Below are 57,671 nucleotides of genomic sequence, written 5' to 3' on the forward strand. Positions count from 1 at the left end.
GGATAGCCCGACTGCTGGTAACCCTGCTGCTGATAATCCGGCTGCGCGTAGCCGGGCGGCGGCGGGTAGCCGGGCTGCTGGAAGTCTGGCTGCTGAAAATCGCTGGGAGGGCCGTAGTTCGGTGGCTGGTTGACGGAGTCCGTCGGATAGTCCACCGGCGCATACGGATCGCCCTGAGGGGCCGAGTTCTCCAGCGGCGGGTATTCCCGGCCGCGGGCCGGTTCGTCGGATCCAGTGCTCATAGCGTGCTCAGTCCCATCACGATTGCGGTCATGCTCAACAGCAGGGTGACGGCGCCGACGAGGATCCCCGCCGTCGCCAGGCCGCGACCGCCCTCACCGGTCACCGCGATGTGGTTGAGGGCGTAGACCCCCAGGGCGATGCCGATGATCGAACCGATCCCGAACAACGTCACCACCGACGACACCAACGACACGACGGCCGTACGGTTCGTACGTCTCGCCGTCCTACTGGGCGATGTCATGGTCTCCAACCTAGCGTTCCCGAGGGTCGGGCCGGGACGTGAACCTACCGGACCGTGGATTAGCCAGGGTTCGTCGGCCGGACGGCACGTATCTCGGAGCTCGAACGTTGAGAATGTATGGAGCAGCTCCACGAGAACGCGACTGAACATGACAGGACAGGAAAACCGACGATGACGAACCCAATTCACAATCCGGGGCGGGCTGGACAGAATCAGGGCCGTGGGGGATTCGCTTCGCTTCCGACCCCTCCGAAGGGCTGGCCCATCGCCTCCTACCCGACCTACGCCGAGGCGCAGCGCGCCGTCGACCACCTGTCCGACCAAGAGTTCCCCGTTGAACAGGTGACGATCGTCGGCGTCGACCTCATGCAGGTCGAGCGGGTGACCGGCAGGCTCACGTGGCCGAAGGTGCTCGGAGGAGGTGCGCTGACGGGCGCGTGGCTGGGCCTGTTCATCGGACTGGTCCTCGGCTTCTTCGGGCCGAACGTGTGGAGTTCGCTCATCGCCGGGCTGCTCGCGGGTGTGTTCTTCGGCCTGATCACCTCGGGCCTTCAGTACGCGATGGCGCGGGGGACAAGAGATTTCAGCTCGACGATGCAATTGGTTGCCGGACGGTACGACGTGCTGTGTGATCCGCAGAGCGCCGAGCAGGGCCGGGACTTGTTGGCGCGCTTGACCATTTAGGTCCGGCCTTTCGCTCGACGCTCGCGTACCGATTGGAACGCGCGAAGGTTGCTGCCGCATCACGATTTCGACGCGCCTGTGCCGATGTGTTGCACATCGTGCGTAACTCGCTCTAGGTTTGCGCGCGGGACGTTCCCGCCCGAAGCCGCCGTGGCGGTGAGATCGGGAATGCGGACGGGAGACGGTGGTGCGCGTTAGGCGGCTATGCGCTGCGGCGTTGGCTGCGCTGACGACGGCGTCACTCGCGTCGGCCTGCGGTGTTCACGACGACGGGATCGTCGTCAACTACTACACACCGGCCAACGAGATGGCCACCTTCACCGCGGTTGCCAAGCGGTGCAACGAAGAACTCGGCGGTCGCTTCACGATCAAGCAGATCAGCCTGCCCAAGGGCGCCGACGATCAACGCCTGCAACTGGCGCGTCGGCTCACCGGCAACGACACGTCACTCGACGTGATGGCACTCGACGTGGTGTGGACCGCCGAATTCGCCGAGGCGGGTTGGGCGCTGCCGCTGTCCGACGACCCCGCAGGCCAGGCCGAGGCCGACGCCAAGGCGAACACGCTCCCCGGCCCGCTCGAAACGGCCACGTGGCACGACCGGCTCTTTGCATCGCCGATCACCACCAACACCCAATTGCTTTGGTACCGGGCCGATTTGATGCAGAGCCCACCGCAGACCTGGGACGACATGGTCAGAGAGGCGACCCGCTTGCACGCCGAGGGCAAGCCAAGCTGGATCGCGTTGCAGGCCAAGCAGTACGAGGGCCTGGTGGTCTGGTTCAACACCCTGCTGACCAGTGCTGGAGGGCAGGTGCTCTCCGACGACGGCAAGACCGTCACGCTGACCGACACCCCGGAACACCGGGCGGCCACGGTCAAGGCGCTGGAGATCATCAAGGCCGTCGCCACCGCCCCCGGCGCCGATCCGTCGGTCACCCAGACCGACGAGGCCACGGCGCGGTTGGCGCTCGAACAGGGCAACGCTGCGCTGGAGGTCAACTGGCCGTTCGTCCTTCCGTCTATGTTGGAGAACGCCGTCAAGGGTGGCGTGCCTTACCTGCCGCTCAACGAGCGCGACGACCTCAAGGGCAGCATCGACGACCTTGGGACGTTCAAGCCCAGCGACGAGCAGTTCGACGCGGCATACGACGCCAGCAAGGAAGTGTTCGGCTTCGCGAACTACCCGGGTGTAGTGCCCGGCCAGCCGGCGAGGGTGACGCTCGGCGGGCTCAACCTGGCGGTGGGCAAGAACACCCGGCATCGGGCCGAAGCGTTCGAGGCCATCCGCTGCCTGCGCAGCGTCGAGAACCAGCGCTACACCTCCGTCGAGGGTGGCCTGCCCGCCGTCCGCACGTCGCTCTACGACGACCCGGAGTTCCAGAAGAAGTACCCGCAGTACGCGATCATCCGCGAGCAGCTCACCAATGCCGCGGTCCGGCCTGCGACGCCGGTCTACCAGTCGGTGTCGACGAGGATCTCCGCGACGCTGGCCCCGATCACCGACATCGACCCCGAGCGCACCGCCGACGAGCTCGCCGCACAGGTTCAGAAGGCCGTCGACGGCAAGGGTCTGATCCCATGACCGCACCCACCACCGACGACCGCAAGGACGAACGCCGCCTCGCCTTCTGGTTGATCAGCCCCGCCGTGGTGCTGATGCTGGCGGTGACGGCGTACCCGATCGTCTACGCCGTGTGGCTCAGCCTGCAGCGCTACAACCTGGCCGCGCCGAACGACACCACGTTCGTCTGGTTCGACAACTACGTCACCATCCTCGGCGACCAGTATTGGTGGACGGCCTTCTTCGTCACGCTCGCGATCACCGTCGTCTCGGTGGCCATTGAGTTCGTGCTCGGCATGGCGTTGGCGTTGGTCATGCACCGCACGATCTTCGGCAAGGGCGTCGTGCGCACCGCCATCTTGATCCCGTACGGCATCGTCACCGTGGCGGCGTCCTACAGCTGGTACTACGCGTGGACACCCGGCACGGGCTATCTCGCCAACCTGTTGCCCGAAGGCGTTGCGCCACTGACGGAGCAGATCCCCTCGCTGGCGATCGTGGTGCTTGCCGAGGTGTGGAAGACGACGCCGTTCATGGCGCTGCTGTTGCTCGCAGGCCTGGCGCTGGTGCCCCAGGACCTGCTCAACGCCGCCCAAATCGACGGCGCCGGTGCGTGGAAGCGGCTGACGAAGATCATCCTGCCGCTCATCAAACCGGCGATCCTGGTGGCTCTGCTGTTCCGCACCCTGGACGCCTTCCGCATCTTCGACAACATCTACGTGCTGACCGGTGGCGCCAACGACACCGGATCGGTGTCGATCCTGGGCTACGACAACCTGTTCAAGGCGTTCAACCTCGGACTCGGTTCGGCTATCAGCGTTCTCATCTTCCTGACCGTCGCGGTGATCGCGTTCATCTACATCAAGCTGTTCGGCGCCTCGGCCCCCGGTGCTGACCAGGAGTCCCGATGAACGAGCGGGTGAGCCCAGGCCGCGCCACCGGGTGGACGGTCGTCAACGTCATCGTCGTGCTCTACGCACTGTTCCCGGTGCTGTGGATTTTGTCGTTGTCGCTCAAACCGAGCTCAACGGTCAAGGACGGCAACCTAATTCCGACCCAGGTGACGTTCGACAACTACAAGGCCATCTTCGACGGCAACATGTTCAGCTCGGCGCTGGTCAACTCCATCGGCATCGGGTTGATCACCACCGTGATCGCCGTCGTCGTCGGGGGGATGGCCGCCTACGCGATCGCCAGGTTGGTCTTTCCCGGCAAGCGGGCGCTGGTGGGTGTCGCGCTGCTGATCGCGATGTTCCCGCAGATTTCCTTGGTCACACCGCTTTTCAACATCGAGCGCAAGATCGGGCTGTTCGACACCTGGCCCGGGCTCGTCATTCCGTACATCACCTTCGCGCTGCCGCTGGCGATCTACACGATGTCGGCGTTCTTCAAGGAGATCCCCTGGGATCTGGAGAAGGCGGCGAAGATGGACGGCGCCACGCCGTGGCAGGCGTTCCGCAAGGTGATCGCGCCACTCGCCGCCCCCGGCATCGTGACCGCAGCCATCCTGGTGTTCATCTTCGCGTGGAACGACCTGCTGCTGGCGCTGTCGCTGACGGCGACCCAACGGGCCATCACGGCACCCGTCGCGATCGCGAACTTCACGGGCAGTTCACAATTCGAAGAGCCGACCGGATCCATCGCCGCGGGCGCGATGGTCATCACCGTGCCGATCGTCATCTTCGTTCTAATCTTCCAACGACGGATCGTCGCCGGTCTGACGTCCGGTGCGGTGAAGGGGTAGATCATGGCCGAGATCGTGTTGGACCGCGTGGCGAAGAGTTACGCAGGAGGCGCGGCGGCGGTGAAGGACCTGTCCATCACCATCGCCGACGGCGAGTTCATCATCCTGGTCGGCCCGTCGGGCTGCGGTAAGTCCACGACGCTGAACATGATTGCCGGACTTGAGGACATCACCTCCGGCGAGCTGCGCATCGGCGGCGACCGCGTCAACGAGAAGGCCGCCAAGGACCGCGACATCGCCATGGTGTTCCAGTCCTACGCGCTGTACCCCCACATGACGGTGCGCCAGAACATCGCCTTTCCGCTCACGCTGGCGAAGATGAGCAAGGCCGACATCGCCACCAAGGTCGACGAGACCGCCAGGATCCTGGACCTGACCGAACTGTTGGACCGCAAGCCCGGTCAACTCTCCGGTGGTCAGCGTCAGCGGGTTGCGATGGGCCGCGCAATCATCCGCAGCCCCAAGGCCTTCCTGATGGACGAACCGTTGTCCAACCTCGACGCCAAGCTGCGGGTGCAGATGAGGTCCGAGATCGCCCGCCTGCAGAACCGGCTTGGCACCACCACCGTGTACGTGACCCACGACCAGACCGAGGCCATGACCCTCGGCGACCGCGTCGTCGTGATGCTCGCCGGGGTGGCCCAGCAGATCGGCACCCCCGACGAGCTCTACCACCGCCCGGCCAACCTGTTCGTCGCCGGATTCATCGGGTCGCCGTCGATGAACTTCTTTCCCGCCACGCTGACCGACGTCGGAGTGCGGCTGCCGTTCGGCGAAGTCACCCTCATGTCCGACGTGCACGACATGTTGGCGCGCCACCCCACGCCGCGGAACGTGATCGTCGGCGTCCGGCCCGAACATCTCGAGGACGCCGCGCTGATCGACTCCTATGCGCGGATCAAGGCGCTGACCTTCGAGGTGAAGGTCGACCTGGTGGAGTCGCTCGGGTCCGACAAGTACGTCCACTTCCACACCGAGGGCGAGGGTGCTCGGGCAGCCCAGCTCGAGGAGCTGACCACGGAGTCCGGGGTCGGTGAGAACCATTACGTGGCAAGGGTTCCCACCGAGTCGAAGGCAGTCGCCGGACAGCCGGCCGAGCTGGCCTTCGACACCTCCAAGCTGACGTTGTTCGACGCCGAAACCGGCGCGAACCTGTCCATCCCGCCCCCTCAGTGACCGACGTCCTGGCCGAGGTCCGCACGCGACTAGGCGAGCACTTCGACCGAATCGGCGCCGGCCCGGAGCCGGCCGTCGCCAGCATCACCTTCCTCGGCGCGGAGTCGATCGACGTGCTGCGCTTCGGACCGGACGCCGACGGCATGCTTCACCATGTGTCGCTTGGCTGTTCGCGGCACGCGATGCTCGACCCGATGGCGATGGTCGTCGACTCGACGAGCGGTCCGCGCGCGGAAGTCGTCGTCACACTTCGTGGTTCGACACCGATGGGTCTGGCCCGTTCGATTGCGGTCGTGGCGGCCTCACCCGCCGTCGAGGGTCTGGTGCTGGTGCCCGACGCCCTCGTCGACCTGGAGACGCCCCTGTGGGAGGGCGCGCCGTTCACCGCGGTGTTGTTGGGGCCCAGTGACGTCGACGACGTCGTGCTGCCCGCACCGAACGAGCCGGTGACCATTCTGTCGGCGACGCCGATCACCCCCACTGAGGCCGCCTGGGTGCGGCTCAAGGGTGCCGAGGCGATGCGGGAGGCGTGGCGGACCGACGGCGTCGACGTCCGGGACCCACGGCGGCGAGCCGCCAGACCGGCCTGAGTGGCGAGCCGCCAGACCGGCCTGAGCGTCGGGCCAGCGCGCCCAGCTGACGCCCCCAACCTAACCGCCGAACGTGGACTTTTGCCACGCTTTCCCCGCCTGGAACGTGGCAAAAGTCCACGTTCGGCGGGAGGCTACAGCCAGTGGTTGCGGCGGAACGTGAAGTACAGCGCCGAACACACCGTCGCCATCACCAGCAGCACCATGGGGTAGCCGTAGGTCCACGCCAACTCCGGCATGTGTTCGAAGTTCATCCCGTAGATGCCGGCCAGCGCCGTCGGGACGGCCGCGATCGCCACCCACGCCGAGATCTTGCGCATGTCCATGTTCTGCTGCATCGACACCTTGCCGACGGCGGCCTGCACCAGCGAGCTGAGCACCTCGTCGTAGCTGGCGATCCGGTCGGACGCCTGTGTGTTGTGGTCGACGACGTCGCGGATGTAGCGCCGAACCTCCTTGGAGATCAGGTCGTTGTGGTCCGAGCCGAGGCGCTGCAGTGCGAGGTTGAGCGGTCCCACCGCCCTGCGCATCTCGACGACCTCCCGCTTGAGCAGGTAGATGTGCTCGATGTCGGTCTCGCTGGTGGGGGAGAAGACGTTCTCCTCCATCGCGTCGATGTCGAACTCGACGAGGTCGGTCACCTCGAGGTAGTGGTCGACGACGTGGTCGGCGATCGCGTGCAGCACGGCGTACGGTCCGAGCGCGCAGTTCGTCGGGTTGGAGTCCATCCGCTTGCGCACCTTGGCGAGGCCGCCGTGGTCGCCGTGCCGGACCGTCACGACGAAGTCGGGCCCGACGAAGATCATGATCTCGCCGGTCTCGACGATCTCACGGGCCTTCGCCACGGACTCGTGCTCGACGTACATGATGGTCTTGAGCACCAGGAACAGCGTGTTGTCGTAGCGCTCCAGCTTGGGTCGCTGATGGGCGTGGACGGCGTCTTCGACGGCGAGTTCGTGCAAGCCGAACACGTCGGCGACGGCTTGCATCTGGCGCTCGTCTGGTTCGTGCAGCCCGATCCAGACGAAGGCCCTGACTTCTGCGAGTTGGAGTTCCCTGACCTTGGCCAGTGCCGCGGCGTGGGTGTACTTGCCCGGCAGGCGCTTGCCGTCGGCGTAGACGCCGCAGTCGACCATCGCCCGCGAAACCGGAACGTGGATGGTGCTGGCGTCGGGCTCTGGCAGCCTACGGTTGGTCGGACGCAGCATCGAGGGCTGCAAGGCACGAAATGACGGCACGAACGTCCTCCCCTGAGCGGGCGGAGCAGCTACGTTGAGCCCCGAATTGACCGTTGCAGATGGTACGCCCAAAGCCTGTGGACCTAGCGGTGAAGTAGCCTGACGCGATGGCCTTGCAGCGGTTGGCGGCGCTGCTCGTCGTTCTGGTGGTGGCCGGCTGCGGCGGATCACCGCCGGCGAAGTCACTCGCCGTCGGCGCCGGACAAGACCCCGCCACCGCCCTGCTGGCCCACCTGTACGCGGCCGCACTGCGGTCCTACGGCAGCGCGGCGCACGTCGAGCAGGGGCCGGATCCGCTGGCCGGGCTGGACTCCGGTGACGTCGAGGTGGTGCCGGGATTCACCGGGCGACTGTTGGTCCGATTCGACCCCGACGCGACGGCTCGCGCTCCCGAACAGGTGTACCGCTCGATGATCTCCGCGCTGCCGGAGGGCGTCGGCGCCGGCGACTACGCGCAATCCGCCGAGGACAAACCCGCACTGGCGATCACCGAGGCGACGGCCACCAAGTGGGGAAGGCGTGACGTCGCGGCGGTGGTCCGCCACTGCCAGGGCCTGACGGTCGGCAAGGTCGTCGGTGACCGATCGCCTGCGTCGGTTGCCACGTGCCGGCTGCCCGCGGCCACCGAGTTTCCGACTGCCGCGGCGCTGGTGGGGGCGCTTCGCTCGGGCCGGGTGGCCGCCGCGTGGACGTCGACCGCCGTGCCGGAGACTCCCGACGACGCCGTCGTCCTCAGTGACAAGACCTCGGCGATCCGGGCGGAGAACGTCGTGCCGCTCTACCGGCGCAACGAGTTGGACGAGCGACAGGTGTTGGCGCTCAACGAGATTGCGGGCGAGCTGGACACCGGCTCATTGGCCGACATGCTCGGCAAGGTGGCCTCGGGCACCGATCCCGGCGCGGTCGCCGACGACTGGTTGGCCTCGCATCCGCTCGGCCACTAGTCCCGTCAGCGGACTCCCGGCATCGCTCGGGAGATGACCGAGGAAAACAGCCGCTGGTAGCCCGATCCGGTGATGCGCACGATGACGTCGAGCACCTTGGCGTCAGCGCCGACCAGCACGCGAGCCTTGTTCTTGCGGACGGCCTCGAGGATGATCACCGCGGCCCGTTCCGGGGTGGTCTTGGCCAGCTTCTTGTCGAAGGTGTTCGCGAGCTTCTCGGCGTCGATGCCCTCGGCCGCCGCAGCGTTGCGCGCGATCGCGGTCTTGATGCCGCCGGGGTGCACCGTCGTCACCTTCACGGGGCGCTTGCCGGCGACCATCTCCTGGCGCAGCGCCTCGGTGAACCCGCGCACCGCGAACTTGGCGGCGTTATAGGCGGCCTGACCGGGCACCGAGAAGATGCCGAACAGGCTGGAGACGTTGACGACGTGCCCGTCGCCGGACTCGATGAGGTGCGGCAGGAACGCCTTGGTGCCGTTGACGACGCCCCAGAAGTCGACGTCCATCACGCGCTCGATGTCCTTGTAGGAGCTGACCTCGACGTCACCGGTGTACGCGATGCCTGCGTTGTTGTAGATCTGGTTGACCTTGCCGAAGTGGGCCTTCACGGCGTCGGCGTACAGCTCGAACGCCTCCCGCTCGGTGACGTCGAGGCGGTCGGCCTTGACGGGAGCACCGATCGCCTTCAGCCGAGCCTCGGTGACGGCGAGCCCTTCGAGGTCGACGTCGCTGATCGCGAGCTTTGCGCCAGAGCGTCCCAGCTCGAGGGCCAGCGCCTGGCCGATACCCGACCCGGCTCCCGTGACGACGGCGACCTTACCGGCGAAGCCCTCCATGAACACTCCTTCTCTCGACGGCGAGCGCGCGCTTGTTGCACCCATCGCCCGAGAGCGGGTGTCAACAAGCGTGCTTTCGGCGTGAAGCCTAACCGGTACCGCTGGTCCCGCCTAAATCGGCCAACGAAAGGGGGTCAGGCGAAACGGGTCAGCCGAACGCCTCGTCGATGATCTCCTGCTGCTCGACGGCGTGCACCTTCGACGAGCCCGACGACGGAGCCGACATCGCGCGCCGCGAAATGCGCTTGATACCGGTCAGCTTGTCGGGCAGCTGCTCGGGGAGGGCGAGGCCGAACGTCGGCCACGCACCCTGATTGGCCGGCTCTTCCTGCACCCAGAAGAACTGCTCGGCGTTCGGGTACTCGTCGAGCGTGGCCCGCAGCCGACGCTTGGCCAGCGGGTAGAGCTGCTCGATGCGGACGATGCCGATGTCCTCGCGGCCGTCCTTCGCCTTGCGGGCCGCCAGGTCGTAGTAGATCTTGCCGCTGGTGAGCAGGATCCGCTTCACCTTCGAACGGTCGCCGTCACCGTCGGTGTAGGTCGGCTCCTCCATCACCGAGCGGAACTTCTGCTCGGTGAATTCGCGGATGTCGCTGACGGCTTCCTTCTTGCGCAGCATCGACTTCGGGGTGAAGACGATGAGCGGCCGGTGAATCCCGTCAAGGGCATGCCGACGCAACAGGTGGAAGTAGTTGGCGGGCGTCGACGGCATCGCGACGGTCATCGACCCCTCGGCGCACACCTGCAGGAACCGCTCGATGCGACCCGAGGTGTGGTCCGGCCCCTGGCCTTCGTGGCCGTGCGGCAGCAGCAGCACGACGTCGGACAGCTGGCCCCACTTGGCCTCACCGGAGCTGATGAACTCGTCGATGATGGACTGCGCGCCGTTGACGAAGTCGCCGAACTGCGCCTCCCACAACACCATTGCGTCGGGGTTGCCGACGGAGTAGCCGTACTCGAAGCCCACGGCGGCGTACTCCGACAGTGCCGAGTCGTAGACCATGAACTGGCCGCCGGTCGGCGCGCCCTCCTCGTCGAGCGTCAGCAGTTCGATCGGGGTGAACTCGGCACCGGTCTTGCGGTCGATGATCACCGCGTGCCGCTGGGTGAACGTGCCGCGGCGGGTGTCCTGGCCGGTGAGGCGGATCAGCTTGCCCTCCGACAGCAGGGATCCCAGCGCCAGCAGCTCGCCGAAGGCCCAGTCGATCTTGCCCTCGTAGGCCATCTCGCGGCGCTTGTCCAGGACGGGCTTGACGCGCGGGTGCACGGTGAAGCCCTCCGGCACCGCGAGGTGTGCGTCGCCGATCCTGGCGAGCAGCGACTTGTCAACGGCGGTACTGAGTTTCGCGGGCAGTTGCTGGTCGGCTTCGACCGACTCGCTGGGCTCGATGTCGTGCTTCTCGAGGTCGCGGACCTCGTTGAAGACGCGCTCGAGTTGACCCTGGTAGTCGCGGAGGGCGTCCTCGGCTTCCTTGATGGAGATGTCGCCACGGCCGATGAGCGCTTCGGTGTAGGTCTTGCGGACGCCACGCTTGGTGTCGATGACGTCGTACATTCCCGGCTGCGTCATCGACGGGTCGTCACCCTCGTTGTGCCCGCGACGGCGGTAGCAGAGCATGTCGATGATGACGTCCTTGTTGAACTTCTGCCGGAAGTCGACCGCCAGCCGCGCCACCCAGGACGCTGCCTCGGGGTCGTCGCCGTTGACGTGGAAGATGGGTGCTCCCACCATCTTTGCGACGTCGGTGCAGTACTCCGAGGAGCGGGAGTCCAACGGCGAGGTGGTGAAGCCGATTTGGTTGTTGACGATGATGTGGATGGTGCCGCCGGTGCGGTACCCGCGCAGCAGGGCGAGGTTCAACGTCTCGGCCACGACACCCTGGCCGGCGAAGGCCGCGTCGCCGTGCAGCATCAACGGCACGATGGAGAATTTGGGCGAACCCTCCGCTCCGTCCTTCAAGTCCACCAGGTCCTGCTTGGCGCGGACGATGCCCTCCATGACCGGGTCGACGGCCTCGAGGTGCGACGGGTTGGCCACCAGCGAGACGTCGATGTCGTTGTCGCCGAACATCTGCAGGTAGTTACCGGTGGCGCCGAGGTGGTACTTCACGTCACCGGATCCGTGCGCCTGGCTGGGGTTCAGGTTGCCCTCGAACTCCGAGAAGATCTGCGACGCGGGCTTGCCGACGATGTTCGCCAGCACGTTGAGCCGACCGCGGTGCGGCATGCCGATGACGACCTCGTCGAGGTTGTGTTCGGCCGCCTGGTCGAGCACGGCGTCCATCATCGGGATGACGGTCTCGGCGCCCTCCAGCGAGAAGCGCTTCTGCCCAACGTACTTCGTCTGCAAGAACGTCTCGAACGCCTCTGCGGCGTTGAGCTTGCTCAGGATGTACTTCTGCTCTGCGACGGTGAACTTGTCGTGCTTGACCTCGACGCGTTCCTGAATCCACTTCTGCTGCTCGGGTTCCAGGATGTGGGTGTACTCGACGCCGACGTGGCGGCAGTACGCGTCACGCAGCACCGACAGCACGTCGCGCAGCTTCTTGTATTCCTTGCCCGCGAAGCCGTCGACCTTGAAGACCCGGTCCAGGTCCCACAGCGTCAGCCCGTGGGTGAGGACGTCGAGGTCGGGGTGGCTGCGGAAACGCGTCTTGTCGAGTCGCAGGGGGTCGATGTCGGCCATCAGATGGCCGCGATTGCGGTACGCCGCAATCAGTTCGATGATCCGCGCGTTCTTGTCGAAGATCGAGTCGGGGTTGTCGGTACGCCACCGGACGGGCTCGTACGGGATGCCCAACTCGCGGAAGATCTCGTCGTAGAAGTCGTCGGAGAGCAGGAGCTGGTGGATGGTGCGCAGGAAGTCGCCGGACTCGGCGCCCTGGATGATGCGGTGGTCGTACGTCGAGGTGAGGGTGATCAGCTTGCCGAGACCCATCTCGGCGATCCGCTCCTCGCTGGCGCCCTGGAACTCGGCCGGGTACTCCATCGCACCGGCGCCGACGATCGTGCCCTGCCCGCTCATCAGCCGCGGCACGGAGTGCACGGTGCCGATGGTGCCCGGGTTGGTCAACGAGATGGTGACGCCCGAGAAGTCCTCCGCGGTGAGCTTGCCGTCGCGGGCTCGGCGCACGATGTCCTCGTATGCGGCGATGAACTGCCCGAAACGCATTGTCTCGCAACGCTTGATGGCGGCGACCACGAGCTGGCGACCGTTCTTGGTCTGCAGATCGATGGCGAGGCCCAGGTTGACGTGCGCGGGCGTCACCACGTTCGGCTTGCCGTCCACCTCGGCGAAGTGCCGGTTCATGGTCGGGAAGCTCTTGAGGGCTTGGACGATCGCGTAGCCCAGCAGATGGGTGAAGCTGATCTTGCCGCCGCGGGTGCGCTTGAGGTGGTTGTTGATGACGACGCGGTTGTCGATCATCACCTTGGCCGGGATGGCCCGCACGCTGGTGGCGGTCGGCACGCTCAACGAGGCGTTCATGTTCTTCACGACGGCAGCGGACGCGCCGCGGAGGATCGACACGTCGTCTTCGTCGGAGGACTTGGCGGGCTCGGGCTTGGAGTCGGTCTTGGACTCGGTCTTCACGGGTTCGGCCTTCGGCTTCGGCTCGGGCTTGGAGTCGGTCTTGGTCTCGGCCTTGGCGGGTTCGGCCTTGGGCTTGTCGGCCTTCGCGGGCGCGGCCTGAGCCTTCACCGGTGCCTCGGCCTTGTCGTTGCCGTTCGACGGCGGTGCGCTCGCCTCGGTCGACGGCTCCGGGGAGTAGTCGACGAGAAACTCGTGCCAACTCGAGTCGACCGACGAGGGATCCTCGCGAAACTTGCGATACATCTCCTCGACAAGCCATTCGTTCTGTCCAAATGGTGAAGGTGAACTGCTCACGGCAGCTACTCGCCTCGATTCCTTCTAACTCCGCGGGCGCGCCGTCTGCCGCTCGCTCTCTCGCCGCATAAAGGCTAGCGCTTCAGCAGCGACCAGTAACGGCCAACGCCCTTAGTCAACTGGAGCCGACGTCGATGGCGGCGTGCGCACGTCCCGGTGGGACGCGCCCCTTACTGCTCCAAACCGCGCAGAACGTGCAGCGTCGCAGGCCACCGCGGCGGTGGATTGCCGAACGCGCCGCGCGCATTGGAGATGATTTTCTTGCCCATCGCACGGTTTCCGACGCCACCGACCACGGCACCGATGCCGACGGGTAGCAGCTTGCCGAACGCGATGGCGCCACGCTTCAACGCGTACTTCTTGACGAAGAACTTGAGCAACCGGCCGTTGAGCTGCGACACCGCAGGCAACGGCAAAGACGCAGCGCCGTCGGCCAGCCAGCCGCCGCCCGTGCGTCCCGTTCCGATGAGGTCGGCAACGGCGCGCTTGCCGTCCTCGCCGACAAGCACCGCGAGCACCAGTGCCCGCCGTCGCTCGCGATGAGCGGCCGGAATGCCGTGGACCTCCGCGACGGCCAGCACGAAGACCGCCGTCGCCTCGAGGAACACCACGGTCTCGCCGGCGACCGCGGACATGGCCACCAGGGTGCCGATGCCCGGGAACGCCGCTGCCGAGCCGACGGCCGCGCCGCTGGCCATGACCGCGGCGAGGTAGTGGTTCTCCAGCTTGCCGACGATCTCTGCGGGCGAGGCGTTGGGATTGTGCTCGCGCAGGCGGTCGACGTAGGCCTTCACGGCCGGGGCCTGCACTCGGGCGCCGCGTTCGATGATTTGGGACAGTGCCCGCGCCGCGACGCTCGGATCGTCGTCGAGCTTGGCGGGCACCTGACTCTTGGCACCGGAGCGAGCGCTCATGGTTGGGCCTCCCCGTTTGCGGACTGGCTCGTTCAGGCTAGTCCGTCGTCCTGCAGTTCAACGTACTGCGGGGCGCCCGCGTGCCCAGCGGTGACGGCTGTCACCGTTCGCTCAGGGAAGAAAACGCTCGTAACCCTTGCTAAACAGTTTCATGGCAGCATCTGGATACGTGGACCTTGAGAATGCTGCACCCAACCATGCTGGGGTGGCTGGTGAGAAGAAGGTGCCGAGCAACGCCCGCATGATCGTGGTGCTCGGTCTTCTGGTCGCCCTCGGCCCCCTGACGATCGACATGTACCTGCCTGCCCTGCCGCAAATCGCCGAGGACTACTCGGTGTCGTCGTCGGTGGTTCAGCTGACGCTGACCGGCACCCTGGCCGGGCTGGCCATCGGCCAGTTGATCATCGGTCCGCTGTCCGATTCGTTGGGCCGACGCCGACCGCTGATGGCCGGAATCGTGCTGCACATGCTGGCGTCGCTGCTGTGCCTCGTCGCGCCGAACATCGTCGTCCTCGGTGTTGCACGCAGCCTGCAGGGCGTCGGCGCGGCGGCGACCATGGTGGTCGCACTCGCCATCGTCGGCGACCTCTTCACCGATTCCACGGCGGCAACCGTGATGTCACGGCTGATGCTGGTGCTCGGCGTCGCCCCGGTGATCGCGCCGTCGCTGGGCGCGGCCGTTCTGTTGCGCTTCTCCTGGCACTGGGTCTTCGCGGTTCTGGTGGTGCTCGCCGGTTTGCTGCTGCTGCTCGCCGCCCTTGCGCTCCCCGAGACGTTGCAGGTGTCGCATCGGAGGCCGCTGCGCATCCGCGGAATTCTCGGCACCTACGGCGAACTGCTGCGTGACCGACGTTTCGTCATCCTGGTGCTAGTTGCGGCGCTCGGCATGTCCGGTCTGTTCGCCTACATCGCGGGTGCGTCGTTCGTCCTTCAGGGCCGCCACGGCCTCGACCAGCAGGCGTTCGCGCTGGTGTTCGGCGCCGGCGCCGTCGCGTTGATCGGAGCGACCCAGTTCAACGTCGTGCTGTTGCGTCGCTTCACGCCGCAGACCATCACCGTCTGGGCGCTGGCGGCCTCGGTGGTCGCCGGGGTGGTGTTCGTCGCGCTGGCCGCAACGGGTGTCGGCGGCATCTACGCCTTCGTGCTGCCCGTGTGGGCGATCCTGGCCGCGATGGGCTTCGTCATCCCCAACGCGCCTGCGGTGGCGCTGTCTCGGCATCCCGATGCGGCAGGCACGGCGGCGGCGTTGCTTGGCGCCGGTCAGTTCGGCCTCGGAGCGGCCGTTGCACCGTTGGTCGGCGTGCTCGGCAACGACGAACTCGCCCTTGCCGCGGTCATGACGGCCGGTTCGGTCGTCGCGCTGCTTGCGCTGCTCGCCGTGGGGTCGACGGCCCGCGTCGAGGGCGACGCGCTGCCCGCGGGCGCCGTGCCCGACGCGGCGTAACCCCGACTTGTCGCCGATCCTGCTGATCCGTAGCGTCGGCTTTCCAGCTTCACAACGCTTGGTCGAGTAGATGCCGCAGACACTGACATTCACGTTGACGCCCCACGCCGTCATGGCGATGGAGGCATGGCGATGACGGCGGCGCTGCAGTTGCTCAGGCCCCGCACCGACAACCCGTGGAACGCGCTGTGGGCGCTGCTCGTCGGGTTCTTCATGATCCTGCTCGACGCCACCATCGTCTCCGTCGCCAATCCGTCGATCATGGACGCGCTGCACGCCGACTACGACGCGGTCATCTGGGTGACCAGCGCCTACCTGCTGGCCTACGCCGTGCCGCTTCTGCTCGCCGGCCGGCTCGGCGACCGGTTCGGGCCGCGCAACCTCTACCTGGTCGGGTTGGCGGTGTTCACCGCCGCGTCGCTGTGGTGTGGGTTGGCGGGCAGCATCGAGGTGCTGGTCGCCGCGCGCGTCGTCCAGGGCGTCGGCGCGGCGCTGCTGACACCGCAGACCCTCTCGACGATCACCAGGGTCTTCCCGCCGGAGCGACGTGGTGTCGCGCTCAGCGTGTGGGGCGCCACCGCAGGCGTCGCGACGCTGGTGGGGCCGCTGGCCGGAGGCGTCCTGGTCGACGGCCTCGGCTGGCAGTGGATCTTCATCGTGAACGTGCCGATCGGAATCGTCGGTCTGGTCGTCGCGCTGATCTTCGTTCCGGTCCTGCCGACCGAGAAGCGCGGGTACGACGTGATCGGCGTCCTGCTCTCCGGCGTGGCCCTGTTCCTCATCGTGTTCGCGCTGCAGGAGGGCCAATCGCACGACTGGGCGCCGTGGATTTGGGGCACGTTGGTGGCGGGCGTCGTCGCGATGGGGGCGTTCGTCTACTGGCAGGCGGTCCAGGCCGGCGAGCCGCTGATACCGCTGAGGATCTTTCGGGACGCCGACTTCAGCCTGTCCAACCTCGGCATCGCCGTCATCGGCTTCACGGTCACGTCGATGATCGTGCCGGTGATGTTCTACGCCCAGGCGGTGTGTGGGCTCTCGCCAACCCGATCGGCGTTGCTCACGGCGCCGATGGCGGTGATGTCGGGTGTGCTGGCACCCGTCGTCGGCAAACTCGTCGACCGGTCCCACCCGCGACCCCTCATCGGATTCGGCTTCTCCGCCGTGGCCATCGCGCTGACCTGGCTGTCGTTCGAGATGACGCCGACGACGCCGATCTGGCGACTCGAGCTGCCGCTGACCCTGATGGGCGTCGGGATGGCGTTCATCTGGTCCCCGTTGGGGGCCACCGCCACCCGCAATCTGCCGCCCCGACTGGCGGGCGCCGGTTCCGGCGTCTACAACACCACTCGTCAGGTGGGCAGCGTGCTGGGCAGTGCGGGCATCGCCGCCCTGATGACGTCGCAGATCAGCGCGTCGCTGCCGGCGCAATCCGATCCTGCGGTCGGGCAGGCCGCGGTCACTCAGTTGCCGAGCTTCCTGCACGAGCCGTTCGCCGAGGCGCTGTCGCGATCGCTGCTGCTGCCCGCATTCGTCGCGCTGTTCGGCGTCGTCGCCGCGCTGTTCCTTCGGGGCTTCGGGGACGGCTCGGCCCTCGAGGACCGGCCGGTCACCCCGGCCGTCCCCGTCGAACCCGACTACTTTCCCGACGACGACGATTACTTCGAGTACACGGTCGACTGGACTTCGGCAGAGGACTTCTCTGCACACGATGAGGAATGGGACGATCCCCACCGCGCCGAGCAGTGGCGCGCCGACGAGAGCGTCACCTCACCACTAGCCGTCCACGACCCGGTGCACGACCCCGACACCGTCCCCGGACTGATCACCGTCGACGGGCCGTACCGGACCCCGGAGCCCATTCCCGCCCGCAACGGACATGCCGTGTGGCGCGACCTGCTCGACGATCAGCTCGACGGGTCGGTCGTCACGTCGAGGCCGGAACCAATCGATCTCGCCAACAACGGGTTTCACGTACCCTTCGAAACGGCTTCAGAAGCGGCTTCGGCTCCGAGCTTGGGCAGGCACTCCCGCCAGGAGGTGTCGCCGGACCACGACGCGGGCACCTACGGCAAGCACTCGATGCGATTCCGGGACTGACTCAGCTGAAGAGCACCGCGGGATTCAGGTAACCGTGCGGGTCGAAGGCCGTCTTGAGCGCGCGCATCGCCGCCACGTCCGCGTCGGTTCGCGACATCGTGAGGTAGTCCCGCTTCTTGGTGCCGACCCCGTGCTCGCTGCTGACGTTGCCCCGGCTGTCGGCGATCAGCGTCATCATCGCCGAGTACAGCGCCCGCTCGCCGTCGGCGTCGAGAACGCACCGCACCAGGTTCAGGTGCAGGTTGCCCTCGCCGACGTGGCCGAACAGTACCGGGATCGCGTCCGGGGCGTGCTCGGCGACCAATTCCGTTGCCGCCGTGGCGAACTCGCTGATCATCGACAGGGGCAGCGAGACGTCGAACTTCAGCGGGGGACCGTAGACGCCCAGCACGTCGGCGACGGCCTCGCGGACCTGCCAGAGGCGGAACTGCGTCGCGGCGTCGACTCCGACGGCGGGCTCACCGGCCAGCTCGGCGTCGGACAGAAGGTCGGCCAATCGCTCGGTGAGGTCGACGTCGCCGGCCAGCTCGATCAGCAGCTGCCACGCCCCGTCGACCGCGGGACCCACGCCGGCGTGCTCGGCGGTCAACGCGCTGGCCCTGGCGTCGACGAGCTCGAGGGCGGCGATGCCGTCGACGTCGCGGAACACGCGTCCGACGGCGACGAGCGCGTCCAGGTCGTCGAATCCGGCGATGGCCGTAACCCGTTGTGCCGGTGTGGGATACAGCCGTAGATCGAGGCTGGTGATCACCCCGAGGGTGCCCTCGGCGCCGACGAACAGCGACGCCAGGTCGTACCCGGTGTTGTCGCTGCGCACCTCGCTGTGGCGGCGCACCACCGACCCGTCGACGAGCGCCACCTCGAGTCCCAACACCTGTTCACCCATGTTGCCGTAGCGCACGGTGCGCAGGCCGCCGGCGTTGGTCGACGCCATGCCACCGACCGTCGCCGAGTCGCGTGCGGCGAGGTCGACGCCGAACACCAGGCCCGCCTCGGTGGCGGCGCGTTGGACGGACCCGAGGGTGGCGCCCGCGCCGGCGCGGACGCGGCGTTCGACGACGTTGACCTCGCCGATCGCCGAGAGCCGTTCGGTGGACAGCAACACGTCGTCGTGCTCGGGCACGGTGCCCGCGACAAGGGACGTCCGGCCGCCCTGCACGGTGACGTACGCCCCCGCGTCCCGACACGTCCGCAACACCGCGGCGACCTCGTCGTCGGAGCCGGGCCGGACCAGGGCGGCCGCCCTGCCGCGATAGCGCCCGGTGTAGTCGACGCAGCGGCCGGCCAGCACGTCGGGATCGGTGCTGACGTACTTGGCGCCGACGATCGCCGCGAGCTGGTCGGTCAGGCTGTCACTCACCCCGTCGGTGTATCACAGGCCGATGGTCGGCTCCGCCGACGTGGCAGTCAAGGACAGGAACGCCCCGAGTTCGATCAGGCCGTCGGGGGTCGACGGAAGGTAGTCCGTCAGCAGCCGGGACAGCACTACGACCGCCGCGTACTTGGCCCGACTCACGGCGACGTTGAGCCGATTGCGGTTGAGCAGGAACGAGATTCCGCGCGGCACGTCGTCAGCCGACGATGCGGTCATCGACACGAACACCACCGGCGCTTGCCGACCTTGGAACTTGTCGACCGTGCCGACCTGGACCTCGGTCAGGTCCGCGGCGTCGAGCCGGCGCCGCAGAGTGACCACCTGGGCGTTGTACGGGGTGACGACCAGCACGTGCCCCTGGTCGAGGGGGACGGTCTCGTCGCCGTCGGTCCACGGGTTGCCGAGCAGGCCCTGGATCTCACTGACGATCGCGTCGGCCTCCTCGGGGCTGTCGGTCGAGTTGCCGTCGTGGTCGACCTCGAGCAGTCGGACACCGGGGGTCACGCCGTCGAGTCGCCGCGCTCCGCTGACGTCGTCCTTGGCGCGCAACCTCCCGTCGTAGGACAGCCGGGACACCGGCCCGCACACGTCGGGATGCATGCGGTAGGAGAACTCCAGGAAGTAGCCGCGTTCCGGCGGAAGGGTGTGGTGGCCGTCCACCAACCAGCCCAGCGCCGAGTGGTCGACCGGTTCGGGGTGGGTGCCCTGACTGACCTGCGGCAGCTGCTGCGGGTCGCCGAGCAGCAGCAGGTTCCTGGCGGCGCTGGCCACCGCGATGGTGTTGGCCAAGCTGTACTGGCCCGCCTCCTCGACCACCAGCAGGTCCAATGAGCCGCGCGGAACCCGTCCGGCGTTGGCGAAATCCCAAGCCGTACCACCGATTACGCCTCCGGCGGGGTCGTCGATGAACGCCGGGTAGTCCTTCTCGGCGACGTCTCGCCACGGCGCGTTGGGGCTCTTCTTCTTGCCGACCCGGTCCGGATCCACTCCTGCGTCGACGACGCATCCGAGCAGGTTCTCCACCACGGCGTGTGACTGCGCCACCACGCCGATGCGCCAGTGGCGCTCGGTGACGAGCCGGGCGATCACCTGGGCGGAGGTGAACGTCTTGCCGGTGCCCGGCGGCCCGTGCACCGCCAGGTAGGACGAGTCGAGGTCCAGCAGTGCGTCGGTGACGTCGGCGGCGACGTCACCGCGGCGGGGGAGTGCACCACCGGTCACGGTGCGCGGTGGGCGGCGAAGCAGGATGTCGGTGACCGCGTCGGCGGGCAGGTTAGGCAAACCCGCCCCGACGAAGGCGGCGGTCGCCTCGATGGATTCCTGCAGCGGCCTGGTGTTGATCGGTGGCCCCGGTGTGAGCGCGAACGGCACCTGAGCGAAGGCTTCGCCGTCCTTGGGCTGCTTCTCGACGATCATCGCCTCCGTCGGCGCCTCGGGATCGTCGCACCCGATGACCTCGACGCTGGCGAACCCGCGGCGGTCGGGATCGTCGGCGAACCCCGCGGGAGCCGGCGGCTCGTAGAGGGCGTACATGCTCCTGCCCAGTTCTCCGGTGGCGATCTCACCGAAGAGCCTGACGTGCCGTTGCGGCTTGCGGGCCCGCGGCGGCTGGTGCCAGTCGGCGACGACCTCGTGGCGGTCCGCGACGAACACGTCGCCGTTGTCGGACCACTCGTCGACCGGATTGTTGACGCGGTCGAAATGGGCCCACCAGAACGGCTTGTCCTCCCGCTTGTGATAGCCCCTGGCGGCCGCGACCATCGCGACGGCGGTCTGCTCGGGGGTGCGCGGCTCGGACCCGTCGCCGGCGAACGTCATCAGTCGGCGCTCGAGGGCGTCGGCGACCTCGACGGCTTCGTCGGACGCCGCGCCACGCACGCGCTGCGGCCCGCGCGGGGGCACCTCGGATTCGATGGCGCGGGCCACCAACCAGTCGCGGAGCCGGCGCGTCGACCGGCAGTCGTACCGGTTGTAGTCCTCGATGTCCTTGAGCACGATCTCCGCGTCGTCGACCTTGCCCTCGTCGCGCAGCGAGCAGTAGCGGGCGTACTGGGTGATCGAGTCCGTCGCGGTGGTCACCTCGCCGTCGCGCAGTTCGTTGCCCATGTACAGCGGCTCGAGGTACTTGATGGAGTAGCTCTCGGTGCCGACGCGAATGCTCTTGCGCACCAACGGATACAGGTCGACGAGCACGCCGTTGCGCAGCAGTTCGTCGACGTCGTTCTCGCCGACCCCGTATCGGCCGGCCAGCCGCAGCAGCGTGCTCTTCTCGTATGCGGCGTAGTGGTAGACGTGCATACCCGGGTACTTCTTCAGACGCTTGCGGACCATGGCCAGGAAGTCGACGAGGGCTTGGCGCTCGCTGGGGCGGTCGTGAGCCCAGTAGGGCGTGAACTCCTCGGCAGCCGGCGAGCCGGCAGATCCTGCCGAAGCGGTCAGCACACCCCACAGGTATTCCAGGCCCCACTCCCTGCCGTTGAGCGTCCACAGTGGGTCGCCCTCGAAGTCGAAGAACAGGTCGCCCTTGTTCGCGTCGGGAAGGACCATGAGGGGCTGGGCGTCGACCACCTCGTACGGCGGCTTTCCGTCCACTCGATCGGCGACCTGCAGCCGCGCCTGTGCGGTGAGCGCCTTCACCGTGCGGGCGGACAGCTCGGGCACCGCTGCGTCCAGCTCGGCGAGGTCGTGCACGGTGGTGACGCCCGCGTCGATGAGGCGGGAGCGTTGACTCACCCGCATCCCGGCGACCAGCAGCAGGTCGTCGCGGTCGCGGACCTCGACGCTGCACTCCGGACACCGGAAGCATGCGCGGACGTCGTCGTCGTCCCAACTGACCGGCCTGTCGCGCGCGAGGTGCTCGTCGAGCAGCCGCTGCAGGGCCTCACGTCGGGGCAGATACACGGGAAGCAGTTCGTCGACCCGGTAGGGGGACACGGCGCCGTCGCCGAGCACCAGCTCGACCTCGTCGGCCACCGGGACGCCGCGGCGCGCGAGCGTGTCCGCGTACGCGGCGAGTTGCAGCAGGGCCTCGACCTTCACCGAGCGGGCGAGCTTGGTGTCGCGCAGCAGATACCGGTCGCCGGCCAGACCGTGTTCGAGGATCAGGAAGTCGGCGAACCCCACGAAGCGGCCGTCGAACATCGCCGCCTGGTAGATGACCGGGGCGCGGCTCTCGACGGCGCGCATCGTCTGCTCGGCCGCGGAGCGCAGCCCCGAGGCGGTGTAGGACGGGCGGCCGATGACGGTGACGTCACCGAACTCGGCGCTGAGGTCGTCGAGCTGACGACGTTCGTGGTCGTCGCCGAGGGACGACGTGCGCTCGAGCAACTCGTCGGTGACGACGATCTTCGGGCTGCGTCCGAGCTTGGCGTCGAAGGCGCGCAGCAAGGCGTACTCGCAGCGCGCGGCGGCGGCGAGATCGGATGCGCTGTAGACGACGCGGTCGTCTCCATCGGCTAGGACGAACACGAACTCGACTGTAGGTCAGGGGTCCGACGTCACCCCGTGGCGAACTATCCCGTGTTGCCGATCAATTCGACTCCGTTGCCGTTCCACCGGAACCGCACCACGCTCTTGAGCTTGCTGGTCTCGTTGAGGTACATCAGCGCGATGGTGTCGCCCGTCGTCGCGGTGTCGTCGATGCCGTTGAAGCCGTAGGTGTCCGGAACGCCGGTGGGGATCACCTTGCCAAGGTGGAACAACACGGCGCGGGTGTTCGGGTTGTCGGCGTTGGTGTTCGCCTTGATGACGATCGCCGACAGCGGCGCGCATTCGTTGTAATTGCCCGCCAACGGCTCGGGGCTCCACGGTTGGCCACTCCGAGGGTCCTTCGGCAGTTCGGACACGGCCTTGGCGATCTCCGGTGCGGCCAGGTCGACGGCACAGGGATCGGCGGGCGCCGGCGCCGGGGACGGACCGGCGGCGACCGTCGGGGCAGGAGCGGGTGCGGCCGTCTGAGCCGGGGGGACGGTGGCTTCCGGGGTCTTGGAGACGGTCGAATCGCTCGCCCCGCAGCCGGCGAGTGTCGCCACCGCGGCCAGGACTGCGAACCACCGATGCACCCTCACTGGTCCCTTCACGCTGCGCCACCGTACCGGCTATTCGTGTGCACGCGGGGACGACATGAGGGAGAGAGCTGCATTTACCCGTAGACTGCCACCTCGATGAGCTCTGAAGACTCCGACGCGACTGGCGCCGACATAACCTTTGCTGACCTGCAGATTCACCCGGCGGTGCTGCGGGCCCTCGCCGACGTCGGCTACGAGTCGCCGTCGGCGATTCAGGCCGCGACGATTCCGGCGATGATGGCCGGCTCCGACGTGGTCGGACTTGCGCAGACCGGCACCGGCAAGACCGCCGCGTTCGCGATCCCCATCCTGTCCCGGATCGACACCACCAGCCGCACCACGCAGGCCTTGGTGCTCGCCCCGACGCGCGAGCTTGCACTGCAGGTCGCGGAGGCTTTCAGCCGCTACGGAGCGCACCTGCCGGTGAACGTGCTTCCGGTCTACGGCGGCTCGTCCTACGGTCCGCAGCTGGCCGGCCTCAAGCGCGGCGCGCAGGTCGTCGTCGGCACCCCCGGCCGGGTGATCGACCACCTTGAGAAGGGCAGCCTGGACGTCTCGCACCTCGACTACATGGTGCTCGACGAGGCCGACGAGATGCTGCAGATGGGCTTCGCCGAGGACGTCGAGCGGATCCTCGCCGACACCCCCGAGTACAAGCAGGTGGCCCTGTTCTCGGCCACCATGCCGCCCGCGATCCGCAAGATCACCTCCAAGTACCTGCACGATCCCGTACAGGTCACTGTGAAGTCGAAGACGGCGACCGCGGAGAACATCTCGCAGCGCTACATCCAGGTGGCCGGACCGCGGAAGATGGATGCGCTCACCCGATTGCTCGAGGTCGAGCCGTTCGAGGCGATGATCGTGTTCGTCCGCACCAAGCAGGCCACCGAAGAGGTCGCCGAAAAGCTGCGCGCCAGGGGATTCTCCGCCGCGGCCATCAACGGTGACATCGCCCAGGCCGTCCGTGAGCGCACCATCAGTCAGCTCAAGGACGGGACGATCGACATCCTGATCGCCACCGACGTTGCGGCGCGTGGTCTGGACGTCGAGCGCATCTCCCACGTCCTCAACTACGACATCCCGCACGATCCGGAGTCCTACGTGCACCGCATCGGGCGCACGGGTCGGGCCGGGCGCTCCGGCGCGGCGGTGCTGTTCGTCACACCGCGCGAGAAGCATCTGCTCAACTCCATCGAGCGGGTGTCCCGGCAGAAGCTCGTCGAGTCGCAGCTCCCGTCCGTCGACGACGTCAACGACAAGCGCGTCGAGAAGTTCCGCGAAGCGATCACCGAGGCGCTGAACGCCCCCGGAATCGAGTTGTTCCGCAAGCTGATCGAGGACTACGAGCGCGACCACGACGTGCCGACGGCCGAGATCGCCGCGGCCTTGGCGGTGCAGAGTCGCGGTGGTGGCGAGTTCCTGATGACCGAGCCGCCGCCGGAGAAGCGCCGCGAGCGTCCGGACCGCGACTCGACCGGTGAGGGCGGCCCGCGCAAGCGGCGCGACAACGTCCGAAGTGACCTCGCCACCTACCGCATCGCGGTCGGCAAGCGGCACAAGGTCGGTCCGGGTTCCATCGTCGGCGCGATCGCCAACGAGGGTGGGTTGCACCGCAGCGACTTCGGCCACATCACCATCAAGATGGACCATTCGACGGTCGAGTTGCCTGCGAAGCTGTCCAATGAAACCTTGAAGAAGCTCGCGAACACCCGTATTTCGGGTGTGCTCATCGATCTCAAACAAGATCGTCCAGGTCGAGAGGGTCCGAGTCACCACCACAAGCCGAAGTGACGGAGCGCGACACTGACGTTGGCGGCCTCGAGTCGGCAAGCCGGGGCAGAGTCGCCTCACTAACCGGCGTTCGCGCGGTCGCCGCGATACTCGTGATGTTGACCCACGCCGCGTACACGACGGGCAAGTACACCCACGGCTACGCGGGATTGATCTACTCCCGCATGGAGATTGGCGTCCCGATCTTCTTCGTGCTGTCCGGCTTCCTGCTGTTCGCGCCGTGGGTGCAGGCGGCCGCCGACGGTCGCCCTGCGCCGTCGGTCAGCCGATACGCGTGGCATCGGGTTCGGCGAATCATGCCCGCCTATGTCGTCACGGTGCTCGCGGCGTACCTGGTGTATCACTTCCGTACTGCGGGGCCGAATCCCGGCCACACGTGGATTGGGTTGTTTCGCAATCTGACCCTGACGCAGATCTACACCGACGACTACCTGTATTCGTATCTGCACCAAGGCCTTACACAGATGTGGAGCCTCGCCGTCGAGGCGGCGTTCTACGTCGCCCTTCCGTTCTTGGCCTATCTGCTGTTGGTGGTGGTGTGCCGCAGGCAGTGGCATCCGGTGCGCCTGATCCTCGGACTGGTGGCGTTGGCGTTCGTCAGCCCGGCCTGGTTGACGCTGGTGCACACCACCGAGTTCCTTCCCGACGGTGCGCCGCTGTGGCTGCCGACGTATCTGACGTGGTTCCTCGGCGGAATGCTGCTCGCGGCGCTGCTGCCCCTCGGCGTGCGTGCGTACGCGGTGATCTGCATACCGCTGGCGATTGCCTGCTATCTCATCGCGTCGACGCCGATCGCCGGGGCGCCTACGACGTCACCCGCCGAGCTCCGGGAGGGCTTGGTCAAGACGGTCTTCTACGCGGTCATCTCGACGCTGGTGGTGGCCCCGCTGGCGCTACGGGGGCACGACGGAGCGCGCGGGTGGTATCAGCAGTTCATGGCGAGCCGGCCGATGGTGTTCCTCGGCGAAATCTCCTACGAGATCTTTCTGATTCACCTCGTCACCATGGAATTGGTGATGGTCGAAATCCTGCGGTTCCCGATCTACACCGGCTCCATGTGGTGGTTGTTCGTGGTCACGATGATCGTCACCGTGCCGCTGGCGTGGCTGCTGCACCGCGTGACCCGGGTGCGGACGTAGCCACCGCCCGCCACGCCAATTGAGTTAGGGTTACCTAAGTCGATTGGAGACGTCATGGCCGAACACAAGACATCCCGCGGATTTACCGGTGCGCTCGTAAAGCTCTGGCGCGGAGGCGATTACGCCCTGACGGTCACAGGTCGCACCGAGGTGACGCCGAACTACCTCCGCCTGCACTTCCTCGCCAAGGAGTTGCTCGCCGAGCGCCCGATCCATCCGACGATGTGGGTCCGCGGCTGGTTCCCCGACGGCAACAAGTCACATCAGCGGGGCTACACGCTGGTCAACCCCGATCCCGAGGCCGGGACGCTGGACGTCGAGTTCGCCATGCACGACGGACTGGCGACGGCCTGGGCCAGGGCCGCCACACCTGGCGACACCCTCGAGGTCACGGTCCTCGGAAGCAACTTCACCCTCCCGGAACCCGCGCCCGCGGGTTACGTCGTCGTCGGTGACACGGCGTCGTTGCCGGCGATCAACTCGCTGCTCGACGCCAAAGCCCGGGCGAGCGAAGCGACGGGGAGTGGCACCGACGTGCCGGCCAGGGTCTTCCTCGAGTCCTCCCACGACGACGACCGCGAACTCCCCGTCACCGGGGGCGACGTCACGTGGGTCGACCGCAAGAACGGCGGCGAGGCGTTGGTCGAGGCCGTCCGATCGTCGGCCTTCCCGGCGCCCGACCACTTCGGCTGGGTGGCCTGTGACAACCGCACCACCCGGGCGGTCGCCAAGATCCTCCGCGAGGACTACGGAATACCTCGCAAGGCCGTCAAGGCGCAGGCCTACTGGGCGGGCTGACGCCCACTCGAGTCAAGATCAACTCCGGCGAGGAATGTCCCGCGGGGAGGGCAGCAGGCGCCTACGCTGTGGCCCATCGCCGCAGCGCGGCGGTCCCTTCGGCGAGCGGACGGCCCCATGACTGCTACGGAACGGGCGCAGGTTCGGCGCGACATTCTGCCGATCCCCGACGTCGCCCAGGTCGGCCTGACGACCTACGACGCGAAGGACCCGGACACCAGCTATCCGCCGATCAAGGACGTGCGTCCGCCCGACGGCGCGCCCAACGTGCTCGTCATCCTGATCGACGACGTCGGCTTCGGCGCCAGCAGCGCGTTCGGCGGCCCGTGTGAGACGCCCAACTTCGAGAAGCTCGCGTCAGGAGGGTTGAAGTACAACCGTTTTCACACCACGGCGTTGTGTTCCCCGACGCGGCAGGCGTTGTTGACCGGCCGCAACCACCACTCCGTCGGCATGGGGTGCATCACCGAGGCTGCCACGGCAGCACCGGGTTACAGCTCGGTGCTGCCGAACACCAAGGCGCCTCTGCCGCTGACGCTGAAGCTCAACGGCTACTCCACGGCGCAGTTCGGCAAGTGCCACGAGGTGCCCGTCTGGCAGGCCAGCCCGGCGGGGCCGTTCACCGCCTGGCCGAGCGGAGGAGGCGGCTTCGAGTACTTCTACGGTTTCATCGGCGGTGAGAACAATCAGTGGGATCCGGCCCTCTACGAGGGGACGACGCCGATCGAGCCGCCGAAGACCGCGGCCGAGGGATACCACCTGACCGAGGACCTGACGGACAAGGCGATCAGCTGGGTGAGCCAGCAGAAGGCGCTCCTGCCCGACAAGCCGTTCTTCATGTACTTCGCGCCGGGGGCCACCCACGCGCCGCATCAGGTCCCCGCCGAGTGGATCGAGAAGTACCGGGGCAAATTCGCCCATGGCTGGGATCGCCAGCGCGAGATCACCTTCGAACGCCAGAGGGAACTCGGCGTGATTCCGGAAGACGCCGTACTGACCCCGCGCCACGCGGAGATCCCGGCCTGGGACGACATGGACTCGGCATTGCGGCCCGTGTTGGAGCGTCAGATGGAGGTCTATGCCGCCTTCATGGAACACACCGACCATCACGTCGGCCGCTTGCTCGACGCGCTGGGACCGGTGCTCGACGACACGTTGGTCTACCTCATCGTCGGTGACAACGGAGCCTCGGCGGAGGGCACGCTGCAGGGTGCGTTCAACGAGATGGCGAACTTCAACGGAATGGCCGCCATCGAGACCCCCGAATTCCTGCTCTCCAAGCTCGACGAGTTCGGTGGGGAGGGTTCCTACGGGCACTACGCGGTGGGATGGGCCTGGGCGATGGATACGCCCTACCAGTGGACCAAGCAGGTCGCGTCGCACTGGGGTGGCACCCGCAACGGAACGATCGTGCACTGGCCCAACGGCATTCAGGCCGAGAGCGGGCACCGTAACCAGTTCGCCCACGTGATCGACTTCGCCCCCACCGTCCTGGAGGCCGCGGGCATCCCGTCCCCGACGTTGGTCAACGGCGTCATGCAGAGCCCGTATGAGGGTACGAGCATGCTCTACAGCTTCAACGACGCCGACGCCCCCGAACGCCACCAGACGCAGTACTTCGAAATGTTCTGCAACCGCGGCATTTACCACCAGGGGTGGAGTGCGGTCACCAAGCACCGCACCCCCTGGGAGATGGGCGGGGCGGTGATGCCGGCCTTCGACGACGACGTGTGGGAACTGTACGACGGAAACTCCGATTGGACCCAGGCCAACGACCTGTCCAAGGAACTGCCCGACAGGCTCCACGAGCTGCAGCGACTCTGGCTGATCGAAGCGGTCAAGTACAACGTCCTCCCGCTGGACGACCGTCAGATCGAACGGTTCATTCCCGACCTCGCGGGGCGGCCCACCCTCATCAAGGGCAACACCCAACTGCTGTTCGGAGGCATGGGTCGACTGTCGGAGAACAGCGTCCTCGACATCAAGAACAAGTCCTTCGCCGTCACCGCCGACCTCGACGTGCCCGAGGACGGCGCGCGGGGAGTCGTGATCGCGCAGGGCGGTCGATTCGGCGGGTGGGCCTTATACGCCCACGAAGGGCGTGCCACGTTCTACTACAACGTCCTTGGCATCACGTCCTCCAGGATCGACGCCACGGCCCCGATACCGACGGGCAAGACGCAGCTGCGTGCCGAATTCGCCTATGACGGTGGTGGAATGGGCAAGGGTGGCACCGTCACGCTATTCTACGACGGCACCGACGTCGGCACCGGTCGAGTCGACCTGACCCAGGGCGTCGTCTTCTCCGCCGACGAGACCACCGACGTGGGGCGTGAGACCGGCACCATGGTCAGCCCCGACTACACCCACGGCTCGAGTCGATTCAACGGCAAGATTGCCTGGGTGCAGATCGATCTCGGTGAGGACGCCAAGGACGCCGACCACTACGTCGACCCCGAGGAACGCTTCCGCGTCGCGATGGCCAGGCAGTAGTCAGCGGACCCGGTTGCCATTGGTGGCCACGTCGGCGACGGCGGGGAGCACGAACTCCTCGAGCATCCGTCGTTCGTCGGCAGCGTCGCGACCGGGAAACGTCAACAGCGACACGATGATTCGCACCAGCCAGCGGGCGCGCGACTCGACGTCGTCGACGCCCAGTGACGCGAGGAACGACGTGGCCATGGCCTCGATGACCTCGGACCGGTCGGCCATTTCGCCGCCGATCGGGCGCTCGGTGGTGGCGAACCACGCTGACAGGGAGGGGCTTTCGCGAACACTGCTCAGCGTCACCAGGACGGCCTCGAGCAACCGTTCGCGCGGATCGGTGATCCCCGCGATGCGGTCACCGAGTTCGCGGAACACCCGGTGTGCCTCACGGTGCACGTAGGCGGTGTGGAGGGCGTCGCGGTTCTCGAAGTAGCGGTACAGCGTTGCGCGTGAACACCCCGCCGCCGTCGCGACGTCGTTCATGCCGACGCGCGCGGCGCCGTGCCGGGTGAACAGTGCTTCGGCCGCGTCGAGAATCCGGTCGGCGGCAGCCTCGACTCGTCGCTCACCAAGCCAGTCCGCCATCTCAGCCGACCCGGAAGGGCATCGACAGCGGTCGGCGCACGTAACTGCCTCCGGCCCAGACGATGTCGTCCTCGTCGACCGCGAAGTCGGGGATGACGGACAGGAGCTCCTCGAGAGCGACGCGCGACTGCATGCGTGCAGCCGCGGCGCCGAGGCAGTGGTGCGCGCCGTGGCTGAAGGTGAGGATGTTCCGGGGCTTGCGGGTCACGTCGAGGTCTTCGGCGTCGGGACCGTACTGGCGGTCGTCGCGGTTGCCGGAACCGTAGAGCAGCATCGCGCGCCGCCCCTGCGGAATGGTGGTGTCGCCGATGGTCACGTCGCGGGTCACCGTGCGGCCCAGCATCTGGACCGGCGAGGTGAGGCGCAGGAATTCGTCGACGGAATCGCTTATCAGCGAGGGATTCTCGACGAGGAGTTGGCGTTGGTCGGGCCGCTGATGCAGCAGCTGCACCGAACCGCCGAGCATGCCGGTGGTGGTGTCGTTGCCGCCGGTGACCATCGTGAAGGCGAACGCCAGAATCGACAGCACGCCCGCGACGTCGCCGTCGGCCCCGATCCCGGCCGCCACCAGGTGGGAGATGGTGTCGTCCGAGCCATTCAGCGGTTGGACGCGTCGGCGTTCGATCAGGGCCGTGAAGTACTCCATCATCTCCCCGAGGGTGTCCAGTGCTCCGACGATGCCGCCGTCGGCGGTGTTGGCGGCGACGATGGCCTCGGTCCACCCGTCGAACCTGTCGCGGTCGGCCTCGGGCACTCCGAGGTAATGGGCGACCACCATCGACGGTAGCGGCTTGAACAGTTCGGCCACGACGTCGCCGCCGCCGTTGGCACGTAGTCGCTCCACCCGCTCGCGCACGTACTGGCGCACCGACGGTTCTACGGATTCCACCTGGCGCGGCGTGAATCCGCGGGACACGAGCTTGCGAAACTCGGTGTGCCCCGGTGGGTCTTGCATGACCATCGGCGGGTTGTCCACCAGGCCAAGCACTTCCAGCTCACCGTAGTTGACCGTCAACCCGTGGGCCGACGAGAACGTCTGGTGGTCGCGGGCGGCAGCGAAGACGTCGGCGTGCCGCGACAGCACGTAGTAGTCGTGGTCCGGCGCGCCCTCGGGGACCACGTGGTGCACCGGGTCGTGGTCGCGCAGCGACCGGTACATGGGCCAGGGGTCGGGCCAGGTGGCCGCCGTGGCGAGTTCGAAGCGAACCTCGGAATGAGACATCACGGTCGACATGTCTCATGATTGCGACACGTCAGCTCTCATGTCAACCGTCGAGCGCGCCGACTTCTGCGCCAGGGTCGCCACATGTCGCGGATCGCCGCCCTCGCGCAGAACTCGCGGTAAGGCCGGCGAGCTAGAGGGCCGCGCCGGGGTTGAGGATGTCGTCGGGGTCGAGAGCCTTCTTGATGCGACGGTTGAGCTCCATCGCCTCGGGCCCGAGGTAGCCGGCCAGCCACGGTCGCTTCAGCCTGCCGACGCCGTGCTCTCCGGTGATGGTGCCGCCCAGCCCGACGGCGAGGTCCATGATCTCGCCGAATGCGGTCTGTGCGCGGGCGGCCTCGTCGGCGTTGGACGGATCGAACACGATCAACGGATGGGTGTTGCCGTCACCGGCGTGCGCGATCACCGAGATCATCAGCTGGTGCTGCTCGGCGAGCTTCTCGACACCCGCCACCAGGTCGGCCAGCGCAGGCAGCGGCACGCCGACGTCCTCCAGCAACAGTGACCCCTTCGCCTCGACCGCCGGGATCGCGTAGCGCCGCGCCGCCACGAAGGCGTCTCCCTCGTCGGGGTCGGACGTCGAATAGACCTCCGTCGCACCGGCTTCGGTGAACACCCGCGCCATGTACTCGGCGTCCTCCGAGCCGGCGGGACCGCGGTCGTCGGACGCCGCGACCATCATCGCCGCGGCGTTGCGGTTGAGCCCCATCTTCAGTTTGTCCTCGACGGCGTTGATGGCGACCTTGTCCATGAACTCCAGCATCGACGGCCGGATCTTGCCGGTGATGGTGACGACGGCGTCGGCGGCGGCCGCGACGTCGTCGAACGACGCGACGACGGTGCAGCCGCGATGCTGGGTGGGTAGCAGCTTGAGCGTCACCTCGGTGACGATGCCGAGCGTGCCCTCGCTGCCGACGAACAGCTTGGTCAGGCTCAGTCCCGCGACGTCCTTGAGGCGCGGACCGCCCAGCCGGACGGCGGTACCGTCGGCCAGCACCACCTGCAGACCGAGGACGTAATCGGTTGTAACGCCGTACTTCACGCAGCAGAGCCCGCCGGCGTTGGTGGCGATGTTGCCGCCGATGCTGCATATCTCATACGACGAGGGGTCTGGCGGATACCACAGGCCGTACTCGGCGACGGCCTTCTTCACCTCGGCGTTGAACAGGCCCGGTTGCGTGACGGCGGTCCGCGTCACGGGGTCGACGGTGATGTCACGCATGCGTTCGGTCGACAGCACGATCCCGCCGTCCAGCGCCGTCGCGCCTCCGGATAGCCCGGTGCCTGCGCCGCGGGGGACCACGGGTACGCGATGGGCGGTGGCCCAACGCATTACGGCTTGCACCTCTTCGGTGCGGCGCGGTCGGACGACCGCCATTGCGGTGCCCGCGTTGGGGTCGGCGGCGCGGTCGTGCCGGTAGGACGCGACGATGTCGGGGTCGACGACGACGGTGCCCTCGGGCAGTTCGGCGATCAGGTCAGCCAGCATGTCAGCGCTCACGGGTTCGATGCTACGAGTCTCACGGCACCATCCACGACAAGACCGGCGAGGCCTGCAGCGCCGACAACGCGCAGAGGACGAGCAGGAAGCCGAGACTCCAGAGGACCACCCTGCGGAAGATCTCGCCTTCCTTGCCGTTGAGCCCGACCGCCGCCGCGGCGATGGCCAGGTTCTGCGGGGAGATCATCTTGCCGAGCACACCGCCGGAACTGTTGGAGGCGGCCATCAGAACCTCGGAGAGCCCGGCTTGGTTCGCGGCGGTGACCTGCAGGGCGCCGAACAACGAGTTCGCCGACGTGTCGGAGCCGGTCACCGCGACGCCCAGCCAGCCGAGGATCGGCGACAGCAGCGCGAACGCCGAGCCGGCCCCCGCCATCCAGGTGCCGAGGGTGATGGTCTGGCCGGACACGTTCATCACGAAGGCCAGCGCCAGCACCAACATCACCGTCAGGATCGCCCACCGCAACTGGTGCAGCGTCACCCCGTAGGCCTTGACCGCACGTGGCACCGAGAGCCGCAGCACGACCATGGTCAGCACGCCCGCCACCAGCATTTGCGTGCCGGGTGTGGTGAGCAGGTTGAGAGAGAACTTGGCGAGGCTCAAGGGGTCGCCGTCGGCGTCCACCGCGTCGAGGCCGGGCCAGTTGAAGGTGATCGTGGCGCGGTCCAGCAGCTTCTTTACGACGCTGATCTGGCAGACGACGAAGACGGCGATGATGATCCCGTAGGGCGCGTACGCCTTGACCACGTCGGCCCTGGAATCGGTGACGTCGGCATCGTCAGGCAGGTCGTCAGGTCGGTCATCCGGCCCCTCGGCCGTCCCCGAGGCGCCGACCCGCGCGGTGACGTCGGCGGTGCGGGCCGGACGCCGGACTCGAACCATGACGACCACCGCCGCGGCGGACGCCAGCGCCGCCACCACGTCGGCCAGCGGCACGGACACGAAGTTGGAGGTGGCGTACTGCGCGACGGCGAACACGATGCCGCAGACCAGCGCGACGAGCCAGGTCTGCCGGAGGCCGTGCCGACCGTCCACGATCGCCACCAGGGCCAGCGGAACGAACAGCGCGAGCAGTGGCGTCTGGCGACCGATCATCGCGCCGAGCGTGTCGACCGGGAGTTCGGTGACCCTGCCGAGGGTGATGATCGGGGTGGCCATCGCGCCGAAGGCGACCGGTGCGGTGTTAGCGACCAGGGCGAGCACCGCGGCCTTCATCGGCTGAAAGCCCAACGCCATCAACATCACCGAGGTCACGGCGACCGGGGTGCCGAAGCCGGCCAGCGCCTCCATCAGCGCGCCGAACGAGAAGGCGATGATGATCGCCTGGACGCGTTGGTCGTCGCTGACGCTGGCGAACGATCGCCGCAGGACGTCGAAATGGCCCGTCTCGACGGTCATCTGGTACACCCAGATGGCGTTGATGACGATCCAGAGGATGGGGAAGAAGCCGAAGGCTGCGCCCTCGGTGCCGGCGAGCAACGCCTGGCCGACGGGCATGCCGTAGACGACGATCGCGATTGCCAGCGACACCGCCAGCGAGATCAGCGACGCCACCCACGCGGTCATCTTGAGCGCGCCGAGCAGGACGAACAGCAGCAGCAGCGGGATGGCTGCCACCACCGCGCTCCAGGCGAGCGAGCCGGCAACGGGATCGAGAACTTGCTGATACACGGCGACCTCGATTGTGGTGTGTGTCACATCAGAGGGTGGGGTTACCCAAACCGGTCAGTCGGAAACCGCGGAATCACGGATTGCGGTCCAGGTGCCGCAGCGCCGGCAGGAAGATCGCCGCCAACCCGAGCAGCAGCATCGGCAGCGACAGGGCCAGGAACGTCGCGTGCAGGCCCGCGGTGTCGGCGAGCGGACCGGCGACGATCAGCCCGAGCGGTCCCGCCGCGTACGCCAGCGAGCCCATCACCCCGACCACCCGACCGCGCAGGTGCGCGGGCGCCTGGGTCTGCATCACGTAGTTGTAGATCGGGGCGATCGGCCCGTAGACGAACCCGACGACGGCGCAGAGCACCAGGATCACCGGCAGCGGCGGCAGGAAGGCGATGACGGTCATCGCCACCCCGAGCACCAGCAGCGCGACGAGCATGATCGTCCGACGGTTGGAGTACTTCGACATCGCCGCGTAGCCGAGTGCGCCGACCAGTCCGCCCACGCTCAGCGCCACCAGCACCCACCCGAGGTGCGCGGGCTCGCTGCGATCGGTGAAGTACTTGGGGAACAGCACGCTCTCCATCGGCATGTACAGGCCCGTGGCGGTGAGGTCGATGAACGCCAGCGTGCGCAACACCGGGGTGTTCCAGACGAACTTGAGACCCTCGACGACGCCCGCCCAGACCTGGGGCATGTGCTCGCGATTGGGGACGCCGGCCCCCTCGAGGCGCAGCACCGCCACGGCGGAGATGGACAGCACGAAGGCACCGGCGGTCACCCACATGGTGTCGACGCCGCCCAGGGTGGCGATCAGGAGGCCTCCGACGCCGGGTCCGACGATGTAGGCGAGGTTGAACACCGCTTCGTAGACGCCGTTGGCGTGGTCGAGCGTCCAGCCCGCCCGTTGGGATGCCTCGGGAAGCATGGTCTCGCGCGCCGTCATGCCGGCCGGATCGAAGAATGCGCCGAGTGCGGCCAGCGCGGCCAGCACCGTCACGTTGATCGCGTCGGCGCCGAAGGTCAGCGCGATCACCGGGACCGCGGCAACCGACAGGGCGGACAGCGCGTCGGAGATCATCGACACCCGCCGGCGCCCCAGGTAGTCGACCGCGGCGCCCGCCATCAGGGTGGCGATCAGCAGCGGAAGCGTCCCCGCCAGGGCCACGATCGAGGCGTCGACCGCGGAACCGTTGCGCTGCAACACCAGCCACGGAAATGCGACGAGGGAGATTCCGTTGCCCGCCCCGGCGGTCAGTGCCGCGAAGAAGATCAGGAAGAGGGGGCGCCGGGTGGTGTTGATCATGGGTTATCGGGGCTGAATCTAACAGCGGGTCAGCCCGATCCGCGAACGCTTTTCCCGCACGTGCACAGTGAGGGGGTGAGACTGGCGCATCCGCGAACCGGCGAGCTCTTCGACTCGCCGGTGCCTGCCGGGACCGGCTGGCCGGGTGATCCCGCCGGGTCCGACACCGCGGTGGCGACGACGCCGGCGCGGGTGCGCAGGCTGGCCAAGGGCGCTCGTACGGTCGAGGACCTCGACGCGGAGTCCAGCGTGTGCCGGGCCTGCCCGCGGTTGGTGGCCTGGCGCGAGAAGGTGGCCGTCGAGAAGCGCCGGTCCTTCGCCGACGAACCGTATTGGGGACGGCCGGTGCCCGGCTTCGGCTCGTCCACGCCGTCGATCCTGATCGTGGGGCTGGCGCCGGCCGCCAACGGCGCCAACCGGACGGGACGGGTGTTCACCGGTGACCGCAGCGGCGACTTCCTGTTCGCCGCGCTCTACCGCGCCGGGCTGGCGAGCTCGCCGCTGAGCGTCGACGCCGCGGACGGCTTGACGCTGGTCGACACCCGGATGGTCGCGCCGGTCCGCTGCGCACCGCCGGACAACGCCCCGACGCCGGAGGAGCGCGCGACGTGTGCGCCGTGGCTCGACGCCGAGTGGGGGCTGGTGCGGCCCGGCGTACGCGCGATCGTCGCGCTCGGCGGGTTCGCGTGGAAGGTGGCCTTGGACATGGTGCGCGCCGGCGGTGGCACGGTGCCCCGGCCGCTCCCCAAGTTCGGCCACCTCGCGGTCGCGACGCTCGGTGAGGTGGCGCTGATCGGCTGCTTTCACCCCAGCCAGCAGAACACCTTCACCGGTCGGCTCACCCCCGCCATGGTCGACGACGTGTTCGCCGAGGCGAAGAGAATTGCCGCCGCCGGGAACGATCCCGGCGACCCGGCGGTTGAATGAAGCGTGCGACTTTCGGTACTAGACCTCGTCCCGGTCCGCAGCGACCAGACCACCTCCGATGCGCTGGCGGCGACGGTGCACCTCGCCAAGACCGCCGACGAGCTGGGCTATACGCGCTACTGGGTGGCCGAACACCACAACATGCCCGCCGTCGCGGCCACCAGCCCGCCCGTCGTGCTGGCCTACCTCGCTGCTCAGACGACACAGGTGCGGCTCGGTTCCGGCGGGGTGATGCTGCCCAACCACGCGCCTCTCGCCGTCGCCGAGCAGTTTGCACTGCTGGAGGCCGCCGCGCCAGGCCGCATCGACCTCGGCATCGGGCGGGCACCCGGTTCGGATCCCGTGACGTCGATGGCGCTTCGCGGCGCCGCCGGCCGAGACGATTCCGACATCGAGAACTTCCCCCAGTACCTCGACGACGTCGCCGCGCTGATGAGCACCACCGGCGTCAAGGTGGCGGTGCGCAGCAGGGGCCTGCTCGACCAGAACTACGTCCTCAAGGCGACGCCTGCGGCCGCCAGCGAACCGCGGCTGTGGCTGCTCGGATCGTCGCTGTACTCGGCGCACCTGGCCGCCGCGAAGGGCCTGCCGTACGTGTTCGCCCATCACTTCTCCGGGCAGGGCACCGAGGAGGCGCTCGCCACCTACCGCTCGGAGTTCCGGCCCAGTGACCTGGCCGCCGAGCCCATCACGTTCATGACGGTCAACGCGTCGGTCGCGCCCACCCGCGAGGAGGCGATGGACCTGATGCTGCCGAACCTGCACATGATGGCGTTCCTGCGCACGGGCCAACCGCTGCGCGCGCTCGACCTGGTCGAGGACGCCCGGCAAGTCGAGCTCAGCTTCCAGCAGGAGGCCGTCGTCGACGCCGGTCTGGAACGTGCCGTCGTGGGCTCTCCGACGGAGGCAGCCGATCAGATCCGCGAACTGGCCGCCCACTTCGGCGTCGACGAGGTGATGGTCAACGCCGTCGGCTCGGCGTTCCGCGGTGTCGACCCCCGGCTCGCACCGGCCCGCGACCAGACGTTGGAGCTGCTCGCCAAGGAACTCTTCTAGCTTGGCGCGACGGCGAGCCGTCAGTTTGGCAGCAACGCGATGATGGGGATCGGTCGCTTCGTGCGCTTCTGATACCCGTCATAGCGCTGGGAGTTGTTGTCGTTGACCAACTTCCACAGCCGGGCGTAGTCCGGGTCGTCGGCGTCGATGATGCGAGCCGTGGCGGGCATCCGCTTGGGGCCGACGTTGATCTCGACCTTCGGATTCGCCTTCAGGTTGAAGTACCACCCGGGCGCCTTGGGGTCACCGCTCTTGGAGGCGACGACGTGGTAGGCCCCGCCGTCGAGGGCGTAGCTCAGCGCGTTCGTGCGCGCGATGCCCGTCTTCGCGCCGACGGTGTGCAGCAGCAGGATCGGTGCCTGCCCCGGGATCTTGTGTCCGACCCAGCCGTTGGTCTTGCGGTAGATCGCATCGTGGACTTTTAGAAGCGGAATGCCGAGGTAGCGCTCCCAGACGGGAATGGTGCTCATGGACCTCAGTCTGTCATCCGAGTCCTGCGACGCGTCTCAACCGTGAGGGCGGAGGTCACGCGCAACGAGTCCCGCGGTCGAGACAGCCGCGTGCCCGTCAGGCCCTCCAGCATGCGGATCCGTTGCGCGAACCGCTTCTCCGATACTGGCCGGCGCAGCCGGCCAACGCTCGAATGGAAGGTCCGATCGGGATGTCGGCGGCGCCACATCAACGGGCTTAAGTATGTGGAGCCAGACATTGTTGCCACCTGGTCGGATCGCGCATCGTGAGCTGTGACGGTGACTGCCGTCACATGCAGATCAGGAGGTTCGCGTGCGACAAGGAACTCGGATGGTTCGCAGCGCGACGGCGGTGATTGCTGCGGCGGTGGTCGCCATGACGGCAGGCTGTGCCGCGGGATTGGGCGGTCCCGCTTCATCGAGGGCGGCCCGCGACGGCGTCATTCGCTTCACGTTCGCGCCGGATCCGATCTGGGACTACATGAACGAAACCGGCATCGTCGAACAGTGGCAACGCGACACCGGGTACGAGGTGGAGAGCAGCGCAACGTGGGACGAGTTTGGCCTCTTCGCGGGCGGCCACGCCGACATCATTTCGACGGCGTCGTTCGAGGTCCCGGGCCTTGAGGAGCAGACGCAGCGGGAGACCACGATCATCGGCCGCTACAACTCCGAGCGCAGCCGCATCATGGTGCGCGCCGACGACCCCGCCGAGACACTGGCGGACATGAAGGGCAAGCGCCTTGGGGTGTTCACGACGGTCTCGGGCACCCTGGTGTGGAGCGCGCTGCTCAAGAAGATGCACGACGTGAACCTCGCCGACGACTACGAGATCGTGGTCGCCGACATCCAGAACCTGTCGAACCTGTTGGCGCGCGGCGAGATCGACGCCTGCATCTGCTATCCCGACCTGTCGGCGCGGGACCTCCGCGAGGGCACGGTCCGCCCGCTGTACGACGGTAAGTCGTCGGCCGAAGTGTTCGCCGAACTCGAGGCCCCCGGCCACGACGGCCCGATGGGCAACGTCTTCGTCGCCCGCAGGGACTGGGTCGACGACCATCCCGGAGAGGTGTCGGCGTTCCTCGACCTGTGGACGCGTGGACTTTCCGAGTGGCAGCAGCACCGCGACGAGATGGTCGAGCGCTACCCACAGCACTTTGCCGTCGACACGCCGGAGGACATCGCGTTCATGAAGGACTACGTCACCCAACACGACTGGGTGGTCGACGACGTGCGCTTCGACCAGAAGTGGGCCGACGACGAGAGTTCCATCTTCGACCTGATGCGTGAGACCGGCGTCATCGGTGACGACGAAGCCGACCCGAAGTTCCTGCCCACCGAAGGAGTTGCGAAGTGACGCAGATGATCACGCCGCCGGACGCCGATCCGGCGCCGCGGGAACCGGCCCCGCCGGCGACGCGGCCGGCGCCGACGGGACCGCGGAGGTGGCTGGTCTCCGGTATCGCCCTCGTCGTCGCGATCGCCGCCTGGGCTGCCGTGGCCGCTTGGATAGACGACCCGATCCTGCCGCGCCCGCTCGGTGTCTTCGAGCGCGTCGTCGCGATCACGCTGTCGGGGGAGGCGGTTACCAACTTCGCCTCCAGCATCGGCAAGATCGCGGTGGGATTCGCCATTGCCATGGTCTTCGGCCTGGTGATCGGATTCTTCATGGGTCGAAGCCGATTCATGTCCTCGTACTTCTCGCTGCCGCTGTTCGTCCTCGGCAACATGCCGGGTCTGACGTACGCGGTCTTCGGCCTGCTGATCTTCGGCGTCGGTGCGGGCGGACCGATCGTGGTCTCAGCCCTCGTCGCGCTGCCGTTCATCGCGATGAACGTCGCCGAGGGGGTGCGGTCGGTCGACGGCAACCTGCTGGCGATGTGCCGGGCCTTCGAACGCAACCGGCGCGACGTTCTGCGCCACCTCTACCTGCCGGCGCTGGTGACCTTCGTCTTCGCCGGCGTGCGTTACGGATTCGCGATGGCCTGGAAGGTCGAGGCACTCACCGAGGTGTTCGGCGCCAGCGACGGCGTCGGCTTCATGATCCGCAAGGCCTACCAGGAATTCCAAGTCGACGACATGCTGGCGTGGACCACGCTCTTCATCGTCGCCATGATCCTCATCGAACGCGGACTCGCCTACCTCGAGAACCGCTTCTTCGCATGGCGGAAGGACATCTCGTGATCACCCAGGCACTCTCGTCCCCGGCACCCGCCTGGCGCCGCCAGCTCCGCGGGCAGTCGACGTCGCTGGCAGCCGTCGGCGCCGCCCTGCTCACGATCCTCGGCGCGTGGCAGCTCGCCGTCGTATTCGGCAACCGGATCCCGTCGCCGGCGCAGACCGTCGACAGCCTCCTCTCCGAGGCCGCCATCGGCCAGCTCTGGGGCAACCTCGCGATCAGCATGAACCGCTTCGCCCTCGGCCTGGTGCTCGCGCTGGTGGTCGGCGCCGCGGTCGGGGTGTGGATGGGTCTGTCGAAGTGGGCCGACATCGCCTTCTCCGACGTCAACGCCGCCGCCCTCGCCATCCCCGCGGTGATCTGGGCGCTGCTCACCACCATGTGGTTCGGCTTTGGCTGGCTCACCCCGGTCGTGACGGTCTTTCTGTCCGGCCTGCCGTTCGTGATCGTCAACATCGCCAAGGCAACCCGGGCGGTACCGGCAGATCTGGTTCTGATGGCACGAGCGTTCGGGGTGCCGCGGGCAAAGGTGTTGCGGCAGATCGTCGCACCGGCGGTCGCAGGGTCGACGGTGGCCGCGATTCGGTTCGCGATCATGAGTGCCTGGAACGGCCTCCTGCTCGCCGAGTGGTTCGGCGCGACGTCCGGCGTCGGCTGGCGCTCTCGCTACTGGTACGACGCGAACCAGCTTGACGGCTTCTTTGCCTGGGTACTGGTCTTCATCCTCCTCCTGGTCATCGCCGACCTGTTGGTCCTAGGCCCCGCCGAGCGTTACGTCACCCGTTGGCGCTCGGCGTGACGATCCACTCCTCAACACCTCACCAAGAAAGCGAGAGACCATGGCTTCCATAGAGATTCAACGACTAGTCAAGGAGTTTCACGACCGCAAGGGTGCCACCACCCGCGTCATCGATGGTGTCGACCTGACCATTTCGGGCGATACCTTCGTCTCAGTCGTCGGCCCGTCGGGCAGCGGCAAGACGACGCTACTCAACATCGTCTCGGGGATCGAGACCCAGACCTCCGGAACCGTGAGCCTGCGGTCGGGCGGACGAGAGGCCAAGGTGGGCTACGTATTTCAGGACCCCCGGCTGCTGCCGTGGCGCACGGTGATGGAGAATCTCGGCTTCGTTCAACACGAGCGGAAGGGTTGGGAGGAACGCGCGATGCACTATCTCGACCTCGTCGGGCTGAGTCACTGCGCTGACCGGTTCCCGTCGCAGCTCTCGGGTGGTCAGCAGCAACGCATTGGCATTGCCCGCGCGTTCGCCGTCGAACCCGACGTGCTGCTCATGGACGAGCCGTTCTCCCACCTCGACGCCATGACGTCGCGCACGCTCCGGGAGCATCTGGAGCGGATCTGGCTGGAATCGCGTCGGACCGTCATGTTCGTCACCCATGACGTCACCGAAGCCGTACAGCTGTCGGACCGCATCGTGGTCCTCGCGCCCGGCGGTCGGGTGCACGAGGTCATCGACGTAGACCTGCCGCGCCCACGTCGGGCATCTGATCCCGCCGTAGCGGTTCTGCAAGCTGAAGTGCTGGCGCGCTTTGAAACATTGGAGGCAGCAGCATGACCACCGGTCCGATCGACGTCCACGCGCACTGGCTACCCGAGGAGCTGTTCGGCCTCCCGCCCGGATCGCCGCTGCCTCCGCTGCACGGCCGCGACGGTCAGATGTTCCTCGGCGAACTGCCGCTGTACATCGAAACCGAGGCCATGACCGATCCGCGTCGCGTGATCGCCGACACCGACGCCGCCGGGCTGGGCACGAGGGTGCTTTCGGCGCCACCGTTCGCCTTCGCCGTCGCCGACGATCCTGGAGTCGACGAGTACGTCGGGCACTTCAACGACGCGCTGGCCGGTGCCTGCCGCGACAGCGACGACCGGCTTCTCGGGCTCGGCCTGGTGTCGCTGCACGACGTCGATTCGGCACGCGCGCAGATGGATCAGATCGCGGCAAGCGGCGTGATCCGCGGGATCGCGGTGCCGCCACTTCTCGGCTCGACGTCGTTCGACGTGGCGCCAATGCGCGACCTGCTCCGCCTCGCCGCCGAACGCGATCTCGCCGTGCTGGTGCACCCGATGCAGCTGCCCCGGCCGGAGTGGGCGTCCTACTACCTCGTCAACCTGATCGGTAATCCCGTCGAAACCACCACGGCTGCAGCCTCGTTGGTTCTTGGTGGTGTGCTCGAGGAGCTGCCCGACCTTCGGATCTGCATGCTGCACGGCGGTGGCTGCGCTCCGGCGCTGGTGGGGCGCTGGGAGCACGGCTGGAAGCAGCGGGCCGACGTCCGTAGCGCGGAAACCCGTTCCCCACGTCAGGGTTTCGCTGGGCTGTGGTTCGACACCCTGACCCACGATGCGGCAGCACTTGAGCTGCTGCGCGCGCAGTCGGATCCCACGCACCTGATGTGCGGCAGCGACTATCCGTTCGACATGGGCCTGCCGCAGCCCCTCGAGTTGCCGCACGCCGCAGGCATCGACGACGCCACCCTCGAGAGCAACGCGCGGAAGTTCCTAGGGCTCTAGGACACTCAGCGCGTCGCGCAGGATCCGGGCGGTCGCGTCACGATCGGGATCGCGGCGGATCACCAGGCCCTTGGCGAAGGACAGCTTGTCCCCGCTCTTGCGGGGCGCCACGTGCAGGTGAATGTGGAAGACGCTCTGGAATGCCGCCTTCCCGTCGTTGACGGCGATGTTGTTGCCGTCGGCGTGCAGGTCCGACGCGCGGGCCGCTTTCGCGACACGCTGACCGATTCGCATCATGGCGGCGACCGTGTCCGGCGGGGTGTCGGTCAGATCCACGGTGTGCGCCTTGGGGATGACGAGCACGTGCCCGCGGACGATGGGCCGAATGTCGAGGATGGCGAGGTACTCGTCGTCCTCGTAGACGCGGATGGCCGGGGCGTCACCGGCGACGATGGCGCAGAACACGCAGGGCATGCGGCCACCGTAGTTGCTCGCCGTCAGGCCTTCGTGAACGTCGGAGTGAAGACGCGCTCGGTCGGTTGTGCGTATACCGGCTCSCCGCCGGTCTCAGGGCGGTCGTCGAGCATGGCGATCACGTCCCGGGGCATCGGCGCGAGATCGGCAGCGCGGACGAAGTCGCGAATCGACGATCCGGTGCAGCGGCAGTCGACGTTGCGCGCGCCGAGGCCGGCCCTGATGTCCTCGACGTCGACCGTCGCGAAGTCGATCGAGAAGCGGGTCCGGTCACTGTCGGTCGGGACGCTGCAGTACAGGTGCTGACCGGAGAACTGCAGCACGCCCCCGACGGGAGTCAGGAAGGCACTGGCCGAGAACGGATTCACGGTCTCGGTCGGGCCAGGCAGGGGTGCTGACGTTCCCACGGCGTGGTCGTAGCCGGCGGAGTCGTTGGCGATGGCTTGGCTGAAGTACTCCAGGTGAAGGGCGATGCCGTCGTCGTCGGCGATCTCGTAGACCGGCATCCAGTGGTTGAGCTGAGCCAGGGGAGCGGCGCACCACGTGTCGCGACGCGGTCGCCAGGCGTCGAGCCCCGCGACGAGGTGCTCGTCGCCGGTGCACGCGCGAAGCCGGGGAACGCCGACATAGGTGGTCTCGGGGTCGCAGCCGCGCTCCATCACGAGCGCCTGGACATAACGTCTGGACTCGGGGTGTTGGGTGAACCGTGGGGTGAGCGAGCGGAGGATCGCGGCGTGGTCGGCGGGGAGAAGGTCGAACTGGGCCAACTCGGGATTGCGGCCGCCGAAGGCGGCGCCGATCAGCTCCCTGGCGAACATGGCGAACGCGACCGAGGTGGGCGACGGGGAGGTGACGTTGACGGTGCCGCCGTACACCAGGGCGCGAGGAATTCGGCCGCTAACTGGCTGGTCGAACTGCACTGCAATCGGCATGGGCCCGATTCCTCTACCCGGTGACCTCACATTGGCTCGGAGTTAACTGAGCCAACGAACTCAAGCGTAGACGCCCGACGATACCGCCGTCGAGGTTTGCGGTGCGGTTGCCACGCGCGTCGGTCGTCAGGCGGCCTCGCGCCACCTGTCCAGTTTGTCGGCAAACGACATCGGCAACGCCCCGCTGCTCGACGGCAACCGCACGGCGGGTAGCCCGGACTCCACGTGAGCTTCGAACAAGTCGAAGGCGGTCAACCCGTTGACGAAGATCCGCTGGATACCCGGGTGCTCGCCGAACAGCGGTCCGAAGTCGTTGACTTCCAGCGTCGTCTTGTCGATCTTGGCGTCCATGCTGCCGACTCGGCGGCATCGGTGGACGACGTCCCACAGCGCGACGCCGTGACCCGTCAGTGCGTCGATCCGCTGCTGGTACGGCAGGTCGACGCCGATGTCGAACAGGCCGGCCATGAGCTGCCAGAACTGATTGCGCCGGTTGGCGTAGTACTCGCCTGCGACGAGTGACCGTTCGCTGGGGAACGAGCCGAGGATGAGCACCCTGGCGTCGTCGCCGATGACGGGTGGAAGGCCTTCTCGCAGCGGTTCGGTCATTCCTGCGATCCTCCCAGAGAACGGTGGTCAGTCGCCGTCGCGCCGTCCGAGAGTCGTCACCGGCGTGGCGCCGGGTCGGGTCCACTGCGGCACCGGTCGACTGGTCGGCCCCCAGGTGGGGTTCCCGTCGGCGTCCGCGCACCAGGACCAGCAGGAGTGCCGTCCCTCGGGCCAGCCGTCGGGGTTGTCCTCCCATTCCTCGCCGCGACCGTAGGGCGTCATGTCGAGCAGGCCCATGGAGCCGTTGACCCGTTCGTTGCCCCTGGCGGTCGTCGAATAGGTGAGGAAGGTGCGGTCGCCGAGGCGCAGGTAGGACGTGAGGTAGCCCATCGGGCCACCGGCGGGACCGTCCACGCCCCGTACCGAGTACCAGGGCTCGGTGTAGCCCATGAACTCCACGTAGGGCGCCACCTCGTCCCACGCGCCTTCGGTCAGGACGGCGTAGGAGACGCCACGGGCGTTGAGGTAGACGGCGTCCTTCACGTGCCAGGCCGTGGTGGTGCAGCCGCCGCACTGGCCCTGGTGCGGTGCGCCGTCATGCCACATGTGTTTGTAGACGACGAGTTCGTCTCTACCGTCGAACAATTCGAGGAACGGGACGGGACCCGAGGCTCCGACGACCTCGACGCTGGCGTCGAACTCCACCATCGGCAGCCGACGGCGCGCGGCGGCGATGGCGTCGCCCTCCCGGGTGTGGGCCTTCTCGCGGACCAGCAGCTCGGCGCGAGCGGCCTGCCAGGTGGCAAGGTCGACGACGGGTGGGTGGCCGTTAGGCGTGGTCATGGCGTCCTCCTCGAACAGCGGTCAACGGTATGGACGAGTCTGCGGGCCGGAACTCATCGCGGCCAGGATGCCGTCGGATACGTTGACCCGGTGGAGGACCTCGGGGACCTGGAAGCGGCCGGCCTGCTGGACGGGTTGGAGGGCACGGCACGGACCGAACGGGCCGAGCTCGTCGAGTGGCTCGTCTCCAAGGGCTACACCGCCGAACGGATCCGCGAGTCGTTCGCCCCGATGCTGCTGGCCACGCGCGGTGCCATGGGGGACGATGGGACGCTGGTGTCGGCCCGGCAAATCGGCGAAGACGCCGGCCTCGACCTGGACTTGCTGGAACGGATGATGCGGGCGGTCGGCTTGCCACGGGTGGAGGACCCCGATGCCGTCGTGTTTCCGAGATTCGACGGAGACGCCTTCGCCAACGCGCGGAAGTTCCTCGACGTCGGCATCACCGCCGATCAGGTGGTGCTGATCCTGCAGGTGCTCGCCGAGGGATTGACTCGGGCGGCGGAGGTGATGCGGTACGCCGCCTTGGCTGCGGTGCTGAAACCCGGCGCCACCGAGCTCGACACCGCGAAGGCCACCGAGGCATTGGTGGCGCAGGTGGCGCCGCTGCTCGGGCCGATGGTCGAGGACACGCTGCGGTTGCAGCTCCTTCACATCATGGAGACCGAGGCGGTCACCAATACCGAACGGGCGGAGGGACTTCCGCTGCCGGGTGCCCGGCTGGTCACGATCGCGTTCGCCGACCTCGTCGGCTTCACCCGGCTGGGGGAGGCCGTTCCACCCGAGGACCTTGAGAAGCTCGCGCACCGGTTGGCCGACGTGGCGCGCGAGGTCGCGGAGCCGCCGGTTCGCTACGTCAAGAGCATCGGCGACGAGGTGATGCTCGTCAGCAGCGATCCCGTCGCGATGCTCGACGCCGTGCTGAATCTGCTGGACGCCACCGAGGCCGACGAGGACTTCCCACGGCTGCGGGTGGGGCTGGCCACCGGGATGGCGGTCAGCCGGGCGGGTGACTGGTTCGGCAGCTCGGTGAACCTGGCCAGTCGCGTGACGGGGGCGTCGCGGCCCGGCGCCGTTCTGGTGTCGGAGTCCACCCGCGAGGCCATCGGCGAGGCCGACCAGTTCGACTGGTCCTTTGCCGGCGCGCGGCGCCTCAAGAACATCAAGGACGAGGTGAAGCTGTTCCGAGCCCGCCGGGCTGGCGCGACGGGGTGAACCGCCGCAGCCGCAGACTGTTGCTCACCACGAACACCGAACTGAAAGCCATTGCAGCACTGGCGATCATCGGGTTGAGCAGTCCCAGCGCGGCCAGCGGAATGGCCGCCACGTTGTAGGCGAACGCCCAGAACAGGTTGCCCTTGATGGTGCGCAGGGTGGCGCGCGAGAGTCGGATGGCATCGGCTGCGGCCCGAAGGTCACCGGTGACGAGCGTCAGGTCCGACGCCTCGATCGCGACGTCGGTGCCGGTGCCCATCGCCAAGCCCAGATCGGCTTGTGCAAGGGCCGCCGCGTCGTTCACGCCGTCGCCGACCATGGCGACGACCCGGCCCTCTGACTGCAGCCGCTTGACGTGGTCGACCTTGTCGGCGGGCAGCACCTCGGCGATCACGGCGTCGATCCCGACCTCCGCCGCGACCGCCCGCGCCGCGCGCTCGTTGTCGCCGGTCAACAGGATCGGTGTCAGCCCGAGGCGGCGCATGTCGCGGATCGCCTCTGCGGCAGAGTCCTTCACGGTGTCGGCGGCGACGACGACGGCGCGGATCTCGTCGTCGACGGCGATCCACACCGGCGTGCGGCCAAGGGATTCGGCGTCGGCGGCTGCGGTGACGAGATCGGCGGGCGGCACCAGCGCGCGCTCGTCGCGCAACCACGTGAGGCGTCCGGCGGCCACGGTCCGGCCCTCGACGACGCCCACGACGCCCCTGCCGCCGTGGTTGGTGAAGTCGTCGACCGGGGGCAGCGCGCCGGCGTCGGCCGCTCGGGTGGCGACGGCGCGGCCGATCGGGTGTTCGGAGGCGTGCTCCAGAGCGCCTGCAAGCCGCAGGGTCTCGTCGTCTCCCACGACGTCGACGACGCTCATGCGGCCCGTCGTCACCGTGCCCGTCTTGTCGAGCACGATCGCGTCGACGCGCCGGGTGGACTCGAGCACCTGCGGTCCCTTGATGAGGATCCCGAGCTGGGCTCCCCGGCCGGTGCCGACCAGGAGCGCCGTCGGGGTCGCCAGGCCGAGCGCGCAGGGGCAGGCGATGATCAGGACGGCGACGGCGGCGGTCAGCGCGGCGGCCGACGAGCTGCCTGCCAGCAGCCACCCGACGAACGTCGCTGCGGCAACGGCGATCACGATGGGCACGAAGATCGCGGAGATGCGGTCTGCCAGCCTCTGCACGTCGGCCTTGCCGCTCTGGGCCTCCTCGACCAGCCGAGCCATCCTGGCCAGCTGGGTGTCGGCGCCCACGCGGGTCGTCCTGACGTGGAGCAGTCCGCCGACGTTGATCGTGGCACCGGTGACCTGGTCGCCGACGGCCACGTCGACCGGCACCGACTCACCGGTGAGCATCGAGGCGTCGACGGCCGATGCGCCGCTGACGACGACGCCGTCGGCGGCGACCTTCTCGCCGGGCCGCACCACGAACACGTCGCCAACCATCAAGCGGTCGACGGGGATGCGCTCCTCGCTGATTCCCCTGACGACCGCGACGTCCTTGGCGCCCATGTCCAGCAGTGCTCTCAGCGCGGCGCCGGAACGGGTCTTGGCCCTTGTCTCGAAGTGGCGGCCGGCGAGGATGAACGTGGTGACGACGGAGGCCACCTCGAGGTACAGCTGGTGGTGCACGTCGCCCGCGACGACCTGCTGGGCCGACCACAGGTAGGAGGCGAGCACCCCGATCGAGACCAGGGTGTCCATCGTCGTCGCGCCGTGGCGCAGGTTGACGACCGCGGCCCGGTGAAACGGCCACGCGCCCCAGGTGACGACGGGAGTCGCCAGCGCGAGCGCGAACCACTGCCAGCCGGCGAACTGCCAAGCCGCCACCATCGACACGACGACCACGGGCACGCTCAGTGCGGCGGAGGCGACGAGCCGGCGCCGGTAGTCGTCGTCGTGGTTGCGCTTGGGGCGGTCCACCGTCGCGGTGTATCCGGTGGCTCGGACGGCAGCCACCAGCTCGTCGGTGGTCACGCCGTCGTCGAAGTCGACGGCGGCCTGTTCGGTCGCGTAGTTGACGTTCGCGCGCACACCGTCGATCTTGTTCAGCCGCTTCTCGATTCGCGCAGCGCACGAGGCGCACGTCATGCCCTCGACGGCGAGGGTGACGGTGCTCATCCGGTCGTGGTGGGTGTCGTGACGTCGTACCCGGCGTCCTCGATCGCCGCGCTGACGGCGGCCACGTCGGGGGTGCCCTCGACTCGTACGGTGCCGGCCTCCAACTCCACGTCGACGGCCGTCACTCCTGGCAGCGGAGACACCGCGGAGGTGATGGATGCGACGCAATGCGCGCAGCTCATGCCGTGGACTTCCAACAAGACGCTCATGCCGCCACTATATACCCATAGGGGGTATGGGTAACTGAGGTGTCAGTCACCGGTGGCGAACGACGCGGCCAGCGACTTCTTGTCCACCTTCTCGCCGGCGAGCGTCGGCAGTGGCCGCGCCCGGATCTCCCACCGCGTCGGGATGGCGAAGTAGGACAACACGCCGGAGACGTGGCCGGCCAGCTCCTCGGCCGTCGGCGCTGCGGCGCCGGCCTGGTGGACGACCACCGCCACCAACTCCTCGCCGAGGTCGGGGTGGGGGATGCCGAGCGCGGCCACCTCGACGACGGCGGGATGGGTCGCGATCGCCGCCTCGACGTGCGGGCAGGCGATGTTCTCGCCACCCCGGATGACGACGTCCTTGCTCCTGCCGTCGATGAACAGATAGCCGTCATCGGTGAGGTGCCCGAGGTCGCCGGAGTGCAGCCAGCCGTCGGCGTCGACGGTCTCGGCGTTCACCGCGGCATCCACGCCGACGTAACCGTTCATCACCGTTGGCGAGCGGGCCAGCACCTCGCCGACGCCGTCGCGGTCGGGATTCGCGATCCGGATCTCGACCACGGGGTACGGCCGTCCCACCGTCCCGGGGTGGGTCGCGAGGTCGCGCGCGTCGGCGACGGTAAGGAATCCACCGGCTTCGGTCATGCCCCACGTGTTGCTCAGGCCTCGTTCGCGCAGCTTCGGCAGCTTGGTGCGGATCCGGTCGAGCAGGGCGGTGGTGACGGGTGCCCCGCCCAACGGCCAGGACTTCAGGCTCGACAGGTCGCGAGACGCGAAGTCGGGATGTTCGAGGACGCGAATTGCCATGGTGGGCACCGCTCCCCAGACCTGGATGCGTTCGCGCTCGATCAGGGCGAGGATCCGTCCCGCGTCGAATCGTCCTTCGGTCATGACGATCTTGCCGCCGGTCAGGAAATGGGTGAGCAGGCTCGACAGCCCGCCGACGTGAAACATCGGCGTCGTCGCCAGGCTGACGACCTGAACGGAGTCGTCGTCGAGCAGGTGGGGTAGTCGGCCGGTGCGCTGCATGATGTCGTGCTGGTTGTAGATCACCGAACGGCGAGACAGCTCAACGGCTTTCGGCATGCCAGAACTGCCGGAAGTGAACAGGACCAGTGCGGCCGCGTCGCCGTCGGATCCGACGGCGGGGGAGGCTTCGGTCGTGGATCCGTCGAACACCGCGCGCAGCTCGCCGAGTGGGCTGACCGGCACCGGCAGGTCGAGCGTGGTGTCGGCGAGTACGTGCGTCGGGGCGAGAATGCTTACGGCGTGGTCGATTTCGGCACCGCTCCACCACCGGTTGGCCAGCACCGGCACCGCGCCCTCGAGCCACAGCGCCCACAGCGCGACGACCCACTCGGGGCTGTTGTAGCCGAACACCAGGACCCGGTCACCGGGGCGGATCCCGAGGTCCGCGAGGTAGGCCCTGGCTGCCTGGGCGGCGGCCCGGAAACCGGCGAAGGTCACGCGGCGCTCACCGTGGACGAGGAACGTCCTGTCGGTCCACACCTCGGTGCCGGCCATCAGATCGGAAAAGCTGTTCGGCGTCGTGTCGTAGACCAGACCTGGGTGGCCGCCGTACGTACCGTCCCGGACTTCGGTTCCCCACACGCCGGTCACGCGGTCGGGATCTGAATGCCCTCCGAGGGCTGCACGATGACGAAGCCCTGGCCGTGGAACGAGACCTGGACCGCCTCGCCGGAGCCGCGGCCGATCAGCGCGCCCGCCTTGAAGCTCGCCTTCAACTGCGTCTGCAGGTTCGCCGACCAGGCGACGACGGCGTTGGTGTCGGCAAAGGTCGGCGCCTCGGCGGCGTTCAGCACCACCGGGGGGCCGTCGGTGGTCAGTGCCACCCAGCCGGTGCCGCGCAGGGTGGTGTTGAACAGCCCACCCGTGGCCATGCTGCCGCCCTTCACCCGCTCGATGTTCCACTGAAGACTCGACGAGAACGCCAGCACGTTCTTGCCGCTGATCGACAGACCAGAGTTGTTCAGGTTCAACAGGTGTACGTCATGGGCGAGCTCGGCGAGGAACACGTCGCCCTGCCCCTGGCATCGCATGAGCGGAACGCCTTCGCCGGTCAGCGCCTTCTTGATGAACTTCGACGCGCCACCACCTTCGAAGGAGAAGTCGACGTTGCCCTGGTAGGCGACCATCGAGCCCTGGCGCGCCATGAACGGCTCGCCGAGACGGACGCGAAGCAGCTTCGCGTTCTGGTTGGCGATCGGCTTGGACTCCTTCTCGCTGAACCGGCCGTCGACGAGGTCGCCGGTGATGCCCTCGAATCCGTCGCCGCCGACCGACTGGCCGGGGTCGTACACCGACGCCTGCGGGGCCTGGTCCTGCACCTGCGCCTGGGCTTGCGGCGAGGGTGCGCCACCCAATGGCGCCCGGCCGGCCTGGCCCTGGTGCGACACCTGGTCGGACCATCCCTGGCCGTCCCACCAGCGGTAGTCGTAGCGGCCCTCGGGGTCGGGCTGCCAGCTTCCTTGTCCGGGTCCAGTCACCGTGTCACTCCTTGGTTCGACGTCAACGTCTCTTGTCCCGACCCTAGGCCAACTCCCACCGTTCGAGGGCCGCCGTCCTGGCATGCTGGGTAGATGTCCAAGGAGATCGACCCGGCGCGTGCCCGCAGCGCCATCGAGGTCGTCAAGCAACACCCCGGAATGGTTCTGTTCCTCGCCTCGCCGGGAATCGTCGCGGTCGTCGCGGTGTGGCTGCTCGCCGGCGCGGGTTGGGGGATTCTGCTCCTGCTCGCGCTGGTGGTCGGCGGCGGCGTGGCGGTCGCGCGCAAGCTGCGCTGACGGCGGCGGGCGTTCGCCCTGGGAGGATTCTGCCCCATTGCGGCTGTAATAACGTAATCATGTAATCATGAAACAACATCACCGCGGCCGCTCCGGCGGCTGGCAACAGTCCCAACAGCCCGACGCCACCGACGCCCCCGACTGGATCGCCGGACGCCTACCCGAGGGCTGGTTCTCGGGTGACCCCACGGTCGTCGTCGACCGTGAAGAGATCACCGTCATCGGCACGCTTCCCGTCACCGACGGCGAGGAGAGCGACGCCCGTGCCTCGGGTCGCGCCGCCCGCTTCCGGGAGGAGACCCGTTCGGAGCGAATGCGCATCGCCGACGAAGCCGAGCATCGTTACGGCCGCAAGGTGGCCTGGGGTGTTGAGGTCGGTTCTGAACGAATCTTGTTCACGCACATCGCCGTACCGGTCATGACGCGCCTGCGCCAGCCCGAACGCCAGGTGCTCGACACCCTGGTCGACGCAGGCGTGGCCCGCTCGCGCTCCGACGCGCTGGTCTGGTCGGTCCGACTCGTCGGCGAGCATGCCGACGAGTGGCTCGGCAAGCTGCGTGACGCGATGACCACGGTCGACGACCTCCGCGCCGAGGGCCCCAAGCTCTAACCCCCCCTCGCGATTTCGGCGCGCTCGACCGCGGTGAGCGCGGATTTGCGCGCCGAAACCGCGCTGGTCAGGCCTGGATCATCGACCAGTACTCGCCGTGGCGGGCGATCAACTCGTCGTGAGTGCCCCGCTCGACGATCCGCCCCGCCTCCATCACCAGGATGACGTCGGCGTCGCGGATCGTCGAAAGGCGGTGCGCGATGATGAAACTCGTCCGGTCCCGGCGAAGTTCGGCGGTGGCCTGCTGGATCAGCAGCTCGGTGCGGGTGTCGACGGAACTGGTGGCCTCGTCGAGGATCAGCAGGCTCGGCTGCGCCAGGATGGCCCTGGCGATGGTGATCAACTGCTTCTCGCCTGCGCTGATGTTGCCGCCGTCGTCGGTGATCCAGGTCTGATACCCCTTCGGCAGCGTCGCGACGAACCGGTCGACGTGGGCGGCCTTCGCCGCCTCGATCACCTGGTCCTCGTCGGCGTCGGGGCGGCCGTAGGCGATGTTGTCGTAGATGGTGCCGCCGAACAGCCAGGTGTCCTGAAGCACCATGCCGATGCTGGACCGCAGCGCGTGGCGGCTCATCGCGGTGACGTCGACGCCGTCGATCGTGATGCGTCCGGAGTCCACCTCGTAGAACCGCATCAGCAGGTTCACCAGTGTCGTCTTGCCTGCGCCGGTGGGGCCGACGATCGCCACGGTGCTGCCGGGTTCGGCCACCAGGGACAGGTCCTCGATGATGGGCGTTCCCGGCCGGTACTCGAACCCGACGTGCTCGAAAACCACCCGTCCCGGTCCGCGCCGTTCAGGTGAGGAGTCCGTCGGGTCGGGTGTCTGCTCGTCGGTGTCAAGGAGGTCGAAAACCCGCTCGGCGCTGGCGATCCCGGACTGCAGCGTGTTGTACATCGACGCCACCTGCGTCAGCGGCTGGTTGAACTGGCGGACGTACTGGATGAAGGCCTGGATGCTGCCGAGCGAGATCTGGCCGGTCGCCACCTGCAACCCGCCGACGACGGCGACGGCGACGTAACTGAGGTTGCCGACGAACGTCGTCGCGGGGGACACCAGGCCGGAGAGGAACTGGGCGCCGAAGCTGGCCTGGTACACCTCGTCGTTGAGTTCGCGGAACTTCTCCTCGGCGATGGCGCGGTGGCCGAAGGTCTTGACGACGGTGAACCCGCTGTAGGTCTCCTCGACGTGGGCGTTGAGACGCCCGGTGTTTCGCCACTGCGCGATGAACTGATCCCGGCTGCGACGCGCGATGGTGCGCGTCGCCCACAACGACAACGGCACCGTGAACACCGTGATCAAGGCAAGCAGGGGCGAGATGGTCAGCATCATCACCAGCACCGCGACGACGGTCAGCATCGACGTCAGCAGCTGACTGATCGTCATCGACAACGACGACTGAATGTTGTCGACGTCGTTGGTCACCCGGCTCAGCACCTCGCCGCGTTGGCGAGAGTCGAAGTACGACAACGGAAGGCGATGCACCTTGTCTTCCACGTCGGAGCGCACCGCCACCATCGTCCGCTGGATGATCACGTTGAGCAGCCGGGCCTGAATCCAGATCATCAGGGCGGCAACCAGGTACAACGCCAGCGCCAGCGACAACGTCCGGCCGACGGCGCCGAAGTCGACGCCCTGCCCCGGAACCACGTCCATGCCGGACAGCAGGTCGGCGAAGGTGCCGTCGCCGCGCGCCCTCGCCGCCTCGATCGCCTGCTCCTTGGTGAGGCCTGCTGGCAGCCGGCGGCCGATGACCCCACTGAACAGCAGGTCGGTGGCGTGCCCAAGGATCAGCGGTCCGACCACGCCGATCCCGATTCCGACGACGCCGAGCAGCAGCACGATGGCGGTCGGAACTCGTTGCGGGGTAAGCCTCCTCAGGAGCCGCACCGCAGAACCCCTGAAGTCCTTGGGGCGCTGCGTCGGCGCTTCGGTGGCCGCCCTGAGCTGGCGGCCCACCGGTCCGGTCACCGGGCCACTCCGGTAATCGCCTGGGAATCCGCGAATTCCGCGTACACGGGGCAGTCGGCGAGCAGTGAATCGTGCGTGCCGACGCCGACGACGGCGCCGTCGTCGATCACGACGATCTGGTCGGCGTCCACCACCGTCGAGATGCGCTGCGAGACGATCACGACCGTCGCGTCGGCGGAGACCTCCGCCAGCGCGGCTCGGACGCGCGCGTCGGTGTGCACGTCGAGGGCGGAGAAGGCGTCGTCGAAGAGATAGACCGCCGGGCGGCGGATCACCGCACGCGCGATCGCGAGCCGTTGCCGCTGCCCGCCGGAGAAGTTGATGCCGCCCTGGGCGACCCGCATCTCCAACCCGTCGGCGTGCGCCGAGACGAAGGAGTCGGCCGACGCGACGCGCAACGCGGCCCACATCTCGTCGTCGCTGGCGTCGGCCTTGCCGTAGCGCAGGTTCTCGGCGACGGTCCCCGAGAACAGGAAGCCGCGTTGGGGGACCAGCCCGATCGTCGACCACAGCGCTTCGACGTCGTAGTGCCTCACGTCGACCCCGTCGACGGCGACGGAGCCCTCGGTGACGTCGAACAGACGACAGATCAGCGAGATCAGCGTCGACTTGCCGGAGCCCGTCGACCCCACCACGGCCGTCGTGGTTCCAGGCCGCGCCACCAGCGAAACCCCCTGCAGCACGGGACGGTCGGCGCCGGGATAACTGAAGGTGGCGTCGGCGATCTCGAGGGAGCCCCGTGCGACGGCAGGGGTCTTGGGCGTCTCTGGACTGGTGATCGCGGGCGTGGTCGCGAGCACCTCGGTAATCCGCTCGGCGCACACCGACGCGCGCGGCAACATCACCAACAGGATCGTCGCCATCAGGACGGCCATCAGGATCTGCATGAAGTAGGACAGGAACGCGATCAGCGAGCCGACCTGCATCTCGCCCGAGTCGATGCGCATGCCGCCGAACCAGATCAGCGCGACGCTGGACACGTTGATCACCAGCGTGGTGAACGGCAACATCAGGGCCTGCAGACGGCCGACCGTCATCGCGGTGTCGGCGAGGGCCTCGTTTGCCTCGCCGAACCTGGCGCGTTCGAACGGTTCCCTGGCGAACGCGCGGATCACTCGGATGCCGGCGAGCTGTTCGCGCATCACGCGGTTGATGCCGTCGATCTGGTGTTGCATGCGGCGGAAGATCGGCAGCAGCTTGGTGACGATCCAGTAGTTGGACAACCCGAGCAGCGGCACGCTGATCATCAACAGCCACGACAGGCCGGCGTTCTGATGGATGGCCATCGCAATGCCGCCGATGCACATGATCGGCGCGGCGATCAGCATGGTGCACGTCATCTGCAGGAGCACCTGGATCTGCTGGACGTCGTTGGTCGTGCGGGTCAGCAGGGTCGGCGCGCCGAAGCGGGCTGTCTCCTCGGCGGACAACCCGGTCACGTGGTGGAACATCGCCGACCGCAGATCGCGGCCGAACCCCATGCCGACCCGCGAACCGAAGTAGACGGCACCGATCGCGCACAGCACCTGCAGGGCGGTGACCCCGAGCATCATCGCGCCGAGTTCGACGATGGTGGTGGTGTCACCCTTGGCGACGCCGTCGTCGATGATCGCCGCGTTGATCGTGGGTAGATACAACGACGCCAGCGTGCTGACCATTTGCAGTCCGCCGACGATGGCGACCGGGCCGCGGTACGGCCCCGCGTACCGTCGCAGCAACGCCCAGAGCATTCCGCAACTGTCGCACACCGACCTGCGCGCGCCCACACCCGTGGATTTCCTTAGAAAACTCCAGGTCAGTCGGCATGTCGGTGGTTGTGGCCCGAGGCTGCCGCTACAGTGTCGGGCGTGACGGGAAGACGCGGCCACCGCAACATGAAGGCGTTGACGGTGCTTGCCGCCGCCGTGATTCCGCTGGTTGCGGCGTGCTCCGGCAGCTCGGACCAGCCGAGCGGCCCGGACGGGTCGTCCGCCCCGGCACCGGCTGCCGACGCCAAGCATGGAGCGATGTTTCCCGAGTGCGGCGGCATCACCGACGAGACGATGGCACAGCTGACCAAGGTCAACGGACTGGTCAACACGTCCAAGACGTCGGTCGGGTGCCAGTGGCTGCTCGGTGGCGGCATCCTCGGACCCCACTTCTCCTTCAACTGGTACCGGGGCAGCCCAATCGGCCGCGAGCGCAAGACCGAGGAACTGTCGCGCACCAGCGTGGAGGACATCAACATCGAAGGCCATGACGGGTTCATCGCGATGAACGCCGACCCGACGCTGGGCACCTCGCTGTGCGAGATCGGCATCCAGTTCGACGACGACTTCATCGAGTGGTCGGTCAACTTCACCGAGAAGCCCTTTCCCGACGCCTGCGACGTCGCCAAGGAACTCACCCGCCAGTCGATCGTGAACTCGAAGTGAGCGCGCCTAGAAGGGCGATGGCCGTCCTCGTCGCCATCCTGGCCACTCTGATGATGCTCGTCGGCTGTTCCCGCGACGTGTCCGGCCAGGCCGTCAAGGCGGGGTCAGGTGGCAACACCCCCCGCAACGACAACTCCGCCAAGACCTACCCCAACCTGCTCAAGGAGTGCGACGTCCTGACGACCGACGTCCTCGCCAAGACCGTCGGCGCCGATCCGCTGGACATCCAGAGCACGTTCGTCGGCGCGCTGTGCCGCTGGCAGGCTCTCAATCCCGCCGGGCTGATCGACATCACCCGGTTCTGGTTCGAGCAGGGCAGTCTGGACAACGAGCGCAAGGTCGCCGACTTCCTGAAGTATCAGGTGGAGAGCCGATCGGTCGCGGGCGTGCAGTCGATCGTGATGAAGCCCAATGACGCCAGCGGTGCGTGCGGCGTGGCGAGCGACGCGGCAGGCGTGGTCGGGTGGTGGGTCAACCCGCAGGTGCCCGGCATCGACGCCTGCGGCATGGCGATCAAGTTGATGGAGCTGACGCTCAACACCAACAACTAGCACCGACGAGCGCTCGCGCGAGGAGCCGACTATCGCGGCACGTGGAAGTCGACCAGGGTCCCGCCGCCTAGTTCGAGCCGTGCCCATGGCAGCTGGGTCGTAAGGACCGCGATCGCTGACGTCGGGTACTTCTCGGTCATCCGTTCCAGTGCGTCGGCGTCGGAGCCCGCGCCGGCGAGGGCGAACGCCAGTGACGACGTCGTCGGCTCGTGGCCGACCACCAGCAGCGTCTCGACGCCGTCGTTGACGCCGTTGATCAGGCTGAGGACGGTGCCGGGCCGGGAGTCGTACAGATCCTCCTCGTAGCGGATGGTCGCCTCGATCCCGGTGCGCGCCAACGTCTCGCGCGTCCGTGTG

General features: G+C 67.7%; 51 protein-coding genes (2 of these 51 only partly in view). 25 read left to right on the forward strand and 26 right to left on the reverse strand.

Annotated elements, in window-relative coordinates; translation table 11 throughout:
* Both ASD37_RS28150 and ASD37_RS32455 read right to left on the reverse strand, forming a co-directional pair.
* On the reverse strand, positions 1-242 hold the beginning of the coding sequence (locus ASD37_RS28150) for a DUF4190 domain-containing protein (protein WP_156721145.1). The gene continues 355 nt to the left of window position 1, outside the view; 242 of the gene's 597 nt are visible here — the first part of the coding sequence; the start codon lies at positions 240-242; the stop codon falls past the left edge of the window.
* Complete coding sequence (locus tag ASD37_RS32455; RefSeq protein WP_235568579.1) at positions 239-484, reverse strand: DUF4190 domain-containing protein; 246 nt, start codon at positions 482-484, stop codon at positions 239-241. Before ASD37_RS32455 ends, ASD37_RS28150 begins: the two co-directional genes overlap by 4 nt.
* A gap of 171 nt (positions 485-655) precedes the next feature.
* Between ASD37_RS32455 and ASD37_RS28160 the strand changes: the two genes are divergently transcribed.
* The 6 genes from ASD37_RS28160 (at position 656) to ASD37_RS28185 (ending at position 6,242) form a co-directional block, all read left to right on the forward strand.
* Positions 656-1,168, forward strand: coding sequence for a general stress protein (locus tag ASD37_RS28160; RefSeq protein WP_056559647.1), 513 nt, complete (start codon positions 656-658; stop codon positions 1,166-1,168).
* Positions 1,169-1,355: 187 nt separating this feature from the next.
* Positions 1,356-2,753, forward strand: a complete 1,398-nt coding sequence (locus ASD37_RS28165; protein ID WP_056560037.1) for an ABC transporter substrate-binding protein — start codon at positions 1,356-1,358, stop codon at positions 2,751-2,753.
* The gene (locus tag ASD37_RS28170; protein WP_056559650.1) at positions 2,750-3,643 is read left to right on the forward strand and encodes a carbohydrate ABC transporter permease; all 894 of its coding nucleotides are present in this window, start codon (positions 2,750-2,752) and stop codon (positions 3,641-3,643) included. Before ASD37_RS28165 ends, ASD37_RS28170 begins: the two co-directional genes overlap by 4 nt.
* 8 nt (positions 3,644-3,651) lie before the next feature.
* Positions 3,652-4,476 carry a carbohydrate ABC transporter permease gene (locus tag ASD37_RS28175; protein WP_200960022.1) on the forward strand — a complete coding sequence of 275 codons (825 nt, stop codon included), beginning with the start codon at positions 3,652-3,654 and terminating at the stop codon, positions 4,474-4,476.
* A gap of 3 nt (positions 4,477-4,479) precedes the next feature.
* The gene (locus ASD37_RS28180; protein WP_056559656.1) at positions 4,480-5,652 is read left to right on the forward strand and encodes an ABC transporter ATP-binding protein; all 1,173 of its coding nucleotides are present in this window, start codon (positions 4,480-4,482) and stop codon (positions 5,650-5,652) included.
* The gene (locus tag ASD37_RS28185; RefSeq protein WP_056559659.1) at positions 5,649-6,242 is read left to right on the forward strand and encodes a suppressor of fused domain protein; all 594 of its coding nucleotides are present in this window, start codon (positions 5,649-5,651) and stop codon (positions 6,240-6,242) included. Before ASD37_RS28180 ends, ASD37_RS28185 begins: the two co-directional genes overlap by 4 nt.
* Before the next feature lie 134 nt (positions 6,243-6,376).
* Here the strand turns inward: ASD37_RS28185 and corA are convergent, their stop codons facing one another.
* Positions 6,377-7,480 carry a magnesium/cobalt transporter CorA gene (gene corA, locus ASD37_RS28190; protein ID WP_056559662.1) on the reverse strand — a complete coding sequence of 368 codons (1,104 nt, stop codon included), beginning with the start codon at positions 7,478-7,480 and terminating at the stop codon, positions 6,377-6,379.
* Positions 7,481-7,587: 107 nt separating this feature from the next.
* Here corA and ASD37_RS28195 point away from each other — a divergent pair, with 107 nt between their 5' ends.
* The gene (locus ASD37_RS28195) at positions 7,588-8,424 is read left to right on the forward strand and encodes a glycine betaine ABC transporter substrate-binding protein (RefSeq protein ID WP_056559665.1); all 837 of its coding nucleotides are present in this window, start codon (positions 7,588-7,590) and stop codon (positions 8,422-8,424) included.
* 5 nt (positions 8,425-8,429) lie between these two features.
* Here ASD37_RS28195 and ASD37_RS28200 read toward each other — a convergent pair whose 3' ends face one another.
* From ASD37_RS28200 to ASD37_RS28210, 3 genes are all read right to left on the reverse strand, one after another.
* Positions 8,430-9,260, reverse strand: coding sequence for an SDR family oxidoreductase (locus ASD37_RS28200; protein WP_056559668.1), 831 nt, complete (start codon positions 9,258-9,260; stop codon positions 8,430-8,432).
* 148 nt (positions 9,261-9,408) lie between these two features.
* On the reverse strand, positions 9,409-13,146 hold the full coding sequence (locus tag ASD37_RS28205; protein ID WP_056559671.1) for a multifunctional oxoglutarate decarboxylase/oxoglutarate dehydrogenase thiamine pyrophosphate-binding subunit/dihydrolipoyllysine-residue succinyltransferase subunit: 3,738 nt from the start codon (positions 13,144-13,146) through the stop codon (positions 9,409-9,411).
* Positions 13,147-13,316: 170 nt separating this feature from the next.
* Positions 13,317-14,060, reverse strand: a complete 744-nt coding sequence (locus ASD37_RS28210; RefSeq protein ID WP_056559674.1) for a hypothetical protein — start codon at positions 14,058-14,060, stop codon at positions 13,317-13,319.
* 151 nt (positions 14,061-14,211) lie between these two features.
* On the opposite strand from ASD37_RS28210, the gene ASD37_RS28215 reads away from it, so the two are divergent.
* Positions 14,212-15,504, forward strand: coding sequence for a multidrug effflux MFS transporter (locus ASD37_RS28215; RefSeq protein WP_056559676.1), 1,293 nt, complete (start codon positions 14,212-14,214; stop codon positions 15,502-15,504).
* Between the two features lie 126 nt (positions 15,505-15,630).
* Positions 15,631-17,601: an MFS transporter gene (locus ASD37_RS28220; protein WP_082570463.1), complete on the forward strand. Its 1,971-nt coding sequence runs from the start codon at positions 15,631-15,633 to the stop codon at positions 17,599-17,601.
* Between the two features lies 1 nt (position 17,602).
* Here the strand turns inward: ASD37_RS28220 and ASD37_RS28225 are convergent, their stop codons facing one another.
* The 3 genes from ASD37_RS28225 to ASD37_RS28235 are packed head-to-tail and all read right to left on the reverse strand — an operon-like array spanning position 17,603 to position 23,055.
* A complete protein-coding gene (locus tag ASD37_RS28225) occupies positions 17,603-18,961 on the reverse strand; it encodes an FAD-binding oxidoreductase (RefSeq protein WP_056559679.1) in 1,359 nt (452 codons plus the stop codon).
* 12 nt (positions 18,962-18,973) lie between these two features.
* Positions 18,974-22,444, reverse strand: coding sequence for a TM0106 family RecB-like putative nuclease (locus ASD37_RS28230; protein WP_056559682.1), 3,471 nt, complete (start codon positions 22,442-22,444; stop codon positions 18,974-18,976).
* A 44-nt stretch (positions 22,445-22,488) separates the two neighbouring features.
* Positions 22,489-23,055, reverse strand: a complete 567-nt coding sequence (locus ASD37_RS28235) for an LppP/LprE family lipoprotein (RefSeq protein WP_235568580.1) — start codon at positions 23,053-23,055, stop codon at positions 22,489-22,491.
* Between the two features lie 84 nt (positions 23,056-23,139).
* Between ASD37_RS28235 and ASD37_RS28240 the strand changes: the two genes are divergently transcribed.
* The 4 genes from ASD37_RS28240 to ASD37_RS28255 all read left to right on the forward strand — a co-directional run bounded on the left by ASD37_RS28240 (position 23,140) and on the right by ASD37_RS28255 (position 29,264).
* Positions 23,140-24,834, forward strand: coding sequence for a DEAD/DEAH box helicase (locus ASD37_RS28240; RefSeq protein WP_056559685.1), 1,695 nt, complete (start codon positions 23,140-23,142; stop codon positions 24,832-24,834).
* Entirely contained in the window at positions 24,831-25,973 is a 1,143-nt protein-coding gene (locus ASD37_RS28245) for an acyltransferase (protein ID WP_056559689.1), read from the forward strand. Before ASD37_RS28240 ends, ASD37_RS28245 begins: the two co-directional genes overlap by 4 nt.
* Positions 25,974-26,027: 54 nt before the next feature.
* Positions 26,028-26,771 (forward strand): siderophore-interacting protein, encoded by a 744-nt coding sequence (locus ASD37_RS28250; RefSeq protein ID WP_056559692.1) that lies wholly within the window; start codon positions 26,028-26,030, stop codon positions 26,769-26,771.
* 117 nt (positions 26,772-26,888) lie between these two features.
* The gene (locus tag ASD37_RS28255; protein ID WP_056559695.1) at positions 26,889-29,264 is read left to right on the forward strand and encodes an arylsulfatase; all 2,376 of its coding nucleotides are present in this window, start codon (positions 26,889-26,891) and stop codon (positions 29,262-29,264) included.
* Here the strand turns inward: ASD37_RS28255 and ASD37_RS28260 are convergent, their stop codons facing one another.
* From ASD37_RS28260 to ASD37_RS28280, 5 genes are all read right to left on the reverse strand, one after another.
* Positions 29,265-29,843, reverse strand: coding sequence for a TetR/AcrR family transcriptional regulator (locus ASD37_RS28260; RefSeq protein WP_056559699.1), 579 nt, complete (start codon positions 29,841-29,843; stop codon positions 29,265-29,267).
* 1 nt (position 29,844) lies between these two features.
* The gene (locus ASD37_RS28265) at positions 29,845-31,077 is read right to left on the reverse strand and encodes a cytochrome P450 (RefSeq protein ID WP_056559702.1); all 1,233 of its coding nucleotides are present in this window, start codon (positions 31,075-31,077) and stop codon (positions 29,845-29,847) included.
* 121 nt (positions 31,078-31,198) lie between these two features.
* Positions 31,199-32,566: an FAD-linked oxidase C-terminal domain-containing protein gene (locus ASD37_RS28270; RefSeq protein ID WP_156721146.1), complete on the reverse strand. Its 1,368-nt coding sequence runs from the start codon at positions 32,564-32,566 to the stop codon at positions 31,199-31,201.
* A gap of 19 nt (positions 32,567-32,585) precedes the next feature.
* Complete coding sequence (locus ASD37_RS28275; RefSeq protein ID WP_056560040.1) at positions 32,586-34,238, reverse strand: L-lactate permease; 1,653 nt, start codon at positions 34,236-34,238, stop codon at positions 32,586-32,588.
* A gap of 73 nt (positions 34,239-34,311) precedes the next feature.
* Complete coding sequence (locus ASD37_RS28280; RefSeq protein ID WP_056559708.1) at positions 34,312-35,532, reverse strand: MFS transporter; 1,221 nt, start codon at positions 35,530-35,532, stop codon at positions 34,312-34,314.
* A gap of 75 nt (positions 35,533-35,607) precedes the next feature.
* On the opposite strand from ASD37_RS28280, the gene ASD37_RS28285 reads away from it, so the two are divergent.
* On the forward strand, positions 35,608-36,459 hold the full coding sequence (locus ASD37_RS28285) for a uracil-DNA glycosylase (protein ID WP_056559710.1): 852 nt from the start codon (positions 35,608-35,610) through the stop codon (positions 36,457-36,459).
* A gap of 3 nt (positions 36,460-36,462) precedes the next feature.
* The gene (locus ASD37_RS28290; RefSeq protein ID WP_056559712.1) at positions 36,463-37,515 is read left to right on the forward strand and encodes an LLM class flavin-dependent oxidoreductase; all 1,053 of its coding nucleotides are present in this window, start codon (positions 36,463-36,465) and stop codon (positions 37,513-37,515) included.
* A gap of 20 nt (positions 37,516-37,535) precedes the next feature.
* Here the strand turns inward: ASD37_RS28290 and ASD37_RS28295 are convergent, their stop codons facing one another.
* Positions 37,536-37,985 carry a nitroreductase family deazaflavin-dependent oxidoreductase gene (locus ASD37_RS28295; RefSeq protein ID WP_056559714.1) on the reverse strand — a complete coding sequence of 150 codons (450 nt, stop codon included), beginning with the start codon at positions 37,983-37,985 and terminating at the stop codon, positions 37,536-37,538.
* Positions 37,986-38,316: 331 nt separating this feature from the next.
* On the opposite strand from ASD37_RS28295, the gene ASD37_RS28300 reads away from it, so the two are divergent.
* Genes ASD37_RS28300 through ASD37_RS28320 form a run of 5 tightly spaced genes read left to right on the forward strand, consistent with a single transcriptional unit; the run spans position 38,317 to position 42,697 of the window.
* The gene (locus ASD37_RS28300) at positions 38,317-39,342 is read left to right on the forward strand and encodes an ABC transporter substrate-binding protein (RefSeq protein ID WP_056559716.1); all 1,026 of its coding nucleotides are present in this window, start codon (positions 38,317-38,319) and stop codon (positions 39,340-39,342) included.
* 5 nt (positions 39,343-39,347) lie between these two features.
* Positions 39,348-40,169 (forward strand): ABC transporter permease, encoded by an 822-nt coding sequence (locus ASD37_RS28305; protein WP_082570482.1) that lies wholly within the window; start codon positions 39,348-39,350, stop codon positions 40,167-40,169.
* Positions 40,166-40,963: an ABC transporter permease gene (locus ASD37_RS28310; RefSeq protein WP_235568582.1), complete on the forward strand. Its 798-nt coding sequence runs from the start codon at positions 40,166-40,168 to the stop codon at positions 40,961-40,963. The genes ASD37_RS28305 and ASD37_RS28310 overlap by 4 nt, the downstream gene beginning before the upstream one ends.
* Before the next feature lie 40 nt (positions 40,964-41,003).
* Positions 41,004-41,741: an ABC transporter ATP-binding protein gene (locus ASD37_RS28315; protein WP_056559720.1), complete on the forward strand. Its 738-nt coding sequence runs from the start codon at positions 41,004-41,006 to the stop codon at positions 41,739-41,741.
* Positions 41,738-42,697, forward strand: coding sequence for an amidohydrolase family protein (locus ASD37_RS28320; protein WP_056559722.1), 960 nt, complete (start codon positions 41,738-41,740; stop codon positions 42,695-42,697). Before ASD37_RS28315 ends, ASD37_RS28320 begins: the two co-directional genes overlap by 4 nt.
* Here the strand turns inward: ASD37_RS28320 and ASD37_RS28325 are convergent.
* The 4 genes from ASD37_RS28325 to ASD37_RS28340 all read right to left on the reverse strand — a co-directional run bounded on the left by ASD37_RS28325 (position 42,686) and on the right by ASD37_RS28340 (position 45,435).
* Positions 42,686-43,111, reverse strand: coding sequence for an HIT family protein (locus ASD37_RS28325; RefSeq protein WP_056559724.1), 426 nt, complete (start codon positions 43,109-43,111; stop codon positions 42,686-42,688). The genes ASD37_RS28320 and ASD37_RS28325 overlap by 12 nt on opposite strands.
* A gap of 23 nt (positions 43,112-43,134) precedes the next feature.
* Positions 43,135-44,043, reverse strand: a complete 909-nt coding sequence (locus tag ASD37_RS28330) for a hypothetical protein (protein ID WP_156721147.1) — start codon at positions 44,041-44,043, stop codon at positions 43,135-43,137.
* Positions 44,044-44,169: 126 nt separating this feature from the next.
* Positions 44,170-44,652 carry a DNA-deoxyinosine glycosylase gene (locus ASD37_RS28335; protein WP_056559728.1) on the reverse strand — a complete coding sequence of 161 codons (483 nt, stop codon included), beginning with the start codon at positions 44,650-44,652 and terminating at the stop codon, positions 44,170-44,172.
* A gap of 27 nt (positions 44,653-44,679) precedes the next feature.
* Positions 44,680-45,435, reverse strand: a complete 756-nt coding sequence (locus ASD37_RS28340; protein WP_056559730.1) for a DUF899 family protein — start codon at positions 45,433-45,435, stop codon at positions 44,680-44,682.
* 90 nt (positions 45,436-45,525) lie between these two features.
* Here ASD37_RS28340 and ASD37_RS28345 point away from each other — a divergent pair, with 90 nt between their 5' ends.
* The gene (locus tag ASD37_RS28345; RefSeq protein WP_056559732.1) at positions 45,526-46,650 is read left to right on the forward strand and encodes an adenylate/guanylate cyclase domain-containing protein; all 1,125 of its coding nucleotides are present in this window, start codon (positions 45,526-45,528) and stop codon (positions 46,648-46,650) included.
* Here the strand turns inward: ASD37_RS28345 and ASD37_RS28350 are convergent.
* From ASD37_RS28350 to ASD37_RS28365, 4 genes are read right to left on the reverse strand one after another with little or no spacing between them, the layout of a single operon-like run.
* The gene (locus tag ASD37_RS28350; RefSeq protein WP_056559734.1) at positions 46,598-48,757 is read right to left on the reverse strand and encodes a cation-translocating P-type ATPase; all 2,160 of its coding nucleotides are present in this window, start codon (positions 48,755-48,757) and stop codon (positions 46,598-46,600) included. The genes ASD37_RS28345 and ASD37_RS28350 overlap by 53 nt on opposite strands.
* A complete protein-coding gene (locus tag ASD37_RS28355; protein ID WP_056559736.1) occupies positions 48,754-48,966 on the reverse strand; it encodes a cation transporter in 213 nt (70 codons plus the stop codon). Before ASD37_RS28355 ends, ASD37_RS28350 begins: the two co-directional genes overlap by 4 nt.
* A gap of 42 nt (positions 48,967-49,008) precedes the next feature.
* A complete protein-coding gene (locus tag ASD37_RS28360) occupies positions 49,009-50,586 on the reverse strand; it encodes a class I adenylate-forming enzyme family protein (RefSeq protein ID WP_056559738.1) in 1,578 nt (525 codons plus the stop codon).
* On the reverse strand, positions 50,583-51,473 hold the full coding sequence (locus ASD37_RS28365; RefSeq protein WP_056559740.1) for an AIM24 family protein: 891 nt from the start codon (positions 51,471-51,473) through the stop codon (positions 50,583-50,585). The genes ASD37_RS28360 and ASD37_RS28365 overlap by 4 nt, the downstream gene beginning before the upstream one ends.
* A 93-nt stretch (positions 51,474-51,566) precedes the next feature.
* Between ASD37_RS28365 and ASD37_RS28370 the strand changes: the two genes are divergently transcribed.
* Both ASD37_RS28370 and ASD37_RS28375 read left to right on the forward strand, forming a co-directional pair.
* Positions 51,567-51,770: a hypothetical protein gene (locus ASD37_RS28370; RefSeq protein WP_056559742.1), complete on the forward strand. Its 204-nt coding sequence runs from the start codon at positions 51,567-51,569 to the stop codon at positions 51,768-51,770.
* 67 nt (positions 51,771-51,837) lie between these two features.
* Complete coding sequence (locus tag ASD37_RS28375) at positions 51,838-52,380, forward strand: hypothetical protein (protein ID WP_056559745.1); 543 nt, start codon at positions 51,838-51,840, stop codon at positions 52,378-52,380.
* Between the two features lie 67 nt (positions 52,381-52,447).
* On the opposite strand, the gene ASD37_RS28380 is transcribed toward ASD37_RS28375, so the two are convergent.
* Both ASD37_RS28380 and ASD37_RS28385 read right to left on the reverse strand, forming a co-directional pair.
* On the reverse strand, positions 52,448-54,349 hold the full coding sequence (locus tag ASD37_RS28380) for an ABC transporter ATP-binding protein (RefSeq protein ID WP_056559747.1): 1,902 nt from the start codon (positions 54,347-54,349) through the stop codon (positions 52,448-52,450).
* Complete coding sequence (locus tag ASD37_RS28385; protein WP_056559749.1) at positions 54,346-56,079, reverse strand: ABC transporter ATP-binding protein; 1,734 nt, start codon at positions 56,077-56,079, stop codon at positions 54,346-54,348. Before ASD37_RS28385 ends, ASD37_RS28380 begins: the two co-directional genes overlap by 4 nt.
* Before the next feature lie 144 nt (positions 56,080-56,223).
* Here ASD37_RS28385 and ASD37_RS28390 point away from each other — a divergent pair, with 144 nt between their 5' ends.
* Positions 56,224-56,763 (forward strand): DUF3558 domain-containing protein, encoded by a 540-nt coding sequence (locus ASD37_RS28390; RefSeq protein WP_056560041.1) that lies wholly within the window; start codon positions 56,224-56,226, stop codon positions 56,761-56,763.
* A gap of 50 nt (positions 56,764-56,813) precedes the next feature.
* Positions 56,814-57,314 (forward strand): DUF3558 domain-containing protein, encoded by a 501-nt coding sequence (locus ASD37_RS28395; protein ID WP_370073100.1) that lies wholly within the window; start codon positions 56,814-56,816, stop codon positions 57,312-57,314.
* 29 nt (positions 57,315-57,343) lie between these two features.
* Here ASD37_RS28395 and ASD37_RS28400 read toward each other — a convergent pair whose 3' ends face one another.
* Positions 57,344-57,671 carry the 3' portion of a histidine phosphatase family protein gene (locus tag ASD37_RS28400; RefSeq protein ID WP_056560042.1) on the reverse strand. 176 nt of this gene lie beyond the right edge of the window, so only the last 328 of its 504 coding nucleotides appear in the window; its start codon lies off the right edge, out of view; the stop codon is at positions 57,344-57,346.

The organism is Mycobacterium sp. Root135, from assembly GCF_001426545.1.
Classification (GTDB): Bacteria; Actinomycetota; Actinomycetes; order Mycobacteriales; family Mycobacteriaceae; genus Mycobacterium.

Bases quoted from the DNA above. Each gene is read 5' to 3' on its own strand.
- ASD37_RS32455 (WP_235568579.1), bottom strand. From the start codon at position 484: ATGACATCGCCCAGTAGGACGGCGAGACGTACGAACCGTACGGCCGTC.
- ASD37_RS28160 (WP_056559647.1), top strand. From the start codon at position 656: ATGACGAACCCAATTCACAATCCGGGGCGGGCTGGACAGAATCAGGGC.
- ASD37_RS28170 (WP_056559650.1), top strand. From the start codon at position 2,750: ATGACCGCACCCACCACCGACGACCGCAAGGACGAACGCCGCCTCGCC.
- ASD37_RS28180 (WP_056559656.1), top strand. From the start codon at position 4,480: ATGGCCGAGATCGTGTTGGACCGCGTGGCGAAGAGTTACGCAGGAGGC.
- ASD37_RS28195 (WP_056559665.1), top strand. From the start codon at position 7,588: ATGGCCTTGCAGCGGTTGGCGGCGCTGCTCGTCGTTCTGGTGGTGGCC.
- ASD37_RS28200 (WP_056559668.1), bottom strand. From the start codon at position 9,260: ATGGAGGGCTTCGCCGGTAAGGTCGCCGTCGTCACGGGAGCCGGGTCG.
- ASD37_RS28210 (WP_056559674.1), bottom strand. From the start codon at position 14,060: ATGAGCGCTCGCTCCGGTGCCAAGAGTCAGGTGCCCGCCAAGCTCGAC.
- ASD37_RS28215 (WP_056559676.1), top strand. From the start codon at position 14,212: ATGGCAGCATCTGGATACGTGGACCTTGAGAATGCTGCACCCAACCAT.
- ASD37_RS28220 (WP_082570463.1), top strand. From the start codon at position 15,631: ATGGCGATGACGGCGGCGCTGCAGTTGCTCAGGCCCCGCACCGACAAC.
- ASD37_RS28240 (WP_056559685.1), top strand. From the start codon at position 23,140: ATGAGCTCTGAAGACTCCGACGCGACTGGCGCCGACATAACCTTTGCT.
- ASD37_RS28250 (WP_056559692.1), top strand. From the start codon at position 26,028: ATGGCCGAACACAAGACATCCCGCGGATTTACCGGTGCGCTCGTAAAG.
- ASD37_RS28255 (WP_056559695.1), top strand. From the start codon at position 26,889: ATGACTGCTACGGAACGGGCGCAGGTTCGGCGCGACATTCTGCCGATC.
- ASD37_RS28260 (WP_056559699.1), bottom strand. From the start codon at position 29,843: ATGGCGGACTGGCTTGGTGAGCGACGAGTCGAGGCTGCCGCCGACCGG.
- ASD37_RS28265 (WP_056559702.1), bottom strand. From the start codon at position 31,077: ATGTCGACCGTGATGTCTCATTCCGAGGTTCGCTTCGAACTCGCCACG.
- ASD37_RS28280 (WP_056559708.1), bottom strand. From the start codon at position 35,532: ATGATCAACACCACCCGGCGCCCCCTCTTCCTGATCTTCTTCGCGGCA.
- ASD37_RS28295 (WP_056559714.1), bottom strand. From the start codon at position 37,985: ATGAGCACCATTCCCGTCTGGGAGCGCTACCTCGGCATTCCGCTTCTA.
- ASD37_RS28300 (WP_056559716.1), top strand. From the start codon at position 38,317: ATGGTTCGCAGCGCGACGGCGGTGATTGCTGCGGCGGTGGTCGCCATG.
- ASD37_RS28305 (WP_082570482.1), top strand. From the start codon at position 39,348: ATGATCACGCCGCCGGACGCCGATCCGGCGCCGCGGGAACCGGCCCCG.
- ASD37_RS28315 (WP_056559720.1), top strand. From the start codon at position 41,004: ATGGCTTCCATAGAGATTCAACGACTAGTCAAGGAGTTTCACGACCGC.
- ASD37_RS28320 (WP_056559722.1), top strand. From the start codon at position 41,738: ATGACCACCGGTCCGATCGACGTCCACGCGCACTGGCTACCCGAGGAG.
- ASD37_RS28325 (WP_056559724.1), bottom strand. From the start codon at position 43,111: ATGCCCTGCGTGTTCTGCGCCATCGTCGCCGGTGACGCCCCGGCCATC.
- ASD37_RS28335 (WP_056559728.1), bottom strand. From the start codon at position 44,652: ATGACCGAACCGCTGCGAGAAGGCCTTCCACCCGTCATCGGCGACGAC.
- ASD37_RS28340 (WP_056559730.1), bottom strand. From the start codon at position 45,435: ATGACCACGCCTAACGGCCACCCACCCGTCGTCGACCTTGCCACCTGG.
- ASD37_RS28350 (WP_056559734.1), bottom strand. From the start codon at position 48,757: ATGAGCACCGTCACCCTCGCCGTCGAGGGCATGACGTGCGCCTCGTGC.
- ASD37_RS28355 (WP_056559736.1), bottom strand. From the start codon at position 48,966: ATGAGCGTCTTGTTGGAAGTCCACGGCATGAGCTGCGCGCATTGCGTC.
- ASD37_RS28370 (WP_056559742.1), top strand. From the start codon at position 51,567: ATGTCCAAGGAGATCGACCCGGCGCGTGCCCGCAGCGCCATCGAGGTC.
- ASD37_RS28375 (WP_056559745.1), top strand. From the start codon at position 51,838: ATGAAACAACATCACCGCGGCCGCTCCGGCGGCTGGCAACAGTCCCAA.
- ASD37_RS28385 (WP_056559749.1), bottom strand. From the start codon at position 56,079: ATGCTCTGGGCGTTGCTGCGACGGTACGCGGGGCCGTACCGCGGCCCG.
- ASD37_RS28390 (WP_056560041.1), top strand. From the start codon at position 56,224: ATGAAGGCGTTGACGGTGCTTGCCGCCGCCGTGATTCCGCTGGTTGCG.
- ASD37_RS28395 (WP_370073100.1), top strand. From the start codon at position 56,814: ATGATGCTCGTCGGCTGTTCCCGCGACGTGTCCGGCCAGGCCGTCAAG.